Genomic DNA, 57,671 nt, shown 5'->3' with positions numbered 1-57,671 from the left:
TAATTGTTCCTGCCACGCTTGCTGACTCTCATCCGACTGTGCATCTGCCATCCAAAGGTGAATCATGCCATATACGGAGACGTTGCCTAATACCGCTTTGCTCGAAGGAATCCACAAATATGGACGATGCGCAAGATCCCCATCGGTACCTCGAATCTCAATAGTGTGCCCATCTAGCATTAGGGTGTTGCCACTAATGGCTTGGGGTACATAAGGTTTAACCGGAGCATTACCACCCATTTTCGGACCCCAAAACGCGAGTTTACCCGCCAGCTTTGTCTCGATAACTTTTTTAACGGCTGGTGTAGTTAAAATTTTCGCTTCTGGAAATAACCCATGTAAAACTTCCGCACCGAAGTAATAATCAGGATCAGCCTGACTAATAAAGATAGTTTTGAGCTCTTTTCCACTATCAAGCACTTTTGCCGCAATGCGCAATGCATCCGCTTTGGTAAAACCGGTATCTACGACCATTGCTTCACTGTCACCAAACACGATTGTCGAGTTCACATGAAAGCTGTTCTCGTCGGCGTTATACACATCAAAAGTTAATGGCGTAAGCTCTTGTGCAAGCGCACTTGTCGCGAGTAGTACTGATGCCGCAGCTAGAGTTAACTTTTTCATCTCATTTCTCCTGTCAATATCTTCGTTAACGACAAGATACTAGGCAATTGACGTGTTCAGAAAAACACACCAAACTGAACATGATTATTTCTTATTTCGAGCATATAAATGGACAAACTCACCGCAGCCAAAGTCTTTGTTGACGTTGCCACTACTGGAAGCTTTACCGCAACCGCAGAAAGACTGGATATGTCACGGCCTATGGTCACTCGCTACATTGAGGCAATGGAAGACTGGTTACACACGCGTTTGTTGCATCGCACCACACGAAAAGTATCCTTGACGTCAGCAGGTGAAGAGTGTTTGCAGGAAGTAAAACAATGGCTTAAACAGGCAGAGCATCTCAGTGACCTTGCCAATACGGATGGAGAGTTACGCGGAAATGTAAGACTGGCAACCAGTATGTCATTTGGATATTCACAGCTGATTCCTGCCATTCAAGGCTTTTTATCTGCTCATCCCAACGTCAACATTGATATCGACTTGCACGACTCAGTGACTGACCTAACCGACGAGCAAATCGACCTCGCCATTCGGATTGCATCGGCACCAGATCCCTCTCTGATAGGAAAACCTATCGCGATATGCGAATCCCGAATCGTCGCGTCACCACACTATTTGTCAAATCATCGCCCTATTAAAAAGCCAACTGATTTATCCAATCATGTGTGCCTAGGCTACAAAAACTTCCAGCAGCATATCTGGCATTTAGCCAGAAATGGGGTCCAGCAGTCGGTAGAAGTAGAATGTCGCCTGACTGCGAACGAAGCAACAACACTTCTTCACGCTGCTCTCAATGGCGGAGGTTTAGCAATACAACCTACCTATCTGGTCAATCAATACATCCAAAGCGGACAGCTTCAGCCAGTGTTAACTGACTGGAACCCAGAAGATATGACGGTGTATGCGCTTTACTCCTCAAGGAAGCACATGAGACCCGCTGTTCGAGCGCTAATCGATTATCTGGCAGACTATTTTGCTCAGCCTCGCTGGTAACTCTCTGTTAGGCAGTGGTGTGGTTAGCGCCAATGCTAGAGCGTCCAATAGGCGCCTCCCATCAGTTGCGGCCAAAAATGCGGTTAACACCAAGGCATCGGAACAACTGCGTCGCAAAATTATTCATGATGGTTGCCACTATAATGATTGCGATGCCCGCGATCTGATAGGTTGAAAAACTTTCATCAAAAAACATCGCCTGCCACAACGCGGTGAACAGCAAGCTGGTAAAAATCAGTGGTGCCACTTGTGAGTTGCTATCTGCCAACTTATAGGCTTTAGAGCGCAAGATTTGATTGGCAACCACAGCCAATGAGAGAACCAATAAATACGCCCAAACAAGCGAGTTGTGTTGTGGTGCTAACACGATTGAAACGTCGATCTTTGACAGCCCTGACACAAGACACAGAGGCAATACGCTTATCGCCGCTATCAAAAATGTCCAACTGTTAAGCAGTGCCGGCGTTACCTCTTTTTTACTGGCACGAAATAGACAGACTTGGGAACCAGCACTAAATAGCCCAGAGGCTAATCCAATCAGCAACTCAGGCCTCAATTGAATGCCACTGACATCCCCTGCGAGTAGTACGACACCAGCAAACGTGGCCGCTAAGCTAAATTTGGTTTCGGTCTTAATCTTGACCTTAAAAAAGATTTTCTCCAACACGGCAATAAAAAGTGGCCCTGTACCAAACAGCACTGAGCTTTCCACGAGAGTCAATCGGTTGAGTGATGCTATAAAACAGAGTTGGCATGCCGCAATGCACAAACCTCTAATCACTATTGGCTTTAACAGAGCTTGAGGAGGCAAACGAATTTTTGTTGCAGCGACCAAAGCAAACAGGAGCAATGTCGGCAATATAAATCGGAGAAATGTCAGCCATTCAAGACTCAATATTTCTGTTAGTTTTTTTAAAGCTAAACCCGTTAACGACAAACTAAAGGTTGAAACGAGCATATAAGGTACAGCAAGGTTATTTAACAATATAATTCCTCCCTATAGGCGCGCCCATGGTAAAGGAATGACAAGGGTTTAAAAAACGAATATATTTAAACAAACATGTTAGATAAACTTACATATGAACAAACGACCACCTCTTAAGTCTCTTTACGCGTTTATCGCCGTTGCTGACACCGGTAGCATGACTAAGGCCGCTGAGGTACTTAGTGTCAGCCACTCTGCGATCAGTCAGGCAATCAAAAGCCTAGAATCACTTATTGGGCAGCCTTTGTTTCAGCGTATAGGCAGGCAAGTTCGTCTTAATCCGATTGGTCAAAAGTACTACAATGACATTGCCCCTGCTTTGAAGACGATCGTCGATGCAACGGACGCGGTAACCCAAAAACCGCACTCCCACCAAATCACTTTGAATATGATCAACTCATTGGCGATTCATTGGTGGGTTCCAAGAGTGAATGACTTCCAACATTTTGCTCCCAATGTCGATATTCGCCTGTCTAATCTCGTTGGCCCTTTTAATCTGACTCAAGAAGGTGTTGATGTCGCCATCATTCATGGCAAAACGGATGAATGGCAAGATTATTACTGTGAAAAACTGGGGGATGATGAGCTTCTTTTGGTTTGTAGCCCTCAACTACTCGATTCATCTCAACCCAAACCGAGTGCAGCGGATTTGTTGCAGCGCTACCCCGCGATCTATGCACAAAACTCGCGCAGGAAAAATGACTGGAGTGTCTGGTGTCAGGGAAATAACGTCCCTGCTCCTAAGCAGCACAACAATTTGAACTTCATGGTCTCTGTCCATGCCATTCAGGCAGCCATGCAAAAGTTGGGAGTTTTCGTTACTCACCGCCTATTCGTGAGAGATGAAATCAAGCATGGCTTTTTGGTTGAGATCGGCAAGCCTGTCACCAATCCTCATCAAGAGTTTTTCTTTGTGTGTCGACCAGAAAAACTTCGCAATGACAACGTCTTGAAGCTGAAATCATGGGTTTGTAAAGAGTTTGACGAGTCGCGAAGCGAGCACCAGAAAGCGATACCAGAACCTGGCATCGATTAACACCGTTCAGTTTGCGGTTACTTAATCAGCTGCAAAATCTGTTTGAACTCATCGCTACGGCAATCTTTAACTAATTCATACAGGCACATTTCGACGCATGTGATATCGATGCCTTTATGCTGTAATTTACTGATGCTCAATTGCTTGTGTTGGGGATTTCGCGACGAAACACAGTCTGTAACGAGCTGTACATCGTAATCCCGTTGGGACAGGCTTAATACTGTTTGGTACACACAGATATGCGCTTCGATACCACACACTAGCCAAGTGCCGACATTGGCACTGCGAATGGCTTGAATAAACTGAGGCTGTGAGCAAGCATCAAATGTGTATTTACTTATAGGCGACGCACCTTGCAAATGCTGGCTTATCGCCTCAACCGTAGCACCTAGTTTGGTCGGGTTTTGCTCAAGCCAGACGATAGGTAAATCTAAGATTTGGGCACCTTGAATCAAGGTAATACAGTTTCTTATCAACGCCTCAGATTCATCAACCAAACTGGCTAACTTCCCTTGTACATCGACGATGATCAATCCGGTATTGTCTCTGTCTAGCATGATCTCTCCAAAGTATGCGGTAGGTTAGTCTCGCTCTTTACTAACCTACACTAGTTCACCCAATTAGGCTAAATTTCAACCGTCTGATAGCGCGACACAATCCCGGTTCCACCAGCGAGCAAAGAGGTAATGGCACCATTTTCCAACGCGATAGTGACGTCAATACAACTCGGTGATGCAACTGGCATCGAATAACCTTGTTCTATTGCAAACTTATCCTGCGTGATATGCATGTAGTCATAGAGATAGCAAGCGAGAGGCCCTGCCGCCATGCCGGTAGCCGCTTCTTCTTTGATACCATAGCGGGGCGCGAACATTCTGGTTGAGGCATCTCTACCTGAGATATTGGTTTCGATAGTAAACACATAGAAGCCAATCAGATCATACTGTTCTGAGAGTCTGTTGATCATCGCTTCGTCGGCGTCGATACGATTCAGAGTCGCAATATCTTTTACACCGACCAAAATAAACGAGTTGCCCGTGTTAGCAATGATTGGCGAAGCAATCACCTCTTGTGAGCTTAACCCTAAAGCAGCCAACACCGTTGGTATCTCTTCGTCTAACTCCGTATATCTAGGCGCGAGCTGCTCCATATAGGCATAACCATCTTCAACGATGATGCTGCGATTCCCATCAATGGTTTCTTTTGAAGTGTTAGTTTGGGGAACGAGATTTAGCTGAGATAAATAGCTAAAGCTTGCAATGGTGGCATGACCACAATGCGCTATTTGCTTCTGCGGTGTAAAGAAATCGAGCTTAAAGTCAGCCGTTGCTGATTGTGAAATAAAGGCGGTTTCCGAAAGACCAACTTGGCTTGCAATCGACAATTTCTGATCACAAGTCAAGTTATCCGAGTTCAACACGACTCCGGCAGGATTGCCGCCTTTATCCCCATCAACAAACGCATCGACGATTGCTACTTTCACTTCCATTTTGCTTCTCCTCACTGAGTTAGTTCAATGAGGTTAGCAATCTAGACCATGGTCTAGGTCAAGCACTTTTGAAGCGATTTATTTTGTTTTCTGTCACTTCAATATAGTGCTCGATATCTTTTTGCTGCTGGTAGAGGTGCTTCAGGTGTGCTTCGAGAAACTCGATACATTGAGACTTATCACCCGCATAAAACGCCTCGGTGTACTTCTTTATCTTGTTTAAAGACATACCAGAGTTTTTCATACACGATACCCAGTTCAGCACATCAACATCCGTAGAAGTATAGGAACGGTGACCACTGGCATCCTTTTGCGGTTGCATCACCAAACCCTGCTTCTCATAGTAGCGAATGGTGTGAATGCCCAGTCCGGTTTTATCACTGACTACGCCAATTTTCATCGCGTCGAAAACTCCCTACTCTAAGATGATCAGTTTGCCGTCAACTCTGCGAAAAACGCCCGCAGTTCGTCATCACTGATCTCAAGAAGGTTATCACCGACATACCACTCGATAAGCGACTGATTCGGGTGAGAGGTGACTTGAGGGTTCCCGAACCAAATGCCTCGATTGGTTGCAAACGCCTGTTGTAACGCCTGAGCCTGTTCAAAGCTAAACGGTAATATCAGGTGCAGCATATTCGATTGTGGCTTGGGAGGATTCACCGCCAAGGTTGGAAACTCAGCAATGATTTCATAGACCTGTTTGGTACGTTCAAAAAGAGAAGGGAGTCGAGCCAGTCTCTCATCGAATTGCATGGCGGCTGACACCACGTAAGGCGTTCTATGGTAGACATTGCCACCTTGTCGCTTCATCCACATCGAGGCAAGTTGAATAAACGCCTTTGAACCTAGTAGCATCGAACCACCCAATCCATTGATGCCCTTATAAAGAGAGACATACGCCGTATCAAATCCTTGAGCAATCTGATGATACTCTTTTTGGTAATAAGCGGCCGTCTCCCAAAGACGCGCACCATCCATGTGCAGATGAATGTTGTTCTCCGCACAATGTTGCTTGATACGTTCTAACTCTTCCCACGATGGTAATTGACCGCCAATCTCACGCATTGGCAGTTCGTACAAAACCGCAGCGATTTCATCTGGCCAAGCCTGGAGATCTTCAAGCTTCCACGGCTTGAACTCATTCCCTACCGGCAAGATGTTAAATCGGTTTTGCAGCTGGTAACCCTGCCTTTCATGAACATAAATATGGCTTGACGGGTGCATCGCAACAATCGGATTGCGCTTCTGTCTGGTCACTAATTCAAGTACTGTCGGTTGGGTCATAGTACCAGTGATAACAAATAGACCTGCTTCGTAACCCAGTAGTTCGGCCACTTTTTGCTCGAAAGCCTGTATAGTTTCACCTTCACCGTAAACATCGTGGGCAACATTGTGCTGTTCACACCACTGCGCCATTTTTGAAAAATGGACTGCCGGCGAATCTTCTTTGTTTCCAGGTAAGTGGGTCGTACATAGCTGTTTTAGATGGATGCTCATTTTTCTTTCCATAGATTGTCATGCCAGTGGCAATCTAACGCGTTCGAGTTTAACTGTAAATCTTTCCAGAGCAGGAGCTTGATGCTCAACGGGTGAACGACTTCTCCTGCCCTCGCTTTCTCAACAGAAGCCAGAGTAACGAATTCCGGACAACTGCGACATCTCCTTGCTCCACGTGGCTAGGTCATTGCGATTAAACTCACTGAGAGAGTGATGCCCACAAGCTCTCGCCATTACTTGCATCATGCTGACCGAGGCACTAAAAAAGTTATGCAGTTGATGGGCAGATTTCTCGACATCTAACCTCTGCCTCAAATCCGCTTTTTGCGTCGCGATACCCGCAGGACAGTTATTGGTATGGCACATTCGAGCAGCAACACAACCGATCGACTGCATCGCGCTGTTCGCGATAGCGACACCGTCCGCGCCGAGAGCCATTGCTTTCACAAAGTCCATGGGTAAACGTAAGCCGCCCGTAATGATGAGAGTCACCCGCCCTGATGCCCCCTGTTGATCAAGATAGCGTCTAGCACGCGCTAAAGCAGGAATGGTCGGGACACTAATATGGTCACGAAACATGGTTGGGGCCGCGCCCGTACCCCCACCTCGGCCGTCGAGGATGAGGTAATCCGCGCCAGCATCAAGTGCAAATTGGATATCCTGCTCGATATGATTGGCACTCAGCTTAAAGCCAATTGGAATGCCTCCGGTGATTTCTCTCACGCGATCGGCAAATTTGGCAAAATCCCGACTCGTATGAAGATCTTTAAAGGTTGGAGGTGAAATCGCGGGTTGCCCTTCAGGAATACCTCGAACCTGTGAAATCTTACCGACATTTTTGCTGGCGGGCAGATGCCCTCCGGTTCCGGTTTTTGCCCCTTGGCCACCTTTAAAATGAAAAGCTTGCACACCAAGGAGCTTGTCCTCACTGTAACCAAATCTAGCGCTTGCTAGCTCATAAAAGTAGCGAGAGTTCGCCGCTTGCTCTTCCGGTAGCATTCCCCCTTCACCAGAACAGATGCCTGTACCTGCCAATTGTGCACCTTTCGCCATTGCCACTTTTGCTTCTTCAGATAACGCGCCGAAACTCATATCCGATACGAACAGTGGAATATCAAGTTTTAATGGACGCTTGGCTTCGGGGCCAATAATTAACTCCGTCGAAACCTGCACCTCTTCCATCAATGGCTTGGTCGCCATCTGGGCAACCATTATCTGAATATCATCCCAGTTCGGTAATCGATTTCTCGGCACTCCCATCGCGCTCATCGGCCCATGGTGTCCCAATTTCGACAGACCTTCTCGCGCCAGTTGATGAATCAACTCAACGGTTGGTTCTTCAACTGTTGCGACTGCAATTGGCGTACCTTTACCCTTTGACTCAACACCAGGCCCCTCATTGCCAACCTGATCATCAGTGAACTTCTTATGTGTCCCATCGCAAAACGGTAAGTTAGCGGAATGCTTGCATTGACAGAGGTAGGCATCTTCACTCTTTTCAGCAGTGAAGCTCATCGGCTTAAACGACGTACCGGCGTGGGACCCATCGCAGTAAGGCTGTTTTTTTGATCGCCCACAACGGCAAAAGTAGTATTCATTCCCTTTGGATAACTCAACTTTGACGGGTTTGTTGCTCGCGATAACCGGCTTGCTCATAGTACTTTCCTTATCATATCCACGCACTCGATAGCTATTGATAAGCGTAGAACAATGACGGGCTATCGCCGCTCAATTCTCAAGCGAATACAAGCCGTCACTTGAGCTTCTCACGCGATAATTTGCTCAATCACACCTCGGATTACTGGCACAATCGACACCACAAGGAGCAAGGCCATGGTCAGGTTAAACCAACGCAAATAGTGCTGCTTGGTTAACCAACGACGCAGCGCCGAGCCGAACATAAGCCATACTCCTACACAAGGAAAAGAGGCGACCAGAAACGTCACAGCAATAGTCAGGTTTTGAGAAAAATACCCTTCGCCAACCGTCGTAAATGCAGAAATAGCCCCAATCGCCACCACCCATGCTTTGGCATTGACCCACTGAAACAGTGCCCCTTTCATAAACCCAAACGGCGCGCTCTGCTGCTGTCCTTTACCAATTTCTTTGGTTATTGCGATTTGCCACGACAGGTAGAGTAAATAGGCGCTACCGAACACTTTAATTATCAGTTCGAGTTGGGGGAAAAAGTGAAACACTTGACCAAAACCAACACCCACCAGCAGTAACATGATGGTAAAGCCAACACATACCCCACTCAGCAGTGGCAAGCTTTTGCGCACACCAAAGTTAACACCAGATGTCATCACCATAATGTTGTTTGGGCCTGGAGTAACCGAAGATGACACCGCAAACAGAGCGACAGAGAGCAGATATTCCATATTCCCGTTTTCCTTTTCTGTATTGAACAAAGCGTTTCCCTAAGCGAACGAAAATTCAATATATTGAACGAACATTTTTTATACTGAACACGAACAGATCGTTTGTCAAATCGTACTTTTGTTCTTTATAATGAACATGCCAACCGCATTATGGAAACCTGCTATGACCATGAAAAAGCCACCGATTGCTCAAATTGCTGCGACGTTATCCAGAGAAAGACAGCGCTCTGGGCTGAGTCTGAGTGAGGTGGCGAAACGAGCTCAAATCGCAAAATCGACTCTGTCGCAATTAGAAAACGGAGCGGGTAACCCAAGTATCGAAACCTTATGGTCAATCTGCGTGGTGTTAGATATTCCTTTTTCTCGACTGATTGAAGAACCGAGTGCAGAAACCAAAGTTATTCGCTACGGTGAAGGCGTTTCGGTGTTTTCTAAAAGTGAAGACTATCAAGCGACCTTGTTGGCCGCTTGCCCACCAAACGCTAGTCGTGACATTTATTGGTTGGAAGTCGCACCAAACGAACCTTTTTTCTCTGAGCCCCATAACTCAGGTACTATTGAACATGTCGTGATCATCCGAGGACGAGCTAGGCTCGGTACCACTAATGACATTCATGAACTTAGTGAGGGCGACTACATCACCTATCCGGGTGACCGTCCGCATATGTTTGAGGCACTTGAACCCAACACCAAAGCGATGTTGATTTCGGAATATCGTTAAAAATCTCCGTAAACAAAGTTCTTCGTCCCTAATCTATTTAATGCGATGACTATTATGCCAAACCGCTATTTTACTCAGATCCCTGTTGGGGTTCGCTTTATGCTTCTTTCAGCGCTTGGCTTTGCACTAATGTCAGCCTGCGTGAAGTACGTTAGCAATCATGGTATCCCGCTGTTTGAAATCGTCGCGGCGCGTGCACTGGTGTCTTTGATCATCAGCTATGCGGATATCAAACGAAAACATCTCTCTGTATGGGGTAACAATAAGCCTTTGCTCCTACTCAGAGGCTTTGTGGGCACTCTTTCGTTAATGTGTGTCTACTACTCTGTGACCACATTGCCTTTGGCAGAAGCGACCATTCTTCAATACGTTCATCCCGTCTTTACCGCTTTGTTAGGTCTCATGTTCCTAAAAGAGTCGATTCAGAAATCGACCATGATCTGTATCGCTTTCTGTCTGGCGGGTCTCTGGGCAATGGTTCAGCCAAGCCTTAGCAGCAGCATAGATTACCAACTGCCTATCTTTAGTGTCACCACCGCTTTGCTTGGAGCCATGGGCAGTTCTATCGCCTACGTGATTGTTCGCAAACTAAGTCAAACAGAAGATAGCTCCGTCATTATCTTTTACTTTCCCTTGATGGCGTTGCCAACATCGCTGGTTCTAATGTGGCAAGACTTTATCTGGCCAAGCCTGCCACTGCTGCTCGTCTTAGTTCTCGTCGGTATTTTCACCCAGATCGGTCAATATGGGCTAACCAAAGCGATGCAAACTCAAGCTGCGGGAAAAGCTTCTGCCTATTCCTATGTTCAGATCGTGTTCTCGGCTCTACTTGGGGTGTGGTTATTCGATGAAGTCCCATCTGTCTGGACATTTTTGGGCGGCGGTTTGATTGTCACGGGAGCGTTGATTAATGTGCTGGGAAAACATCTGCTAACGCCACTGAGACGACGCTGATGCAATGCACACGTTACTCGGACAAGAAACTGACCAGAACGCCAAATAACCTTAACGGAAATCTCACCTGCTACTGACGAGTTGGATCGGCGGAGAGATATGATAGACACACTCCCCCGTAGGTAAAGGAACTGAATATGAAAAAGGCTCTATTTCTATTAACTGGTACCCTATTTGTGCTGGCTGGTTGCCAAGACGAACAACCACCACAGGCAGCTCAACCTGTTGCTGAAGCTCAAGCAGAAGTCATACTAGATGCACCAGCAGATAGCGCGCACACAGCGAACAACGCATTAGACTGGAACGGAACTTATGTCGGTATTTTACCTTGTGCTGACTGCAGTGGCATTGAGACTCATATTACTTTGAATCACGATGGAAGTTACACTGCAACGCAGACCTATCTAGGTAAAGAAGACGGATATATCGAGTCGCAAGGTCAATTCCACTGGAATGACAAAGGCAATACCGTCACCCTAGAAAGTGAAAGTGGCGCAAATCAATACTTCGTCGGTGAGAATGTCTTGTTCAAGCTCGACATGAATGGCGAACGCGTTAAAGGTGAGCTGGCTGAGAGTTATCAGTTACGCAAACAGTAGCGATAGCCTCGCACTCAAAACAAAAAAGGAGCCCGAAAGGCTCCTTTTTTACTATTTACCGTTTTTGTTGCGAATCATTCGGCGTAGACGTGAGCGGCGCTCCGCTTCACCCTGACTGGCATCACTTGGATTGTTAGTACGCGTTTTACGGTTTTTAAACGCAGGTTTGGTGTGCATTTTCTCTATTAGAGCGTCGCGGTTCTTAGGCTCATAACCTTCTAGCTCTTTACGGTAGATACGTTGACCAATTAAGGTTTCCACCTGTTGAAGCGTTAGCTCTTCTTCACGGTTAACGAACGATACCGCATTACCACGCTGACCAGCACGCCCCGTACGGCCAATGCGGTGAACATAGTCTTCAGCCAAAAATGGCATATCAAAGTTCACAACATGAGGTAAGTTCTGAATATCAAGACCACGAGCAGCAACATCAGTCGCGATCATCACGCGAGCCTTACCTGTTTTGAATTCTTCCAGCGCACGGCGACGGGCACTCTGCGCTTTATCACCATGACAAAGCACGGCTTTAATACCATCAAGCTTCAGCTCTTTAAGAAGCTCGTTTGCCGTCTCTTTGTAGTTAACAAAAACCAACACCTGTTTCCAGTTCTTACGGCCAATAAGCTCCGACAATAGCTCTCGCTTGCGCTCTTGCTCTACCGGGTAAACAACGTGCGCAATGGTGTCAGCAGTGACGTTCTCGCGAGCAACGGAAACGCGTTTTGGTTGACGTAGAATCTGACCTGCCAGCTTGTTCATCTGCGCTGAGAAAGTTGCAGAAAAAAGCATAGTCTGAGGTTTAGTGGTTACGCCAGCCATGATCTTTTCGATCGAAGCGATAAAACCCATGTCTAACATGCGGTCAGCTTCATCGAATACTAGGTACTCTAGGTTAGCCAAAGAAACGTTGTTGAGTTCAATGTGCTCAATCAGACGACCCGGCGTAGCAACAAGCACATCGACACCTGCTTCAAGGGCTTTCTGCTGAGTTGCCATTTTCTTGCCACCAAAGATCGCAACGGTCTTGATGTCGGTGTACTTTGTGTAATCTTGGATGTTTGTCGCAACCTGTTCCGCCAGTTCGCGTGTCGGCGTTAAGATAACGGCACGCGTTTGGTGGCGGTTAGCGGATTTGGCACTATCAAGGATATTCTGAACGATAGGCAAAGCAAACGCGGCTGTTTTACCCGTACCCGTTTGTGCGTTAGCTAGGATGTCATGTCCACGGCGAGCTAAAGGAATCGCTTGTTGCTGAACTGGAGTGAGTTTCTCATACCCACACTCAGTAAGAGCTTTCACGATTTCTGGAGAAAAGTTTTGTGATGCAAATGACATATCTTGTTCCTAAAGCTAACGACAAATTTAAAGCGTAACCCAAATTACGGTCGCTGATTATAGAGCATTAACGCCGAGATGGGAGTGTAAATGTGAAATTAGGCTAAATAACTCCTCATTTGACGACGTTCTCGCCATTATTGAACAGCCTGATAGTCCCCAAAAGAGCGAATATGCGACAATATCTCTTTATCATCACCGCCCCCTCCATAACCGCGTCTAACCTAGCATCACGCTATAATAATCAAGCTAATGACGTCAGGTTTTGATCGCGTCTCTTTCATAAGTCGTTACATAACTGGTACTTTAGTGCTTTACATCTGACCTCATACAATGAACACTCCCATTCGAAATTTGTATGTAAGCCAGCCCTATAGAGTCAGTAGAAAATTATGAACAGCACCACCCAAAAAAAATCGAATCCTCTATTCGAAATCTTATTTAACGTCGTCATACCGTCATTTATTTTAATGAAATTCAGCGGTGACGAACATTTAGGAACGGCGATGGCGTTGGTTGTTGCTCTGGCGTTTCCGATTGCTTATGGCGCCATGGATCTGATTCGCAATAAGAAATTTAACTTTATCGCAGCGCTTGGCTTTGTCAGTGTTTTATTAACGGGGGGGATCGGTCTGCTCGAACTCGATACTCGTTGGTTAGCACTTAAAGAGGCTTTAATTCCAGGCCTGATCGGTTTGGCCGTGCTAGGTTCAACCTTTACTCGCTACCCATTTATGCAGAAGATGGTTCTAAATGACACCGTACTCAACCTAGAACTGATCACTGAGCGCTTAAAAGAGAATAATAAAACACAAGCATTCGAACGCTGCTTGATGTCATCAAACTATCTATTCGCTAGTACATTCGCCTTCTCATCGGCAATGAACTACTTCCTTGCAACTTGGATTGTAACAAGCCCCGCAGGAACACCTGAATTCAATGAAGAGTTAGGTAAACTGACACTTTACAGCTATCCCATTATCGCGATTCCAAGCATGCTAATGATGTTCGGCATTTTCTACTACGTTTGGCGCCAAATCCGTGCCATGACCGCACTGGAAACCGAGCAGATTTTCCACACGAAATAACGGGCTCTATCCTGACGGATTATAACTCTCTCCGAGTGCAAAACGCCACATCGGAGAGAGCATTCCACTCATGGTAATCATTTTGTCTTTACCTTTCTCGTTAGCCATTTACTCTCGGCTAAAAATAGATAGCTCAAGGTAACTAGTGGAAAGATAAGCCTTTTTGCACCAAAGTCGTGCAGAGCAAATACCTCTAATGAGTTATTGACCAACCACTCATCACCCATAAAATCATCCCTTTCTTGAGATACCTCAATGAATGCAAAAGTTCTCAGTAGCCTCTGACACAGATGTGCTAATTTGAATTATATGGAGCCCTATTCGATAACACGATATTTTCGTGCCTGTCGATGTTTCGAAGGCTATTCAATTCCAATGGACGGTAATTGTAATAACTATGGAACTCACTAAGAGATTATTCACTATTTACGCGCTAGTTATTGCCTCTTTCTTATCGGCAATACCCTGTTACGCGTCTCCCATTACGGTCTTTTTCCTAGGATCAGGATCCTACAACTCGGCTTGGACTGGTGCGGTTGCTGAAGGTCTGACTAATCACTTGAATCAAAGTAAATTACCCGTTGTATTTTATACCGACCACTTGGACGCCGGCCGATTTGAAGAGATGAAACAGCGAGAGGCCATGTTCAACTATCTGAAAGCGAAATTTGGCAGCAAGCAGCCCGATTTATTTATTTCTGCTGGACCCGCAGCCTCTGATTTTTCTCTTTCCTATCCTGATCTCTTTCCTTCATCCAAACGAATTCTGATTCAATCCCAAAATCGGCTCCCAAATAGCTCTGACGATGTAATCAGAATCGAAACGACAATAAACTATTCTCTCATCGTTAAAGAGGCACTGCGCCTAGCTACGCCTGTACAAGTATTTGTTGTTGGCGACTCAATAAATCCCAGTGATCAACATAGATTGAGCAATATATCCAACGAACTCGACCTAGCGGATACGCCCTATAAGACGCTCGTTAATATGGATTTGTCTTCTTTACAGGAAGCCGTGTCAGAAATACCCAGTAATAGCGCTATTTTTTATACCCCTATTTATCGTGAATCAAACGGCAGAGGACTCTCTCCTGTTGAAGTTATGAAAAAACTGCGTGACGTGGCCAACGCCCCACTTTTTTCCACCTCCGTATCTGAATTAGGTTTCGGAACCGTTGGCGGCTATCTGCACTCACCTACTCAGCTTGGCATGATGGCTGGAGAAGCGTCGATAAATATCGTCAACAACCTGCCGATTGAGTTGTCTAGTGATGGTTTTGAGCTGATTTATGACTGGAATGAACTCATCCGCTGGGGCTACGAACACAAAATCGATCCCAATTCAGTAGTGCGATTCAAACCTCTTCCTATTTGGAAAGATCATCCTAACGCTTTCATCCTTTTCACTTTATTCTTTACCATCCTAACGTCGTTGTTAGTCGCACTGACCATTTATGTCCGTAGCCTCAGGAAAGTAAAAATCGCCCTTTCTCGACAAAGAGAACTGCTCGAACAAAAGTCGCAGAACGCACTCAAGAACTTTCCATTTTGTGCCAGAAAGCAGAAAAAAGAGCGCGAGTGGATGAACTGACCGGAATCAGCAATCGCCGCGAATTCTTTGAACTCGGTGAGTTGATCCACAATCAAACTAAGCGTACTGCTTTGCCCTATACGATTGTGATGATTGATATTGATAACTTCAAACGAGTCAATGACAACTATGGTCATGCGGTCGGTGATCAGGTCATCAGAAACATCACTGCGAGTATCACTTCCGTTACTCGCAAATCGGATGTCGTGGCGCGAATTGGAGGCGAGGAGTTCGCCCTAATTTTGACTAACACTCCTTACGATCAGGTGCAGCACCTAACTGAACGAATTCGCTGTACAATTGAAAGCAATCATGTCATCTGTAACCAGCAAGATATTGCCTCCACCGTTAGCATTGGTGTGGCCGAGTATCAACCGCAAGATTCACATATCGGCGTCGTATTAGCACGAGCAGATAAAGCCTTGTATCAAGCAAAAGAGACCGGCAAAAATAAGGTAGTATTCTGGTAATAAGTCTGTCGGCAGACCACTAGAGTGTCTGTAAAGGGCAACATTCTCAAACAAGCAAGGTAATGTAATGACATTCCAGATTGATCCGCTTATCCAACAATACCCGCTCGTCGAAGAGCTTATCGCGCTCAACGAAACATCTTGGTTTAATCCTTCGATTACTTCTGTCGAGAAAGCGCTACCGCATGTCGGACTTGATGCGATGGATATTCAAGATGCAAGTGAGCGATTACTACGCTTTGCTCCTTACCTTGCCAAAGCCTTTCCAGAAACAGCGCCAGCACAAGGCATTATCGAATCTGAACTGGTTTCCATACCTGCCATGAAAATGGAACTTGAACGACGATTTAACACCAGCATCGCAGGTCATCTGCTCCTTAAAAAAGATAGCCACTTACCCATTTCTGGATCGATCAAGGCCAGAGGCGGCATTTATGAAGTATTGACGCATGCTGAAAGGCTCGCAATTGACGCAGGCTTGCTAACAAAATCTGATGATTACAGCCTACTGCTGAACGAATCTTTTCGTCAGTTTTTCAGCCAGTTCAGCATTGCGGTAGGATCTACCGGTAACCTTGGAATGTCTATCGGTATCATGAGTGCCAAGTTAGGATTTTCTGTCTCGGTGCATATGTCTGCTGACGCCCGCCAGTGGAAGAAAGATAAGCTGCGAGATCACGGAGTCAATGTCGTGGAGTACGAACAGGATTACGGTGTCGCGGTGGAACAAGGTAGAAAAGAAGCTGAAAGTGACCCTAATTGCTTCTTCATTGATGACGAAAACTCTCAAACTCTATTTTTGGGCTATTCCGTCGCTGGTGAGCGTTTGAAGGCACAATTTGATCAACAAGGTATCGTCGTCGACGAGCAACATCCTTTGTTTGTTTACCTACCTTGTGGTGTCGGTGGAGGGCCTGGTGGTGTTGCCTTTGGTCTAAAAATGGCGTTCGGAGACCATGTACATTGCATCTTTGCTGAGCCCACCCACTCCCCATGTATGCTTCTTGGGGTCCATACTGGACTCCACGACAAAATCAGCGTCCAAGATATCGGGATTGATAACATAACCGCCGCGGACGGCTTAGCTGTCGGTCGCGCGTCCGGCTTTGTTGGACGAGCGATGGAAAGGATGATCGATGGCTATTTCACGGTAACGGATGAACGTATGTACCAACTGTTGGGTCAACTCAACCAACATGAAAATATCCAGCTCGAACCATCGGCGTTAGCTGGCATGATGGGACCAATCGTAGTGACAAACAATCATGAATATCGGCTGAGAATGAAGTTTGACAATTCCGTTATGAGCAACGCGACTCACCTCGTATGGGCAACCGGCGGTGGCATGGTACCCGAACAGGAAATGCGTTCCTATCTAGCAAAGTCACAAGGCTGATAATGGGTTATACACTGGTATTGAGAATACTCATACCAGTGTATTCGCTCACTGTGTGCTAATACTTGGCAACACCTCAGAACTCTCGCTGTCCAGCATAATCAGAACGTTTTCATACCCATAAGTCGGTGACCATCCCAATACTTTTTGAGCTCTGGATGAATCATAGACGCGATCCAAACTTGGCGGTAACGCCCATCCCCGCTGCGCAAATGCTTGAGCAATTTCTGGACAACGACGCAGTATCACCTCAGTCGCATCATGAGTAAGTCCGACACAATCACTTTGCTGAAAAGGTGTAGCACCAGAAACGATAAATCGATGAAATCCATTTAAACGCTTTTCGATAGCGCACAAATGGGCAGATGCGACATCACGGGCATCAATGCCTCGTGTCAATCGATATATTGCCATCAAGTCAGCAGATTCGGGGAAACAGCGCGACATCTGTAACACGGTGACAGGAAGTCCAAACAGATTTGAAATCTCATACAGTTTGTTCTCTGCAGCAATCTTGCTTCGGTGGTAAACTGATTTTGGTTGAGGCTTTACCTGTTCATCTATCCAACCCGCCATACCTTCAGGTGTAGATGCATATCCATATAGAGCGGTAGTACTAGTGAAAACAAACTGCTTGATTCCAGCCTTGATGCCTTCAAGAGCCAGTTGCTCAGTCGCATCCACATTGATGCTCTGAAACTCATCATCAGACATTAAACCGACATGAGGGGCATGTAACGCAGCGGTATGGATAATCGCATCAACCCCTTTGAGAGCATGTCGAATGAGTTTGCTATCTCGTATATCGCCAACAAAACTGACCGTCGAACAAGGAACCTTATCTAGACCAACCACATCATGAGTTTTCATTAATTTGATATAGATAGCACGACCTACTCTTCCCGCCGAGCCTGTCACCAATACTCTCATTAATACTCCATTTTTCACTAGCCAGAGAAGTTGACTCAATGATCCACTTGGGATGTAAGGCAGGTATTGTAACCCTAACAGTTGTGTTACTCACTACCCTATCCATTAATTAGCTGGCCGCGTCTAACTTAAAGAACTGTAGTTGGTGGCTTTGGTTCTCTGACAATTGCGATAGGTACGATGCGGCTTCGGTACTTTGAGTAACTCCTGTTGCGTTTTGTGCAATCGCAGAATCAATGGAGGCAATGTTTTCGTTCATTGATGTGATCGCACGGCTTTGCTCATCTGCTGCGGCAGACATTTCGCTGTTATTCATCGAAATGTGCGCAACTTCATCCGAAATAGTTAACAGTTGGGCACTGGTTTGTTTGTTGATATCCGAGGTCGCAACGACTTTTTCTACGCAACGATCCACTGACGACATCATGTCTTTTGCTCTTACTTGCAGCGTGTTAACCAAATCTTGGATTGAGCCAGTACTTTCAGAGGTTTTCTGCGCCAGAACGCGAACCTCGTCTGCTACGACAGCAAATCCTCGACCACTTTCACCTGCACGAGCCGCTTCAATTGCTGCATTCAGTGCTAATAAGTTCGTCTGCTCTGCGATATTCTCGATCATGTTTACGAAGCTAGAAACATTATTGGATAGCTCCTCTAAGCTCGACGCGACATTAGATGTTTGTTGTAACTCTGAACACAGCTCTTCGGATAGATGCACACCATTTTGCGCAAGTTCCACACCTTGATTTGTAATATCAATGACAGCCTTTGCGTTTTGATCAGCAGACGCAGCGGAAGCCGCCACTTGAGTCGAACTCGTTGCCAGTTCAGTAATTGCAGAGGCAATCAACTCGACTTGAACACGTTGCTCATTGGCATTGGCTTCGAGTTCTGTCATTACTGACACGAGTTCAGTCGCCGAAGACGAAACCTCCATTCCAACATTACGAAGGTTTCCGACCGTACTGTTTAGAGAGTCGATAGTACTATCGGTATTTTTGCATAGCACGCCGATCTCGTTAGTTGCGTCAACATTGACTTTACTATACAACTCGCCACGAGCAACGGATTCGATCACCACTTGTAATCGCGTTAAGTTCACTTTGATTCGACTTGCGCACAGATACCCCCCTAATGCAGCCAGCGCCGACGCGGCAATCACGGCTAAGGTAAGCATCGACTGCGTTTCACTGATCAACACTAAGCTCTGTTCAGAAGCAGACTCTACTCGCTCTTCCGCCTGACTCGATAACGTGCTGACACTCTGACGCAGTGATAACCCCAAAGCAGCAAGTTGCTCTTCCTTAGCAAATATTTGCCTGTTAATGCTGTTGATTCGGTCAACCGAGGCTAGGTAATCTTTAAGTACATTGCTAATATTTCGCTCCACTATCGGATTGTCCAAATCAGAAATCACCTGACCTAGCTTTGATAACGCTCTGTCGAGCTTGGCCTGAGTTTTCACATCATATCGCTGCATTAACTCACCAAAGTACGTTTGAACCTGCGTAGACTCGACAAACAGCTGCTCTTTGGCGGTGAACCATTTCTGTCTATCCATCTCGGAAAGCGTACTATTGGATACAATCGACGCATCCGTTTGATTAATTTTCTCGTAAATCCACGGCAACGATGAATACTCTCTATCAACTTGTGTTTTGAGGTTGTGGATTTCCTTCATCTGTTTTTCGTAATCTGCGACCCCCGTTTCAATGGTATTGACCAGGTTTTCCGCACTACTATTAAATACATACGATGATCTAAGGCTGGTAAAATGCGTCGTGAGTAGTTTTAAATGCTCTGCTAACTCTTGATAAAAAGCGTCCCACTCCTTGTCTCCCGCGAGGGTTTGATTCGCCGCCATACGAAAACGCCAAACAATCCTCTCCGCTTCTTGTACATAAGTTGAATACTCTACCGTATCGTAAGAAAGCTGGGAGTTAGTTAATGTATTGCTCAATTTATTATTTGCCAATGCAACAGCAACGACAAATAAAACAATCGCCAACGCAACAGGTGCAAGAACCTGATACAAAATAGGAATATTTTGAAATTTATATTTCATGAAGTAACATCCATGTGAAAATTTATATGCTATCAACTCACCGCAGAAAGAATATTTCGGCTATTGATCAAATCTCTAATTTCAGCACAGCTAATATAGATATGCTTTACTGGTTCACTTTTGTCCGGTACTTCTTCTAATAGAATGAGTACTTGCTGTATCTTTGTTTCAATATCGAACACAACGGCTAAATCTAGCTCTACACCCAATTTTTCTTGTTCGAAAATAGTAGCAATTCGCCGTTTGCAGACATCTAAGTTGAACATTGCGGTCAGCACCGCTTCTGGACAGTTACCCCTAAACTCATTCACATAAGCCTCGGTTTTACGGCAGTCAAGGCATATAGAATCAGCAAAACCCCCACTGATAATCTTACTGCTGCACTTGACGCATGCATTTGGTTTGTGAGTGCTGTTCGCCTCTAACCCACCAAATAGAAAGTCTAAATTCACACCCCCTCCCTTACGTGCAATCGACTAATTTGCGCTATACAGATACCCTTGTTGATAGGTATAACCTAGCTTTGATAGAAGATGTCTTTGACTGTTAGTTTCAACACCCTCTTGAATTATCTTTGAATCAGAAATATGACCGATATTCGATAGATTATTTAAAATCTCGATCGAAGAACTATCCTCTTCTATGCCTACTAAAAATTCCTTGTCAATCTTAAGATAATTTGGCTGGATCTTTTTCACCATTTCAACGTTGTTATTTCCTGTTCCAAAATCATCAAGTGCAATAATAAAACCCATAGATTTCAGGTATAAAATGTTATCTATTATCTCTTTAGAATAAGGAACACTGGAGTTTTCTGTGATCTCCAATATCACTTCATTTGCTTCTAATCGGCTTAGAAACCTCTCCAATATAGGAAATTGCTTTCCTCCCAGAGCAACTGGGCATAAGTTGATACCGTAATTATTTGTCACACCATCTTTTTGAGCTTTTTCAATCGCACGAACCGTTAAAATAGTATGGAATACAACCAATTGAGAACGTCGAATATGGTTAATGTATTCGAGAGGAGAACCTCTTTTGACGCGAGTTAAGATCTCATAATAAATCGGTCGGTCTTTCTCAGTGTCCAAAACCACTTCTAGTTTATATTTAAGCCCTATCCAAGTGCCGACAAAATGGAAAAAACTAACAATATTGCGCATGTAAAATACAACCGATAGCAGTAAGAATGCTATTAACCACTCATAGATGATTCCGTTGCTGTAATAGACGATCTCAGCACCTTCACGAAAACTATTTGCGTAGACTTGAAAAGTCCCCGGTTCACCCGTCGATAGCAGCTTTCCTAACTCGGTGTTGATATGTATAGAATCAACTAAAAAAGGAAGCAGAGTATTGCCGTAACGACTTTCTAACGAATGACGAGAAATACGCGCGTAAAATTCAGCTCCTTGCGCATTGGTTCTGAGGGTATAAACAAACTGCGGCTGCTCTAGTAAACGATGGAACTCTTCTTTATCATCTATCAACCGTACTGTTTCGCGATCTATTAAGCAGTGATTTCCTTTGCTAATAAGTATCGCTGAGTCCAGATTGAGTGACTGGCTGAAGATTTCTACGTTCTGCTCGCCATCGCATCCATAAGCCATAATTTCTTCAGAAACAAAATTGGTATTGTCCTTGTACTTATTCAGCATCGACTCAATGTTTGATATCTGAAGCATATATAAAAAGATGATCATCAGTGTTGAAGTTGCCGCCAACTTAGCAACTTTATTGATAATACTCAGGTGATAAAGCCTTACGTACAACCGCAGCATCGACACTGTATTAAGTTTGTAGTTATTTATGTCGAAATTGAGTTGCTTGTTCTTTGAGATACTATCAAGTACATCAACGTTTATGTAATACCCCTTTTTAAAGACGTTGTTAATCAATTCATTAGGCCTTTCGATGCCGTAACTATCGGTAATCAACTTGTACTTCTTTCTAATCGATGCAATCGTGTTTTTCAGGCTATAAAGCCCAAATTCATCTGCAAACTCGTTCTGATAGGCGACTTCGATATCTCTCGCCGTTGAAGGATGCTCTGATGATGCATGTTGAACAAGATATTCAAGGACAAAGCGCTCTTTATCGTTGAGACAAAACTCCATCGTTTTGCATTCTTCATTTACGCCGTACAGTAGATGACCATTAAGTACTAATTTATATGTTCCTTGGCTGCCTAAATTAAATAAATACAACATTATTACCTCCTACACAGAGCTTACGTTTGGACGTAATCATTCATCCCTCCTAGATGCATCCATTAAAAAATGATTCATAGCGGAATAATTATAAATATTTATGGTTTTAGCTATGATTTAATCGTTTTTTGACATAAGCCCAATGTAACAGCCAAACAAAGATTGTTACAACTTGTTATCTAGCACATTTAATTGACATTTTTATCTAATCCCAAGGGACTTGGGCAACCTTAAAATCAGATTTATCCAATTAAATATGCGATTATCCAAATTTCAACGTTCGTATTGATGCGGGATTGGGGAAAACTGGCAATATGGGATTGTGAGCAGTGAGTATTGTTCTATAAAGCATCACCAACGGCGTATGCACACCACTGGTTAATTTTATAACTCAGACTAACATTTGCGATTACTATTAATAATCACTCCATTACATACGAAAAGGTATGCAACTTAACTGGGTTGTAGAATCTATTTTCTAGTTATCGAAAATCGTTAAATAGGTACTCAATAGAAGCACTGAATAATGTCACCGACGTCTTATCTATAAACTTGGTGCTTTTCTGCCGTCACGTAACAGTTTCGTCCTGACTCTTTTGCAACATAAAGAGCTCTGTCGGCAGATTGAATTAATGTTTTTTGGTCAGTTGCATCGGAGGGATAGATAGCACCACCAATGCTAACCGTGATGTACGCCTTCTCTCCGTCGTATTCGAATTCTGCTTCACGTACGACTTCAAGAAGATTTAGAGCCGTGGTTCTCATGGTATCTGCATCTGTTTTGGGTAACATGACAACAAACTCTTCACCTCCATAGCGAAAGAATTTTTTGGTTTCTTTTAAATTGGCTTTCAATAAATTGGCAAACTTCTTCAGTACTTGGTCACCAAAAACATGTCCATAGTTGTCGTTTATTTTTTTAAAATAGTCGATATCAATAAAAAGGATACCAAGTGGATGAGATTCATTTTTTGAGTGTTCAATTTCTGAATTAATAAACTGATAAAACGGCCGCATATTATATAGACCCGTTAGTGGGTCCCTGACCGCCAAATCTTCTAACCGCTTCATCAATTCTTGATTTTGTTTTGTTAGCCATCGCTTTTCTATCGAACGCCTAACTGAGGAGACCATGATATCTAGTTCCTCAATCGGCTTAAGCAAATAGTCGTAAGCACCTGCTCGTAAACAATCAATAGCGGTTAACTCATCACTTTGCCCAGTAAGAATAATGACATCAACGTCTTTACCTGATTGCTTAATATCTTTGAGTAGCTCAATACCACTTTTATTTGGCATGCGAACGTCAGTAATGACGAGATCGATATCTTGAGACATGAAAATCGTTAAACCAATTTCACCATCTTCAGCCTGTACAACGCTATAACCTTCGTCCTCTAGCAGATCCGCAAGTATCTCTCTAATCTCAGGTTCATCATCAACAAGTAGAATTCGTTCATTCACAACAATCCCTTAACTAATAAAACCATTACTTAGTATTAAGTATAGGCAGCCTAATTCTCATCGTTGTGCCATCTTCACTGGTTTGAGCAATATCTATCACTCCTTTATGATCATTGATAATTCCATATGAAATCGATAGCCCAAGCCCCGTACCCTTGCCCTCTTCTTTGGTTGTGTAAAATGGGTCAAAGATGAGTTTAGCGACGTCTTCAGGTATACCATGCCCATTGTCGGCCACTAAAATCTCTGCAAATGCACCATCCTCCTGAGATAAACGTGTCGTTATCGTGAGCCTTTTGTTGTCTGTTCTATAAGAATCGAGTGAGTCCCGAGCATTGCTAACAAGATTTAGAATCACCTGTTCCAATTGGTTTGCCTCACCAAGCACCCAAGGAGTTGGATCGGCAAGATGAATATCGACGGCTATGTCATGAAGTCGTAGCTGCTCACTCACCAAATAGAAGCTGTCATTGATCACTTTATTGACGTCAACCGGTTCAAAATCAGTCGATGAACGTCGAGAAAAGATTCTTAAATGGTCGATGATTTTCATCATCCTTTTGGAGTTCGCTAGCACAGACTCAATGTACTTATTCAGATTAGCATCATCCAGTGTTCCCTTTTTGAGCTTTCTCTCTAGCATTTGCCCACCGTTTCGGATGACCATTAATGGTTGATTAAGCTCATGGGCAACCCCTGCGGATAGTTCGCCAATCGAGGCAAGCTTGCTCGCTTGAATCAATTGAGATTGTGTCGCTTGCAAGTCGATATTCGTTTGCTCTAACTGTTGCTGGATTTGTTTCAGTGGACGGACATCTGCTGCGACAAACACTAAGCCAAGAGACTCCCCGTTTTCATTTAACAAATGAGAACTTGATAGCATCACGTGAATCAACTCCCCAGATTTGGTTACGTAACGGCTTTCTGATCTTAGCTGTGCATTCGAGTTTTCTAAGATATCACGAAGCGTATCCAGCCCGTCATCAATCAAGATGGCGATATTCTTCCCTATTAACTCCTCTCTTTTATAACCTAACATCTTCAGCGCCGTATCGTTGACCACTTCTATATCACCGAACTTAGATGTCACGATAAGGCTCTCTGTCATACTTTCTAAAATGTTATCGAGGAACTCTTTCGACACAGTGGTTTCACTGAGTGTTTGAGTCATCTTGTCGAAACGAATACCGAGCAAGCCGAATTCATCATCGCCGCGAATTCTCGTTCGACTATTCAGATGTCCTTCTGTCACCTTGTTAACGGAGTTAATCAGCGTCGAGAGTCGGACAGTTATCGAATTAGCCACATAGCGGAATATGTAAAGGCTCAATAGAACACTGATAATCCCAATCATGAATATAATCACCATAAACTTATCAACCGCACTTGCCGCAAGTGCAAAAGCTTTCGCGACTTCATCGGTTTGGATGGAAACCGCCTGGTCGATTGTTTCTAAGATCTCTTCTTCATACTCTTCGACTGATTCTAGTGTCTCTCGAATGGAATCATTGGTTTCAATAAGTTTCTGAGCGGTCAGAGTCAGTTGCAAAATAGACGCTGATAACTGGGGGGAATCTATCTTTGGAGCCAGATTGGCAATCGAGCGGCTCAGTTCGTCAAGGCTTGCTTCTTCTTTAGGAAGTTGCTCAAGCCGGCTTTCCTCATCATCACTGTCTAGCTCTCCAGTGTGCCACAATATAGCGTTGTATAGTTGGTGGTAATAGAGAGGAAGATAGTTGTACAACTGATGCTCTATTTCGTCATCATGCCCTTCCGTCTCTTGCCAAATGTAGTGCTGCAATAGTTCGAAATCAGCGATTAGGACCCTTTTTTGGTGTTCAAGTGAATAAATTTGTCGCGCATACTCACTGAGCTTTTTTTTATGCTCTCCCATGCGCTGCTTAAGACCTAACTCCGTCAAATCAGTTTGGTTAACCGTCCAACGTTCAAGCCACTGATCAAACAATTTATTAGTCTCTTTGAACTCCTCTACTTCTTCTTCATCACCCGTCGCCACAAAGCCTTGAATCTCGGCAAATAGGCGTTTCGATAGCGACTTTAGCTCTAGGATTGCAATGATGTCAGGTACTGAGTCACTTGCCACTTCATTAAACAGTTTGTTGACTTGGTTAAAACCAATTAATGAGGTCATGATTGCGATCAGAAAGCAGAATAAATACAGAAAGAAGTTTGAACGGAGCTTTTTCCTCAGTGGCCAATTATCTATCGTCATTGGTTGATGATTCCTTTACCCGCGTATGACTACGTTGTACTGCTGCGCAGCCCAACTCTGAAAAATGGAATTCACATTACAAGTTGAGTATAGCTCTAGAACTCGAGACGAAACGCAATCCTTAGATTGATGACTTATCCGAGCTATTTTTTCGGCGTGTTTGGTATAGGGTTGGTGGTAAAAGCGGCCTGTAGAAAGCTGGTTTATACGGCATTCATTTCTTCACACGGAGTGATTTGCTTTCTCGAAAAGTCTTAAAAAGGATTACAATCAACCTTTTGAAATAGCGGAAATCATCATGTCCAAAACGGTTCAGCAGCAAATCGGAAACATCGCTCTAGTTGTCGAAAATTACGACGATGCTATTGCGTTCTATACTCAAAAGCTTCAATTCACACTGGTTGAAGATACTGACTTAGGTGATGGTAAACGCTGGGTTCAAGTTTCTCCTCCAAATTCCAATGGCACGAACTTGCTTTTAGCTCAAGCGAGTACGCCAGAACAAACGCAAGCAGTAGGAAATCAAGCGGGTGGTCGCGTGTTCTTGTTCCTGCAAACTAATGATTTCTGGCGAGACTACGAGCTAATGAAAACAAATGGTGTGGTATTTAATGAAGAGCCACGCGTTGAAGAATACGGCACAGTTGTGGTGTTCCAAGATCTTTATGGGAACAAATGGGATTTACTGCAACTAAACAGAGCAACCAAATAGCACGCACATAACCAGCAAACTTCCTTTGGAAAGTCATGGGAGTTTTGTAGAAAAACAGAGGTGGCATTACGTGTGTAGTACACGCCAGAAGCCAGTTTTATCAAATACCTATGTATCACCTATCGTGTTAGGTGACATTTCTAGGCGTCAGATACGAAAAAAGCCTTTGATAATCAAAGGCTTTTTTCAAGAATGTGGCGGAGAGATAGGGATTTGAACCCTAGATACGCTATTAACGTATGCCGGTTTTCAAGACCGGTGCTTTCAACCACTCAGCCATCTCTCCGTTGCGTGGCGTATATTAGGTATTGCCCTGCTACTTGTAAAGTATTAATTCACTCACTATGGTTTAACTGCTGAGAAACTAAACAGTTTTTGAGGCAGTATCCAACAGAAAGCCACTAAAAAGGGCGGAATCTATGGGATAAAAGCTCTATTGTTAGTTTTGTAATAAAATAGTGTTTTATTTATAAGTTTATGTTTTTAATAAGAAATACCACTTTCAGACAACAGTTGTACGCCCGAAAGTCGTTGCACAATAGTGTGAACTGTTTCAAAATTACGGAATTAACCGAGTAACGTGATCTATTTCTGAGGTTTTCATGAAAGTCGCTGACTTATTTAAACATCGTGGTGAATCAATTTCTAAACAGCATTCTGAGTTTATGCAGTGGATGTCTCCCACTGTACGCGAATACTGGGGTGAAATTGTTAATAAGGCTCATAACCGCCACCTGTTTACTCGTCTGCGTGATTTTCACATTCCCGCAGTTAACGACGAGTTACAGCATCCGCTAGAAACGCCAACTACTCCGACGCCACAAACAATCGAGTTAAAGCCTGAAGCTCAAAAAGTGTACCTTGAGTTACAGTCTAAGATTGGTGAAGTCATTCATACTGGCGACTGGCTGGATATCTCGCAAGAGCGAATTAACCAGTTTGGTCAAGTGACCGAAGATATGCAGTGGATCCATACCGATCCAGAACGTGCTGCTACTGAGTCACCGTTCAAGACTACAATTGCGCACGGTTTCCTTACTCTGGCGTTATTGCCTAAGTTGACTGATAGTGTCGATCCAGAGAACAACTTGTTCCCAACAGCTAAGATGGTCGTCAACATCGGTCTTAATCAGGTTCGTTTCCCATACCCTGTGAAATCGGATAACCGCGTACGTGCGGTTAGTACTTTGTCTAAAGTAACGCCTATCCGTAAAGGGTTAGAAATTGAGCGTGAAATTAAAGTTGAAATTGAAGGTGTTCGTCGCCCAGGTGCAGTTGTAACATCAGTGATTCAACTTCATTTCTAACGCCAAAACAAACATAAAAAAAGGATACCTTTCGGTATCCTTTTTTCGTTGTACTGCTTGTGGTTATCGAGTCATGGTGTAGCAACGTTCTAGTTGGTAATCGTCACCATTTTTTGCTGTGTACTCTTTCTGCTCAGTACATGCACTAGGTTTACCTTTTTCGTCGCCTTTAACCACGCTGATCCAGTGGCGCATAGCTGCAATCTCAGTCATTGCCGTTGGAAACATGGTGCACGTCTCAAGCTGGATATCTTCAATATCGATAAGCTCTACGCAACCTGTGCCTTTATGATTGCCAAAGGTCACTTCTACATGGCTACCTGTGCCATCTCTAAACAGGATTGATGCTGGGTCTTCTTTTTCACCAGTGTAAGCCACAAAGTGCTTAGAGTGTTTTAGACCGCTGTGGCTGCCGTCTTTGAAGTACGCCATTACATGACGGTAGTCGATTACGTAAGCTGTTACTTCTTTATGTGAACCGTTCTCTAGTGGGAACAAACGGTCAAGCAGTTGCTTAGCGTTTTGTTGTTTTTCCATAGCTTGGCTAGCGTCTATCGTCTCTACCGCGAAGACTGCTTCAGCGATAAATGGCATATTTTGTTCTTGGATTTCAGTCTTATCGATTGTCAGCATGTTCATAGTGTTTCCCTCGCGGATATTTCACAACTTATTTGTCCTTGCGCAAATATTTCAAATCCCATTCTGTTTATATGTGAATTTGTGACTTTGCTTACTTTCTATACTAGTGAATTTTTTACTACAATTTCACAACAAAAATTTTACAGTGTGAATTTTACAAAATGCCAGTGTCAAAAAGCTTGATCCGCCAGTCCCATTTTCTAGGTACTAAGATAAGAAATCTTAGGAAACGCAACCACTTAACTATGGAAGATCTCTCTGCTCGTTGCATCAGGGTTAATCCCGAGTATGCGCCATCGGTTTCTTACTTATCGATGATCGAACGTGGAAAACGGGTCCCTAGTATCGATATGTTGGAAGTTATCGCCGAAGTTTTTCAAAAAGATCCAGCTTGGTTTCTTGACGATGAACCCGAACAGGCGGATATCACACCAGATAAAGGAAACAGAGGTGGGATCAGCGGTATGGCACTCGAGCCAAGCTTCCTGTTTTCAAACGATATTTTACAGATAGCTATCCCTGAGATGCTTTCACAAACTGGTATTACTGGCCGCCAGTTTGCACATTTGCTGATTCGGGCACACCAAGAGAGCAATCAGAACCATTTCCCTGATCTTGAAAGAGCAGCAGAGGAAGTGGGCCTGAAGCGACTTAACCTCTCTGCCGAAGATCTCATGGATATAGCTCGTAGCCTTGGTTTGACTATCCGCTGGATTTCACGACCACCACAAGACGTCGTTGACGAGCTTGGTGTCAGCGCAAAACAAGTAGTTACCTCGTTTTTTGAACCACCAGGTACCATCTTCCTCAATGAAATTTTAAAGCTGTACCCTACTCGCCTTAAGTACGACCTCGCCGTTTATATTGGGCACTGTGTTTTACACAGCAAAGAGGGGCTAAAGAGCGTACTCTCTGTTGGCCATGCCAATAGTTGGGAAGAGAGCAACCAAGCAAGTACGACGTCTGAACTTAACTCACAGGACATTTTACAAGCTTGGAGAGACTTTGAGTCAAGCTTCTTCGCTGGCGCACTACTGTGCCCTAAGGTTCCATTTAGGCAGTTACTGGACCGCAGCGGGTACGAAATCGACGTACACCTAAAAGCAGGGGTTTCACCTTCCGTTGCAATGAGACGAATGACCGTCGTTTCTCCTTACCCTCACTGGCACTATTTTGATGCCTACGGTCAAAATAAGCTTAAGGCAGTCTACCGAGGCAACGGGATCCCTCTTCCTTGGGGGAATATGCGCAAAGTTAACGATCCATGTCAGCACTGGGCGGTGTTCAGGAAGTTATCAGAACCACAACAGGGAAGCTCAGCTCAGATCTCAATTCTGAATGTGGGTGACGAGCCAAGAATTTACTGTTGTGAGTCAGTAAATATGACCGATCCCGCAGGCAACAACCGCGTGCTTTGTGCCGGTATCGATCTCAATCCTGCGATTGATGCGCAGGGAGGAAACTCACTTGAAATTGCCGAAGAGCTTAAAGCTCTATGTGTCGGAAACGGAGGAAGCGCTGCGATACCACGCCATATACGAAAGGAATTTACTACTATCGCAAAGATTCTCAATATTAACTGGATTGAGAGAGGTATTGAGTCGGATGCGCGAGTGATCTGTTCAAGAGGCGCAGTGTGTCCTAGAAAACCGAGTTGCTACAGTGGGTGCCAAGAGGCCGAGTAGTTTCGATTTACGGAGACCAAAAAGAAAAAAAGCCAATCACAATATGGGTGATTGGCTATATATATGTGTGAACAAGATAGGTTCACTAACAACGTCAGTTGGCTAGGTGACCCTCGGCTTAAGAAGGGTCAAACTAAATAAAGCAGAAAGCGTGCCAACTTTTACTAAGACAATATTTGCTTGTTTTTGCTTAATTCATAACCTAATTCATAAAAACTAAGCGCATAATAGATTTTCAAGATGCAATTCTAAGCAAAATGCAAAAACTTAAATTCGCATTTTGCAATTATATACTTTCACCAAGTTCTATCCGATAGCCAAGATCAATGCTCTCCTGCCATTGTTCTTTGCCTTTCAATCTCTCAATGATTTGCGTCGCAGCTACATGACCGATTTGTTCACGTGGCGTTATCACTGTCGCAAGCTTAGGTATCATCGCTTGACTGATATCATGACCGTGGAAACCCGCAATCGCCATCTGTTGAGGAACGAGAATACCGCGCCTCTGGCATTCGTATAGTGCACCAATCGCTAAATCATCATTCGTACAGACAATCCCATCGACTTGTGGGTACTGCTCTACCAACTCTCCAAGAAGCTTCGCCCCCAGAGTAAAAGAGGATGCGTCTTCCGTCTGCAAGCTAACGGTTTCCAAGCCCGCCTCAGACATCGCCTGATGATAGCCATCCATTTTCAAGCGCGTACGCTCATCCATACGCGCAGCAAAATAGGCAATGCGCTTCCTACCTTTAGCCAGAATTGCTTCTGTTATTGATTTGGATGCCTGAGCGTTATCAAATCCAACTGCCTGTTCAATGCGTGGTGAATAGCTGTCCATGATTTCAATGATTGGAATAGAGGCCGTTTGCAGCATCTTTCGTGCTTTCTCGGTATGCACATTTTCAGACAAAATAATGGCGTCAACGTTGTATGACAGCAAAGATTCGATGCTTCGCTCTTCTAAATCCGTGCTATATCCATAGTGAGCAATCATGGTCTGATAACCAGCAGGGGTTGTTACGGACTCAATACCCCTTATCACTTCGGCAAAGACTTGGTTCGTTAAAGATGGAACCAATACACCGATGGCATTGGACTTAGCGTTTGAAAGAATGTCCGGTGCTCGATTGGGAATATAGCCTAGATCTTCAACCGCCTGATTTATTTTATCTTTTATAGCTTCGGAAACCTGTGATGGGTCGCGTAGACAGCGGCTGACTGTCATTTTTGTTACCCCTACTCGATCTGCGATATCTTGTAAGGTCGGTCTTTTCTTCTTATTAGCCATAACTGAGTGTCTATACATCTTCCTGTTTGTGTTACTGGTAACATAGTACCTTTCATCGGATATTATTTTATTGTTACAGGTAACAAAAAAGCGTTCACAATTTGGTGAACGCTCTTATTTCATACACTAACTTGATTTCTTGGCTCTAAATGCCAGTTTAAATGGTACTTCGCCGCCTCATCTTCATCTATGCGCGAGTAACTGTGCGCTCCAAAATAGTCGCGTTGTGCCTGGAGTAAATTAGCCGGTAGAACATCGCAACGTAAAGCATCAAAATAACTCAATGCAGAACTTATCCCTGGCATCGGGATGCCCGTCATCGCCGACTTAGCAATGCTTGATCTCCAACCAAGAGAACGGGATTTAAGCTCAGTGGCAAAGTGTTCCGCGAAAAGAAGATTCTCCAAATCAGGCGTAGCCCTATAAGCCTGCGTGATTTGTTGCAGAAAGCCAGCTCGAATGATACATCCTGCACGCCAGATTTTGGCGATATTGGCAAAGTCGAGCTGCCACCCTTCCCTATCGGAGGTCACTTTTAGCAAATCAAACCCTTGCGCGTACACGGTCAACTTGGCGCAATATACAGCATCATGCAATTCACTGATGGTCTGTTGCTGTTCTAGCCCCACGAGAGGTTCAATATCCGTACTTAAATAATTTGCCGCCATCGTACGCATCGATTTCTGGCTGCTTTGAGCTCGGGCGAAAACGGCTTGTGCGATCGTAGGAGCTGGCGCGCCTTGTTGAAGAGAGTTGACCGCCGTCCATAAACCCGTCCCTTTCTGTCCCGCCTTATCTAAGACGATTTCAACAAAAGGCTTTCCGGTGACTGGGTCAAGAGTTTGCAGTATGTCCGCACTGATCTCCATCAGGTAGCTGTTAAGAACGCCTTGATTCCACTGGGCAAAAACTTGACCAATCTGTTGCGCGGACATGGATAGCACGCTAGACATAAAGTGGTACGCTTCGCAGATTAACTGCATATCCGCATATTCAATGCCATTGTGAACCATTTTCACATAATGACCTGCGCCCGCTGGGCCAAGATAAGCCGCACAAGACTCTCCAGCTTCAAATTGACCCACAGGGATGCCATTACCATCCACTTTCGCTGCTATCGCTTGCCACATAGGTTCGATTTGCTGCCATGCTTTCTGGTCCCCACTCGCCATTAATGAGGGACCAAATCTGGCACCAATCTCGCCGCCAGATACTGCGGTACTGAAAAAGCGAAGCTTTCCTTGATACTCAGCCTCACGACGTTCGCTGTCTGTCCATAAACTGTTGCCTGTATCGACAACAATATCTTCGCGGCTTAACCCTGCGTTTAACAAATCAACAATCACCGAATCGACGATGGAACCGGCTGGAACAGATAGTGCAATAACGCGAGGGGATTCGAGATTAGCAAGTAACTCACCTAAGTCCATAGCAGCCAAATAACGTCCCTTTTCGGGTTGCTGTGACAATCGCTCTGCTTCACTTTTTGCCCTAGCTTGGTTTGTCGGGTCGATATCAAATCCAACCACTGTAAAACCATGGTCGATAAGGTTTAAGGCAAGACTTTTGCCCATCACTCCTAATCCGATCATTGCGATATTTGCGTTGCTCATGCCGTTTTCGCCTCAATTGCGTTTAATACTTGTTGTACGACTTGCTCTACTGATTGAGAAATATCGATATGCAGTGCTTCATCACAGGTCGGCTCAACCAAAGTATCAAACTGGCTGCGCAACATGGCCTCACCATTGAAGTAGTGGTTAGCGCGATTTTTGTGGCGAGCCCATATGGTGTCAAAGTCTCCTTTCAAATAGACAATCACAAGGGATGAGTTCTCACTACGTAAAATATCGCGGTACTCTGGTTTTAACGCGGAGCAAGCCACAACAGCACATTCGTTATCGAGGTACAGTTTGTTCAGAGTGTGAAGCCAGCCGATACGGTCTTCATCATCAAGGGGAATACCCTGACGCATTTTTTCCACGTTAGCCTGAGGATGAAAATCATCGCCATCGTAAAAAGGTAACTGTAACGATTTGGCTAACTCGCTGCCAATCAGGCTTTTGCCGCAACCCGACACGCCCATTACTAAGATTTTTTTTGCTTTCATCGGACAATACTATCCTTAGCCTTCTTAACTTACCGAAGGCTGTGAAGTTCTAAATTTCTATACCGTGTAGTGGTTATTTCCACCACATCGCTAGTTCAGGGAAGACAATAACAAGTCCTAACACCAAGATCTGGAGGCCGATAAAAGGCAATAGCGAACTGAATATTTCACCAAGACTGATGTCTTTAGGAGCAACAGATTTTAGATAAAACGCCGCTGGACCAAACGGTGGTGACAAGAATGAAACCTGCATGTTGAGACAGAACACCACACCAAACCAAACTGGATCAAAACCTAAACCGGTAATAATCGGAACGAAAATAGGCATGGTCAGTAACGCTACGCCAACCCAGTCAAGGAACATGCCGAGTACAAGCAGAATCACCATCATGATCAGAAGCGTACCAATTGCACTACCACCACTTAGGCTTAGAATCACTTCTTCAACAAAGTTGATACCGCCCATCAGGTTGTAGATACCGACAAGTGCGCTCGCACCAATACCGATCCACATGATCATCCCGCAGGTTCTCATCGTCGCAATCGCGCTTTCCTTCAACATGGTGTAATTCATTTCACCACGGATGATGGCTGAGATCATGATACCAACGACGCCCAGAGCCGAAGCTTCTGTTACCGAAGCGACACCCGTGTAGATACTACCCAGTACGACAGCTACCGACAGTAACGGGAAGAACAGCGCTTTGAAGTAGCTGACCTGTGGTTCCTCTGTTTCATCACTATCACTTGGGATAGGCGCTAAAGCAGGATTGAGCTTACAACGAATGAGTACATACGCGATGTAGCAACCAGCGAGAATAAACGCAGGAAGAAACGAAGCTTTAAACAGATCGCCAATCGACACGCTTGCCGTCATACCGTAGATAATCAATACAATACTAGGCGGCAGCATGGTACCAAGCGCGCCACCAGCACAAGTCGTTCCTATGGCTAATTTACGGTCATAACCTAGACGCAGCATTTGCGGTAAAGCTAGGATGCCCAGTAACACGGTCTCACCACCAATCACACCAGACATCGATGCCAAAAGTACCGCAACCATAAGCGTCTGTACGGCGACACCGCCCCTTACCTTGCGACCCACCGATTTCATTGCATCAAACAGATCTTTTGCAATACCTGAACGATCCAGTAGTGCAGCCATCAATACGAACATCGGCACTGCAAGAAATACATATCCAGACGCGAAACTGTACGTACGGCTTGCAATCAGAGGTAAAGCGTCAGGCCCAAACCAAAACAGAGTGAAAAAGATGGCAACAAAGCCAGTAACAAAAGCCAACTGCATTCCTGTCAGCAGTAAGCCGATCATCATTGCCAGCATTAGAGCACTGCCCCAAGCAATGCCTATCGAAGATAAATCAAACATTATCATTGTTCCTTAGCCCCATGATTTCTTGGATCAGGTGCAATACAAACTGGACAACAAGAATACATAAGACAACAAAGATGATGCCTTTAAGTAATGCGGGATAAGGGGCGTTCAAGACAGAACCCGATGTTTCTAAACGCAGTTCGCCCCATGGGGTAAACCATGCTTCATTGGCTAATGAATATGCCGCGTAGGCAAGCATTCCTGCAAACGCTAACCCAACAATATGATGGACAATATTGAGGTATTTTCGCGTACGTGATGACACCGCATCATAGATCAGTACGACTCGTACATGTTTGTTGGCAGCAAAGGCATAAATACCCCCAACGATAAAGAGCGACCCTCCGATAAAAGAGGCGGTTTCGTGAACCCAAGTAGTCGGAGCATCAAACGCATAGCGCATGACCACTTCATAGAAGGAGATCAGAACGGTGGCGATAAAGAACCAACTGAGCAGATTACTGATTTTTATAATGGCGCGATCGAGTATATTTCGCGGCTGCTCTTCCGCTTCAGGTGGTGTATGCGGCGTTTTATCAGTCATAACAAATGTTCCAAAAAAATGGAGGGCGTAAGCCCTCCAGAGAGAAGCCAAACAGGAAGGTTAGCTTTAAAACTGATGATTACAGTAGGCCATTAGACTCTAAGAAAGACGTCACTGAGTCATATACCTTCTGTGCATTCGGTGAACGTTCAGCAAATACTTTCCATTGAGTCTTAGCGATCTCACGGAACTTCTTACGCTCTTCGTCTGACCAGTTGTGGATCGTAATATTTGGGTTTGCCTGCGCTTCTTTAACAGCAATCTGGTCTGCCATTTTTAGTTGCGTTGTCATATCGTAAGAGAAATCACGCACTGATGTTTGTAAGATAGTTTGTAGATCCGCTGGCATCTTGTCCCATTTCTTTTGAGAGATAGAGATATCAATCAATGGCAATGAGTGGAAGCCAGGTTGAACAGGATGCGTTGCGATATCATTCATACCCGCTTTCTGGTTTGTTGAAAATACCGTGTAGTCCGCGGCGTCAATAACGCCCTTGCTTAGGCCAGTAAATACTTCAGATCCAGGTAGGTTTACCGGCGTCGCTCCTGCTGCTGCGAATACCTGCTGCACAAGTCCTTCCGGAGCACGTAGCTTAAGACCTTTCAGGTCATCAACACCATCAATTGGCTTCTTAGAGATAAAAGATTCTACGCCTGTGGTCGACGCACCAACGAACTTAACACCATACGGAGCGTAAAGCTCTGTCATTAGCTCGTTACCACCACCGTAGTTCATGTATTGAAGCAACTGAGTCGTATCAGACCACGCACCAACCATGTTACCAATCAAACCAAATGCTGGATCTTTACCAGAAAAATAGCCAGTCGCTGTCACTTGACCATCAAGGATACCCATTTTGATCGCACCTAAAGTCTCAGTGTGTTTCACCACTGAACCTACTGGCAGCAAATCAATTTCAATACGGCCGTTAGACATTTTTCCTACACGTTCCGCCCAATTCTGTTGAACCTTGTAGTTCAGGTCACCAGAAGGATCTGACGACTGAATCTTAAGGTTAAAATCTGCCGCAAATGCAGAGACAGAGAATAGACCGGTAATGGCAGTGGCAAGCAGAGTTTTCGTCATTGCTTTCATAATGAGGGGTATCCTTTATTTGTTTCAGTTGTCCAGTTAAGCCTATATGACTTTTGGTTTGCTACCGGATGTAGTTCTTATGTTACCGGTAACTTTCGCTAATGTTACCGGTAACAGGCAACCGTTTACCATGACTATTGTCACAATTGTTAACAACAATGAGGAGAAATGAATAATGAACAGAATAAATGTGAACTTGCCCACATGTTATGGGCAAGTGAATAGATGGGGATATCGATCAGAACTCAGTGTTTTCTAAACACCCACACAGGGCCAATAAGCAAAAACTGAACGTCTTCGAAGAATGATGGTTTCTTGCCCTCGATCTTATGGCCGACAAATTGAAAAAGCCACAAAACCGCGAACAGCACTAAAGAGACAAACAACACAGAGAGCTGTAACACTTCTAATGACCAAATCAACGAAATACAGGCTAGGGTAAAACCGAGCATCATTATGAATACACTCAACGATAACCTGAAATAAAACACCATGACAGGCAATGCAGCAAGCCACACCCAGTTAAGTGTCAAACCAAATAGTTGAATGGGTGGAATAGACCAAATCAATCCAACAACAGAAAGAAAAATACCGGGAACCGCAACCTTATGAATTTTTTGGTTGATCGGATTCTGATGGCTTTCACCATACTCATTTAACCACTGAGATAAGTCCTTCATACTCTCATACCTGTAATGCTCCTTTACTATTTCTATAGCATGGGTTTAGCAGCATTGCAGCGGTATAATCTCTTTTTGTGAGAACTCTTTATATCTGCCGGCGTTTTTCTTCGTACATCCTAGAATCCGCGAGTTTAAACATCTCTTCTATGTCTTTAAATTCAGGGTCATAGATAGCATATCCAACACTCACTCGTAGATTAATTAAGTGCTGTTCATAGATAACCGGCGTATGGCAGACGGCTTTTTGCAGCTCGATATTGATGACGTCAATATCCTCTGTGCTCGCGACCCTAGGCAGCAGCACCAGAAACTCGTCACCGCCCATACGAGCAACGATGTCTGAGGTTCTGAGCACACTTTTCAACCTCTCGGCAGTTGCAACAAGTACCTTGTCCCCTGCCGCATGGCCAAACGTATCGTTAATCGCTTTGAACTTATCTAAATCGATATTAAGAATGGCAAAAGAGTCACCTCCGCCATTCTTTTTCACCGCGTTAAAATGCTCACCAAAGGTATACATAAAGTAGCGACGATTGGGTAGCTGTGTCAGTTCATCATGCAAGGCACGATCATTCGCTGCCATATAAAGCCGATAGGTCGCAATAAAGGCCAAGATAAGCATAATTATCATCGGATAGCCAAGCAGTCTAACCGCATGTACTCGGTACCACTTAGCGCCACTTAGCAAGTCACTTTTCGTCGATGCGGCGATCTGCCAGCTACCGTATGGAAAATGCACAGACTCTGAGGCAAATGCTTGATCAAACGTCGTTTGAAAGCCGTAAAACACCTCACCTTCCGATCCTGAGCTATCAACACCACGCATCGCTAGATTATAACGATGCTCAAACGAGGCAACACCCGCTTCGGAAAAGAGTGAGTCCAAGGAAATCACCACACTGCACACACCCCAGTAGTCAGTGTTGTAAGGAGGATCGGAAAAAATCGGGACACGTGCGATCAGAGCTTTACCACCCTGTACTAAATTGACGGGGCCAGAGATAAAGATCTCTTGGATTTGCTGGGCTTTTTTTACCGAACGCCATTGATTGGGAATAGATTGATAATTCAATCCTAAAACCGCTTCGTTTCCTTCCAACGGGTAAACGAATTGAACGACATCATTCGGCGCTAGCCCTAGCAATTGAACATGGTGGCTCTTACGCATAATGCTCGATGCGATAAGGTCCCATCCCGAAAATTCAAATTCTGGATTGGATGCAACTAGAGCAGATAACCCATTAGCAACATAGATATCTGAGACAATCGCAGCTTCAAGCTCCGATCGAACAATTGACAACTCTTCCTTAGCTCGGGCCAGCAAACTATCACGCAAAAACGTTTTCTGACTTCGGTCAAGTGACTCAACCAGCCCAACAAAAAATATAAAGGTCATCAAAAACAGCGCATTAATATAATGCTGCCTGCCCACATGATAGGCCATCCATCCCCCACAACTATCACAGACACCAGAGCAAACTCAATCTCAACTCATTGACGTATCCATACGTGCTAGTGTTAATTATTATTAATATTAGTTATATAAAACGTACATTAAATTGGTCGAGATTTCATCGATAATCGATAAATATATTATTATCATTCCAGCAATCCTTGCACATCATCAAAGAAAATCAGTGGTACCAATGCTTATATAGGTCGCTTTGGGGTTGATATCCAACTATAGCTGAACGAAAAAACAACGTTTATGTAGCGAGCATGTAAGCAATCAAACCTTACTTATATCTGACCCTAAGCTTACATTTAAGGAAGGAATGGCTGGTATTCTGCCACCATACCCTAACACCATTTTTTATAGGTTATACCATGCATAAAAAGCTGATTGGCTTGTGCCTTAGTGCAATCCTCATACATACACCGACCGCCTCGGCAAACACAGCGAGCTTTGAAGCATCCGCCGATCTTATTCGCAATACGTATGAAAGTCAGCTCTATACCCTCCCAGCCTTTAAAGAAGGGCACTACGGCTTAAGAATGTACCGTCAAACGCTCGATGACAAATATTCCGCCGCGGTTTGGAGTGATATGGCCCGTGTCGCAAGTCGACTTAATCGTTTCGCAGCCGAAGTTCATACCCCAGAACAAATCTTACTTTACTCTGAAAAGCGCCTTTCTGGCTACTCTGATGAGACGGATGAAAGAAGCATGAGGCGTTATAGTGTCACAAAACACATGCCTGAATATCTCTACCTTGGTGTTGATTTACTGGGTTCGATGGCACGCGCCAACGAGTATGGTCTAAAACACAAACAAGACGATATGCTTCGTTCAATTATCCGTCGATATGACTTTAGCAAGTATGCTACAGACCAAGAGATGATTAAGGCTTGGGCCGCACAGCTAGCCAATCAGGTCTACTGGCTAAGGCAGCTAGGTGAGCAAGATGTTGTCGATAATTTTACTACCGCATTTAAGCAAGCCTATCCAGAGGTGGAAGACAAAAAACTGTCTAACCAACAATACGGAAACAAACTCTATGGTATGACCCATATTATTTTTGGTGACTCTGAATACTATCAACATTTGGTAAGTGAAAAGCAGCATCAGTGGATTTATGACTATTTCCGCCAAAATATCGATACCATTCTCATTCGAGCCAAAGAAGACGTCATCGCGGAAGTCGGTATCACGTTTCTACTCGCTGGACTCGAAGATGATCCTGTCGTAGAAAAAACTCGCTACGCTATTCAAAAAGCGATAGATAGCGACAAAGGGATGATTCCTTCAGTCACCGGAGATTTCGATATCACTTACGGGGAACATCGTAACGTCCTGGCGATCATGTTGCTTGATTGGCAGAAGGTCAATGAGGCTCCAACAGTTAAAGGCCAACCTAGCGTTTTCACATCCCTCCCGTATGGGCTTATCCCGCAATAACAACTTTAAATCCACCAGCCCTTCTCTTTGGGCTGGTTTTCTTCCTCCGCGGAGGCGAGACATTGCGCACGAAAACCTCCGAAAGTGATAGATTTATTTATTATAAGTATCGGCAATTCCATAACAATTCCAAAAAAATCAATCACGCTGTAATCCGTCAATAATCTATCGGCATAAATAATTTATGCGTGAATACAGTCGCTTACATATGCGTCAAAACTCAGTACAACTAATACACCTCACAATTAATAAGCGACTCGTATCATATAAATTACTGATTACTCTTATTTTTGCGAATTTCATGACTCGTTCAGACTTTATTTTTTCTTCTAGACTTTGCTTGAGGGATTACGTGTAAAGGATAATGACTATATGCCACAATTTGCTGGGCGACAGATAGCTGAGATGGCGGATATCAGAGCAACGCGCAAGAGCAGGCTTGTGCTACTCTGTTCGATTATTGCCATTCTGATCTTGCTTAGCTATGGCGTGTTAAGGCTCACCACTCAAGACTACTTCTTTGCATCGGTGAATTTTTTCTCAGCCACCGTGTTAATAGTTAATCTCTACTACTTGTTCAAGCACATGCGCCACAACCACTGTGACGTGGTTTTAAGTGGGATATTATTGTTTCAAGCCACTTTACTACTGATTTATGGTGAGCATGTGCCAGATCGGATTCTATGGCTTTATCCAATAGTGGCGGTGCTTATTTTCGCCAACAACTTCAAAACCGGCGCGATTTTAAGCTCAGGTTTGTGTGTTGTTGCTGTTCTCGCGGTCCTTTTCGCACAAGCTTCCCCTTACACTACCGATGCTTCTCAGGGACGCTTTGTGGTGAGTTTGCTTGCGCTCTGCGTACTCTGCAATGTCGCCGCTTTCTATTACTCTAAAGTGATGAAATATGTGCAAGATCTCTATAAAGAAGGGATTGAAGATCTCGCTTATTTAGATCAACTCACTGGACTTGCTAATCGATGGAGCTTTGAAAGTTGGGCCGCTGGCAAACTAGAAGAACAAAAGAACAGCAACAAAGTGACGGCAATGGTGTTTCTCGATATCGACAACTTTAAAGCGATTAACGACACCTACGGGCACGACGTTGGTGACCGAGTCTTACAACATCTTGCGAATCGACTCAAAAACAACATCCGTAACAAAGATCGTCAAACCGACAGACATGACTATTCTATTGCGCGTTTTGCAGGTGACGAGTTTGTTCTACTGCTCTACGATGTAAACTCGATAAAGGATTTGGAGGGTATTCTGAAGAGGATATGTCACTTGTTCTCTGACAGCTATCAAGCATCTGAACGCATTAATGAACTCACCGTCAGCGCAGGAGTGGCGCTCTATCCTCAGGATGCGACTAACCTTCCCGAACTCACTCGTTGTGCCGATAAAGCGATGTACGCCGCCAAACATAAAGGCAAAAACCAATACCGATTTTATCGTGGCTATGACAATGCCTTGCAAAACAGTGGCGAACACGCCGGTGACTCGTCTAAGGTAACACCAATAAAAAAGTTTAACCGGTCATGTACATAAGCCACAACGATATCGCCATTACCACGATTAACCAAGCCGCATAGCGGATCGTATTAGGTTTATCTCGCTTTGGTGTCACAATAGGTCTAAATGCAGCTTCGCGAGCAGCTCTCGCAGTCGCAGCAATCGTTCCTCTTTCGACTTCCTCTTCACGACGCTTTTGCGCTTTGTGAGCAACCTTGCCAAAGCGGTGCAATTGGTCGGCCGTCAATTCCTTACTTGGATCATAACGACTATGGGAGTCAGTGTGTTTTGGTACAACAGCCATAAGCACCTCCTCTCAAGCTTATTCTTCTTTAATTATAGCCAATAGTTACATTAATAAAATTGATAATAACTGAGGTTATATTCGAGATTTCCGATTAATTATACGTAAAACTTGGCTTAACAAGCCCTATAAATGTTGAGCAAGTTTTATACCAGATGATCAAAGCTAGGTAAGATATTGATTTAAAGGCGATGGGACGAAAGAGAAGCAGGCAATCAAGTCTGGGGTTCAATTTGATTGTCAAAATGGATGGGCCTGAAGTCATTGCACTAATAACCTCAGGCAAATAAAAACTAGCCTAAGTACTCACATAAGTAAGCCGTTGAGACAGTAACTTTCAGGTCAAATGAAGAGTCACTTTCGACATGGAACGATGAACCCGCCTCATAAGTCACCCACTCGTCTTCACCCGCTTTTTTAACTGTAAGCGCACCCTTCACAACTGTCATGCGCTCTGCTGCAGCAGTACCAAAGGTGTACTCTCCAGGCGCCATTACCCCAACGCTCGACTCTCCGTCTTGTTGAGAAAAACCTAGTGACTGTACTTGTCCTTCGAAATAGCTGTTTGCTTTGATCATTTCATTCTCCATGGATAATCCGTCATAGAAGCAAAACCTTGTTTTATATGAATTGTCTAATTTCAGCAACCACTATACCGATTGAAGAGAGTAATAACGGCGGATTCCCTCACTAACATATGGTCAAAGAGTACGTTTAATTATCGACAAATAAACCATAGGTAAAACAAATCTCTAGTAATGGCGTACAAACAAACTTAACTCACTTAATTCAGTGGTTACAAACCGTTGGGCTAGACTGTAAGCAATATGCAGAAAATTCGTACATTGTTTTTTGGGCAGAGGTTCAAAGATTAACAATGCAAAATTATGCTACGCTCTATCCTTTACAAGCTCACGTGCTGTTTTCAATCAATACCTAAGGCGACTATTAGCTGTTATGACCAAGAGTTCTGCCATAAAAACCGCCGCTGCCACTATTTTTGTATTACTCGCTCTAGGATTCTCGAGTCTGCTTTACTTTAGTTACCAAGACTATGTTCACCCGAAGCACGTCTACGGGCGATGGATTGAAGTAGGAGCGCCACCTTATCAAACGGAAGTTCTGACGTTAAATGCTCAAGGGGTCTTTAGAAATGACCGACTTATCGCGACCCAATTTGACTTTGATGGTAAGCGGATAACAGTCAGTACAGGGGGAGGAACCTCTGTCTATCAAGTTGCTGGTACGTTTAACTCACCACAGTTGAGGCGTCTCCAGCCAAACAGCCCGACTCAGCGTTTCGTGAAAGAGGGATACGAGAACACCATTGATATGGATGGAGGCGGTTCAGCGAAGAATCGCCGTTCCGCCCTTTCAGACCACTTTAGCGAAAAGTAATCTTTTAACCCGTAAGAACCATACCCTCGGGATGCTTGACCAATGTCGGCTCAGGGCGTGCCAGCATATAGGCCAACGTTAACGGCCCAATTCGACCGATTATCATCACAACGATCATGATGTATTTCCCCGGCTCTGATAATTCAGCCGTTAGACCCGCTGTAAGCCCCACCGTTGCAAACGCCGAGATGGTTTCAAACATGACTTTGTCAAAACTCGCCTGTTCGGTAATCATCAACAAAAACATCGCTATGGTTAAAATCGCACCACTCACGACTATAATCGCCAAAGACTTAGTCACCACAGGCCAGCCAACAGTACGCTTAAACATGACCACGTGCTTCTTCTGACGAAGGAAAGCCCAGGTAGCCACGAACGCCACGGCAAACGTTGACACTTTTATCCCACCACCAGTCGAGGTAGATCCCGCGCCAATCAACATCAGAATAATCATGATGAGCAAAGCGGGCTGAGTAAAGTGTGCTAGATCGACGCTGTTAAAACCTGCTGTTCGAGAACTCGCTGACTGAAAAAACGCCGCGAGCCATTGACCTGATGGCGTCAAGTTCGCCATGGTTGCTGGATTCGATTTTTCCAGCAGCCAAAACAGCAAGGTACCAACCAAGAGTAATGCAGGCGTGGCGACTAGCATTATCTTGGTATGCAGTTGCAAGGTGCGAAAACCTCCTCTCCAATTGCTAGATACGTCACCAATAACCGTAAAGCCTAAGCCGCCAAGAATGAACAGTGCTGAAAGCGTAAAGATGATCCAAGGGTCATCAACAAAACTCATTAGGCTGTCTGAGAACAAAGCAAAGCCAGCATTGTTGAACGCTGAGATTGCGTGGAACATCGCATAAAACAAGCCCTCACCCCAACCCAGCTCAGGCACCCAACGAAATGCTAGCAACGCAAACCCAATCGATTCGGCAATACAGGCAAAGATGATGATCCGCTTCACCAGCAGTCTCAGGTTAACTTGTCGGTCTTGCCCCAATGCATCTTTAGCTAACGCTTGTTGTTTTAAGGTCAGCCTCACTCCAAACATATAGAGTAGAACCGCAGAGAGGGTCATCTGGCCTAAGCCACCAATCTGCATCAACAGCATTAACAAGACTTTACCTGCATGGGTAAAGTGCTCAGCCGTATCGACGACGCCCAGCCCAGTCACACTGATGGCGGAGGTCGCTGTAAACAGTGCATCCGTGATTGAAAGCCCACTCACTGAGAACACAGGCAGAGTGAGAAGCACCGCTGAGGGTATCAACACACTTAAAAAACTGATCAGAATAACTCTCGGCTCTGAGCCTTTACTCTGTTTTTTCTCGGGGTCTAATGCGTAAAACAGATCCCTTCGACTGAACGGACTCATAAGGAACTCAGCTTTCTCGATAAGGTTTCACTAGGGCCAACGATAATGATCAGGTCACCAATCTCCAACGTTCGATCGAGATCCGGTGCCTTGGTGATATTCGGTCCACGTTTAAAGCCCAGCACTTCAACACCTTGCTCCTTACATAAAGCAAGATCACCTAGCGTCTTCCCTAATAAGCGGGAACCAACCACAATTTCGGTCATGGCAAGATCAGAGCCCAATTCTTGAAATTCAAGCACTCGTTTATCAAGCATTTTTCGAGCAACACGAATCCCCATATCACGTTCCGGCATAATGACATGGTCTGCGCCTATTTTGCTTAGTATCTTCGCATGGTTTTTATCATTGGCTTTTACCCAGACAGTTTTTACCCCAGCCTCTTTGACTACGAGAGTCGTTAAAATACTGGCATTTACGTCAGAACCAATTGCAATCATCACCATGTCGTAGTCGCTCAATCTTAGCTCGGCAACCGTCTCTTCTATCGCACAGTTCGCCACTAAAGCTTGCGTGACAAAACCCGCAACGGCCCTAACTCGATCTTCATCGATATCAATAGCCAAAACCTCGGCGCCGGATTGTTGCAGTTCTTGACAAACAGAGAGGCCAAATCGACCTAAGCCAATCACTGCATATTGTTTATCACCTGATTTCATGGTTTTACCTTATTAGAGTAACGACTAGGTTTGACAGTGTGCTCCTGACGAGTTCGCTTATCAAATTGAATCAGATATTCTGACATCGTTTTAACTTTCATGTTTATATTCATAGACCTCTGAGCATAATGTCACTAGTTTGGGTATAGGCAAACCCTTATACTTATGCCACAACAGAAAGAAATTGAGTCAAAAATGAACGAGTTAATCACATATTTGCCACAACCACTGGCGACTCTGCTGCAAAGCTGGGACACCAATGTATTACTTATCACCATCGGCAGCTTCATCGCATGGATTGCTTGGCGCATTGTCTACAGTCGACTAGAAATTTTGGTCAACAAGACTCGGTTTCATTGGGATGACCTCACTCTTCACGCCCTCAAAACGCCCATAAGCACATTGATTTGGTGCTGGCCTGCGACCATTTCCTTAGGATTTGTCCTCGAAGATTACATGGGGTCGAAACTCAATTGGCTAAGTACCTTGAAGCTTATTTTGGTCATCGCGATCTTCGTTTGGATCACTATGCGTCTGATCAACAATATCGAAGAGTATGTACTCAGCAAAAAAACGCGCGATGAAACCACCGTTCAAGCCGTTGCCAAGGTGTCACGCCTATTCTTTATCGTCATAGGCGCATTAACTGTGATGCAGGCGTTTGGCCTCAGTCTGTCGGGTCTGTTAACGTTCGGTGGTGTCGGTGGCCTGATCGTCGGTTTGGCAGCAAAAGATCTGCTCTCGAACTTCTTCGGTGGAATGATGATTTACTTCGATCGCCCGTTTAAAGTTGGCGACTGGATCCGCTCTCCCGATCGCCAAATTGAAGGGACGGTAGAGAGAATTGGCTGGCGAATGACCATCATTCGTACCTTTGATAAACGTCCAATTTATGTCCCAAATTCTGTATTCAGCAATATCGTGGTTGAGAACCCATCACGTATGCTCAATCGACGCATTAATGAGAACATCGGCATTCGCTATAAAGATGGGGCGAAGGTTGAAAAGATCGTCGCTGACATCAAGTCGATGTTACAAAAGCATCCCGATATCGATACTAAACAGACGTTGATCGTCAACTTCAATGGTTTTGCGCCGTCATCTCTGACTTTACTGGTCTACACCTTCACCAAAACAGTCAACTGGATTCGCTACCACGAAGTAAAGCAAGATGTATTGCTGCAAATATACGATATCATCCAACAAAACGGAGCGGATATTGCGTTTCCAACCCAAACGATTCAGTTGGAACCGCAACACGCTGGCGAATCAGAGGCACAACTTAGCAAGTAGTTAACGTCTTCAGTAGCCCGATAATTCGGGCTACTGTATCGCAACCTCTCTTTCTACGCGATCTTCTGTTCTTGAAGCGACGGCGTAAAGCCATATCATCGTCAAACAGATTGCAAAACAAAGACCAAACAACCACCCTGCGCCGAACCATTCAATCATAAATCCACCGAGGATAGGGCCAAACGCAAAGCCTAGTGAATAGAGCGCTGTCGCACCAAAATATGAGCCCCTAAGGTGTGCTGGCGCTAATCGGTCAATCTGAACATTGAGTGTTGGAAAGGTGATAACTTCACCCAAGCTAACGATAAAACATGCCACAGCCCAACCGATTGTTGAGTCGTTGGGTGAAATAATAAAGGCAAGTTGTCCAGCTGCAATTAACACCATCCCGATTCGAGTCCGAGAAAAGAGTGGTACGCGTTCTAGCATCTTGAGTAATGGAAACTGGAGCAAAATGATCGTCGCACAGTTTACGACCATTAGCATTGCGACCAATCCAGCCGCATCTTCGATACCACTGCGCACAATCACCTGTGGTACTGAAGATTCCAACTGAGCGTAAACAAACATCAGTAGTAAGTTTGCAATCAGTAGTAGGACAAAGACTTTATCTCGGGCAATAACTCTTAGCGTTTGGCTAAAATTGGGAAGCAAGGTTTTGTCTGTGTGCTGATGAATCTTGGCGCTTTTACGTTCGATACCAAATAGAATCCACAGTGCATAGAAAAGATGGGTGAATCCAGTAATCAGAAACAGGCCTTGCGGTTCTGCCAACGCGAGTGTCACCCCAATAAGAGGTCCAACTGCCCCTCCGATATTCAGCAGAAAGTAGCGCAGGTTAAGGGCCAGTTCTCGATCCTTACCATCAGATAAAGAGTCGCCAATCACCGCTTTGGCCGAATCATCAATCATTGGTCGCATCATGCCCGTTACCAACATCAACAGGCCGAAATGCCATAACTCGCTAGCCATCGCAATGCCAGTATAAGCCCCAAATCCAAACACACAGCCGATGACCATTAACCACTTACGGCCAAACTTATCCGACAAATAGCCTGAGTACACTCCCGTCAAAGAACCAATCATGGCAGAAGCCGCTAACATGGCCCCCACTTCTATCGCTGAAGCGTCATAATCTTGATACAAGAACACAACCAAAAAAGGCCAAGCCATGAAGTAGCTCGTTCTCGCTATAAGCACGCCAATCAGTACAGTCCAAACAGGCAAGTTAAAACGTCTGATTCTCTGCCATTCAAATAGACTCTGCTCTTGTTCCATGTGCTACTCCCTAAGCCAACCTGTTTCATATTGTTCAATCAGTATACAAATAATAAATGGAAACAAAAGTTTTATTAGCGAGAATATAGAAAAGCCTGCAAACAGCAGGCTAACAATAAAAAACCATTATTTATTATGAAGTTAATAATATGATTTTTGAGTATTTAACTGAACGTTTGCGACATCTAACTGAGGCTTTTGCCACCAAAACGTTGTTTTCATCTGCTCAGTGACGTCAACGGTTTCTCCGACCATAGGTGTCACCAAATTGGCCCCACTCAACTACCCAAAAAAGTAAACGATGGTGTATACTTTAGACACTGCCAAACAAAAAGTAAACACCGTCGTTTACTTTTTAGCTGTTAGGGTAACTAAATGATTAAAAGAAGTGATATAAAACAAGAAGATATCATCAAGTCTGCGATTGAAGTTTTTTCTAGCAAAGGGTTCGATCAGGCCAGCATGGAGGGGATCTCTAAACACGCAGGTGTTTCTAAACGCACCCTCTACAAGTACTACCCAAACAAAGAAGCTCTGTTTGACGTCATCGTTGATAAGCTGATGTGTCGCTTTGATGACCAGACTACCGTCGAGTTTGAGCCTGCACTCCCGCTCGACCAACAGTTGCTCGATTATACGCTCAAGCAGATGTGCTATATCAGTAATGAAGACTTTCAAATCACCGCTCGGTTAGTGATGGCAGAATGTATACGCTGTCAGGATACATCGAAGGTGTTGGTTGCCAAGTTTGAGTCAATCGAAGATTCTTATGGCTTACAACGTTGGGCTCAGCAGGGGATTGACGCGGGTGTTCTTGACATACAGGATGTCTCAGCCGCTATTGAACAGTATATTGGCAGTATCAAGGCTGTCGTTTTCTGGCCTCAGTTGATCGCCCATTTACCACCTCCAACCTGTCAGCAAGTTGAACAGGCAGTCAGAATGGCTGTTGCAAGTTTTGTCGCCACTTACCAGATTGGTTCCAAATGATCTTAGCGCTTTAACAACAAGAAAAACGCCCCTCATTGAGGGGCGTTGAACGTTAACTGTTGTTGTGAACCATCACATGTTCCAGTAGTGATGAGACCATATCAGCTTGTGACAATGCACCGAAGTCACTATCCAACTGATGGGCGAGGTTCTCAACCAGAATCGATTGCTCCTCTGCACCTGTACCTGATGGATGGATATTGAGCTCAACGTTGTCACCATCCACCTTCACATCAAGATGTTCAAGTAGGCTATTCATATCAAGCGTATTTTGCTTCAATTCAGGGAGCACTTCGCGCAGGTCAATCCTATCGCCTTCACTGACATCAAAATCTTTAATGGTGTCGACTGAGCCATCATCGATATGATCCCAGACAAAGGTATCCATACCCGTACCACCAACAAGAATATCCGAGCCTAAACCACCATAAAGTGTGTCGTTACCATCACCACCGTCAAGTTGGTCATTACCGGCTCCGCCAATTAATACATCGTGTCCTGATCCACCCTCAAGGAAATCACTACCACTACCGCCCGTCAGCGTGCTATTTGAGCCACTGCCATCCAGACGAACCGCTTCAGTTTCCGATGCACGGTTGATCTCTAAGTCAGTGATATTGTTGACCACATTCAAATTAATTTCGATGTGGTTGCTTGACGCAGCCTGATCAATAACGCTGCCATCTTGCGCAAGCTCCTGCGATACTGCGGTGATTTGCAGTGTATGATCTCCTTCACTCACACCTTTAATGACTAAGCCTTCAATTGCCTGCGATGAGACATGCCATACGTCTCCGACATGTGTAACTTCACCAGTGGTACTGTCTATCGTTGCACCAGCAGGAACATCTTTCACTTCTAACGTAAGCGCTTCGCTAGTATCGGTTAATGCCGCCATAATGCCGAGAATCGCGATTCCACTCGCACTCGCGCTTTGAGTAGCAGTAATGTGCTTGTTGAAATCATATTGTTTTTCTAGCGAGAGCTGGGGAACGTCCGCGATACGATTAACCGCAATAGTGTAGTTTTTCGGATCAGCTTCTAACGCTAGACCAGAAGAGTTCCAGCTGTCTTTCGCGGTGACTTCTAAATCGACCTTATTGCCCGACACAGAACTCGCATCAATGAAGACGCCAACATTATTACTGCTTGGTTTATCAAGTAGCGCATTCAGATCATCAAGCGTGCCCGATAACGTTAACGTACCACTGCCGTTACCCGTCGCCGTGATATTCAGTCCCGCAGGAACGACCAAAGAAAGCGTCCCTTGGCTGACACTTAAAGTCACCGTCATAAGATCATTGGCAGATGCACCAACATAGTCAACATCACTGACTGAGATGCCACTTAGCTGTTGGTTTACATCTTCATTAATCTGCGGCGTAATGTCGTCAATATCCAATACCGGCTTATCGTTGACTGGCGTAACGTTAAAGCTAATTTCAGCGCTACCTGTTTTATGGTCAGCAGATCCGTTCGTTGTTCCATCGTCTTTCACAACATAACCAATTCGCACTGGACCGTTGTAATCTTTTGCCGCTTCAAATACCCAAGTATCGCCTTTTTGAACTAGAGTACCCTTACCTTCGACAAGAGTCAGACTTTCAACGCTGATTGTATCGCCTTCTTTGTCGCTGGTTCCATCGATAAGATCTTTTATGCTGATGGTTAAGCTGCCTTCTTCTGTAATATTCCCTAAAGCGAAATCTTTCGGCTCAGGCGCATCATTAACCTCAGTAACGTTAATGATGAACGTGGTCTGATTCGTTGACGATGTCGTGCTGTCACCTGAAATGACCGCACCATTGTTCCCACCATCGTCAACCATCGCTGTCACGGTAACCGGGCCATTAAAGTCAGCTTCAGGTTTAAAAATGACTCGACCAGCCGCTAACGCAGCGTTGATATCCGCCAGTTTTCCTATCGCAACCAGACTGCCATCAGCCGCTATCGTAAAGCTGACATTAGCATCACTCAGGAACTCTAACTTGCCAGCATCCACTTGCAAGGTAAGCTTATAGCTGGCATCCGGATGATCATAAGTGGCATCGATGTCAGCGATACCAAACTGGTTGATCGCAAGACCACCCACTACGTCTTCTGATGTTTCGAGGCCAACAACGTTGACAAAAGTCGGCTGGTCATTGACTGGATCAATCACCAAATCAACGTCAAATTCAGATTTAGGCCCTAAAGCACCATTGTCTACTGACTGAACTGAGATATGAATCGGTCCATTAATTCCTAATGCATTGCCCGCATCACTGTTGTGCTGACCAGAATTAAAAATGATCTTATCCAACTGCTGGGCCTTGACCTCAAGCGTCCAAACACCTGTGGCAGGGTTGTAACTCGCTGGCGTACCATCTGGATACAAAATGGATGCATCTTGTGGAACGTTGGTCACTTCGACGCGAAGGGTTTCAGGTGCATTTTCATGGATCACACCACCATTGGCAGACAAAGCCCTATCCACAACTGAAGCATTAATAGCGATATCGATATTAGTGCCTTCATTGCCCGTCACCGAATCAGTCACATCGGTATCAACAAGGTCACCTTCAGGTAGCACGGTCACGACAAACTTCGGCAAATTACTTGCTTCAGTTGGGACACCCAATAATGATTCTTGAGTAAATACCTTGATACCGAATTCAGCAGTACCGCTGAAATGCTTGGGTGGAACTACCGAAATATGTGATAAATCAAGGCTATCACCACTACCGGCAGGCAATTTGACACTCCACTCTCCATTGCCATTGTTTTTCACCGTGTAGCCACTGGCTGGATCCGCAGTAAACAGGAATCCATCCGGTACGTTAGTAAACTTAATCGATACAAATGTTTCAGAGCCATCAGTGTCGGTGAGTGAAACAGAAACGCTTCCTGAACTGCTCAATGAAATCGGATGATCTTCCGTACCCGTCAATTCGATTGCTTGGTCAGGATGCGCTCCTGGGCCTGTAACAACCACGTCATCGACAACAGGCACCACTTCAAACTCGACACTGGTTGAAAAGTTGTCTGTATGAGAGGTCGTCGTTGATGTCCCAGTTTCATTAAAGGTCGCTGTATCAATCACGGTACCTGTAATATTGATCGTGACCTTGTTATCATTGTTGCTCGTAGGGTAGTTGTGCGTTGGTTTAAACAACACATTGTCTAACGCATGCGCTGCTATCTCACTCTGAGAGAAAGTAACCTGAGTACCCAGCTCTTTGAATGATACACTGCCATCAAGCGCGACCACTTTCTCATAGAAAGCGCCTTCCGCAGGGGGAGCGAGAGTCAAAGTGATAGAGCTAAACGCTTCACTGCCGAACTCTACACCACCGTTGTTGGTATCGCCGATTTGTTGATCAAAATCGAGTTGAATATAGCTATCTTCATAGCCAACTTTGTCTGCGATACCATCACCATTTTGATCAATAAGTTGACCAGCGCTATCAAGTGAACCTGTCACTTCGACGCTAACTGTCGGCTTGTCGCCAGCCACATCGGCGATCGGGTCAACTTTGATAACAATCTGTGCGGAGGCCGTTTTTTCATCGCCTGATGCAGTATCTTTAGTGATGACCGTGATTGGCAACTTGAAGTCACCAGAGTAGTCTTTTGGCAGATTAAGCATTAGACCATCAAATGGTTCCACCACACCTTTATCTGATATATGGGTCTGGAATACATACTTACCGTCAATAAAGTCTACTTCTGCACCGACAATGTGAAGCGGATACGAGGTACCACCGATCATCACATGACTATCAATGATTATCGTAACCTCATCGGCAGACTCATTGCCCTTAGGTGGGTCGAAGGTAATGATGTTATTCAATTGATGACCTAAATCGACCTGAATATCCTCAGTTCCAGTGATAATTTCATGTTCATCAATCGTAATGGAAGCCGCCACCTCATTGCCTGAATTCACCAATTCTGGGAATGAAAGCTCTAACGATGTTTCACGACGATCTACCAGTGAATTTTCATGGGCGTCTTCACCTTCATCAATAACCCGAGTGTAGACCGTTAAAGTGAGCTTGTTGTAGACATTCGGTTGATTTGGCTGATCAGGGTGAAAATCCAGCCCGTGAGGTGCGCTAATACTGAAGTTGTCTTTATTTAGAATCATCCAACGACCATCACCTTCATAAGCGGCCCCCGTCACCACCAGTTGGCTAAGAACAGCCTCAGACAAAGTATGACCGTTTTGATCGGTAAGATGGATAATGACCTCTTGTACCGACTCAGTCGATGAAGCGTCGGTGTTATGGTACTTAACTACATACTCGCCACTTGTACTCGTATTATCACTGTTCGTCGTAAATTGAATTTGACCTTTTTTATCTGCCTGAATTGCCGTCTGGATAACATCGCCCGCTTCATTGGTCACAACCAGTCTGTTATCGACTTTATCATCAGGCTCTACGACAGGGCGTACCTCAACATGAACCGAACCGGTAAGAGTTGCCGTTACACGGCCACCTTCACCAACAATGTTGTCGCTCTTGTACTCGTGATCGCGCTCTTCTATCTCAACTTTAGTCGTCAGATCAAAGTCAGTACTCGAGTCTTTCGGCGGAGTAATTTGAATGTAACCAGGCTTTAAAGCTTGTTGAGTAAAATCACCATACGGCTCCGTGCCTTTGATCTCTATCGTTCCCGACACAACCGTGACCGCCTGACCACCTACTGTCACAATTGAGCCATCCGGGATGCCACTAATCGTGATAGACGTAAAGTGCTCATCGCTGTCTGGATAGTCTTTACCCTCTGGATACCAATTGATACTAATCGCAGCATCTTCAGAACCAACAGAGGTGTTATTTTGGTAATTCAAGCTGGTATCAATCACTGGCTCAACATTGACTCGCACAATCTGCTCAAAGCTACGGCTATGGCCATCGTTTTCAGTCACGATAATCGTGGCTTTCAGATCGATATTCTCTGTTGATGAAGCAACAGGCTTAATCACAATGCCAGTCTCGTTAACATCGCCTGTGATGTTAGCTTCGTAGATAGGCTTGTCCGTATCTGGTTTACCGTCTGGTCCGGTTTCATAACCAACAAAGTTCAAATCAATCACAGTGCCATCGCTGTCTTCTAACACAACACCATGAGGGATGTTTGATAGTAGAACCGTTACAGATTCGGAAGTGTCATGCTCGTTGTCAGCATGCTCACCAGACTGGATCGTAAATTTAAGCTCGGCCGCTTTATCTTCTTTGATGGTGATTTCAACTCCATCAACGCCATTCTCACTGAAATTCGTCCAGCCTGAACCGATCGTATCGCCTTTTGGAATGTCGACGACACCCTTCACTTCAACGTTAACCGTTTTAGTACCTAACACTTGCTCATTGACCTGAGTACCGGTACTCAGAGATGCACTGTCTTTCACTACACCCGTGACATCAAATTTGAAGTCATGATTGCTGTGTAGCTTTGGAACAACTTCTACGTTGTTAAGCTGGTCATATGGGATTTCTTTGTAAGTAATTCCGTTAACCGTCACTTCTGTAATTTGACTTGCACCGCTACCTGCCCAAACCAACTCAGCACCTTCGGTGATACCTGAGATGCGTACATAAAGCGTTTCAGAGCCATCGCTGTCTTGCGATGGTGACATGGTAATCACTTCATTAAGGGTAAACGGATCTCGATCAGTTGTCGGATCAAGTGTGTCCTGAGTGGCTGCATTATCTTCGAAGATATTGATACGATTAACGCTGAAGCTACCTTTGTCGGCTTGCGGTGCAACATCGAAGATCAATTCTTGTGGTGCAGAGTGTGCCTCCTTTTTACCTGATAAAGGGTTTCTAGTCTCAGTGCTCACTGCGACGGCTTCAAGCTTAATCGTACCCGAGAAGTTATCAACTGGATTGACCTGAATGGTATTAATATCTGCCGATGAGACATGGTAAACACCGTTACTATCCGGAGTCAGTGGGTGCCCATTTTTGTCCACAAGCTCGAAATTACCCTCGCCTGCGGTTGCTCGAAGTTCATAGCTTATTGTCTCTGGTCTAGTTTTATCTTGCGTCACTGCTTGAAGTTCGAGAGTAGCGTTGTCACCATCTTCGGTTAGCGAGTAATGGTACTGGCTATTGGCATCATTCCAAGTTGCGATATCGGCGACACTTTCAATCTCAATATTGAAGCTAGAATCAAGGGTATGGTCTTTGCTGCCATTATTATCAATTTGCAACTGATAGTTGATTTCAACCTCTTTGTCATTTGTCGAGAAGTTTCTATCCGGCACAAAGTAGAGGTTATCAATCGTCGCAATGGTATGACTGCCATTCTGCGTAAAGCTTTGCTGTAGAACCGAACCACCAAAGATAATATCGCCAGAAGCGTTGGGTTCTAACTTGTAGAACACACCATTTTCTTCGTAGTAGAACGTGCCTCGGTGCTGACCCGCCTCAATGGTCAACTGGCCAATATCCTCTGCGTTATCCCTATCAAACAGATCAACCGATAGCGCTACTTTTGCCGGTGAATCAGCCAGACCAGTTTGATTATCCTGTAGATTTTCCCACTCAGGCTCATCACCCGAGGCATAGTTGATTTGCGAGTCGCGACCAGCATCCTCAAAAGTGACAACCTTAAGCGCAATCGGCTCAGCTTCATGGTCGGTGATGGTGATATCCAGTGGCACCACTGACGTATCCTTATCGCCATCAGTTGCCGTGATATTGACTGTAAAGTTGATTTCATCTCCGCTGTGCTCAAGGTCTTGCGCCGCTGAGAACGTGACTTGACCATCGGAGTTAACCACTAACCAACCGATATGACGCTGGCTAACCTGACCATCGGAGCCTGTAGTCTGTTCAAATACAAACAGGTCTTGAGCACCTGGCTTCAAATCTACCACGCTGGTGTAGCCGCCATGTCCATCGCCAAATACGATTTGTGCACCATGGCTGTCTTGAGTCCCTTCGATCTGGGTCAGAGAAGCATTGTCGGCGCCTTTATCAGTCTGGTTGGCAAACATATTGACCCTACTACTCCAGCCTTCTCCCTCTTCAGCGGTAAGCGCCTGTCCCGTTAAGGTCGGAATATCATCCACCACTCGAATAGGCAAAGTAATCACATTACTCTCATCGCCGTCAAAGTCAGTGGCTGTGATAGTGAAATCGATCTGAAGAGTGTTTTCTCCCGCTCCCGCAAGGTGATCGAGTGATTTAAGCAACTCAAAGCGGTAGCTATTGTCAGCTGCATTAAACGTAATGGTAAATACCGCGTCACCACTCGCCGTTTGTGCTGTATAGCTAAACTCAGTTCCGTTTTGAGCAACCGGTCGCCATGTAAGAGCTTCACCACCGCTGGTTAAATCTTCAAGTATCTTATCGGCATCGGCGAGTTGATATTTAACGACGCTATCCGCGCCTTCAGTAACGGTGAATGAACCAGAGACGTGAGTGCTGTGATCCTGGTCTGAGCCCACTCCAGATAAGTCATCTTCATCGACTTGTCTATCACCAGTCGTACCAGTCAAAGTTGGTTTGTCATCGGTTACTTCAATAGGCAGACGAATAGGTTGGGATTTATCCCCATCACGATCAATCGCTACCACATCAAATGGGATGGTCAAACTATCATCACCCTGAGCATGATCGAGCGCTTTAATTTGGCTATAGGTGTAGCTGCCGTCACTGGCTAACTCAAGCGTGAAGACCAAAATACCGTTGGCAACGCCATGATATACCGTTGGCCCCGTCGACAAACTAACATCTTGAATTGTGACAGCAAAACCACCTGATGTAAGGCTATTTTGAGAGTCGCCAATGTTAACTAGTTCATACTTAACAACCGTGTCAGCACCTTGAGTTGTTTCAAACTCACCAGTAATGACAGCCAGACCTGGTGAAGAACCGGTCGCGGTATCATCTTCGTTGACTTTAAATTCGCTACCATCTGCAAAGCCATCTATCTTGGCAAGATCATCACCGATGTTGATCACTAACTGGCTTGTCGCTGAGTGGTCGTTATCGCTGTCTACTGCGTAAACCGGGATACTTACGGCAACACTATCTTGCCCCTGCGTAGGGTGGTCGACTTCTTTGTACAAGGTGACGCTGTATTGACCAACATTACTCTTATCTAGTGAAATGGTGAATACATCAACTTTTACGTTATTCTCCGTGATGTAGCCGCGATAAACACCGTCTGAGACTTCTTCCAGCTTCACGGTCTTGCCTTCTGAGGTCAGCGTCGATGCGTTGTTGAACACTTTCACATCAATGCCCATCGCGACGACTTTGTCACTGCCTGTGGTGAAATCAATCAGACCCGTGGCGGTGGTGTTCGTCCCCCCAACCTGTGAGCCTTCATTCAGCCCTGCCTCAAACACATCGACTGACGTGATGCTGTTAATCACCGGATTTTTGCCGTCTGCGATCGCCACATCCACGTTGCTGGTTAGCGTGTCCCCGTCTTT

47 protein-coding genes and 1 tRNA gene (1 of these 48 running past the window's edge) are annotated in these 57,671 nt (G+C 44.8%); 17 read left to right on the top strand and 31 right to left on the bottom strand.

Going from position 1 to position 57,671, the window contains the following annotated elements; translation table 11 throughout:
• Positions 1–624, bottom strand: partial view of an MBL fold metallo-hydrolase gene (locus tag ACQEXP_RS11885; RefSeq protein WP_269375722.1) — the 5' portion only. 243 nt of this gene lie to the left of the window's left edge; the window shows 624 of its 867 coding nt (coding positions 1–624); the start codon lies at positions 622–624; its stop codon lies beyond the left edge, outside the window.
• 108 nt (positions 625–732) lie between these two features.
• Between ACQEXP_RS11885 and ACQEXP_RS11880 the strand changes: the two genes are divergently transcribed.
• Positions 733–1,620 carry a LysR family transcriptional regulator gene (locus tag ACQEXP_RS11880; protein WP_426970056.1) on the top strand — a complete coding sequence of 296 codons (888 nt, stop codon included), beginning with the start codon at positions 733–735 and terminating at the stop codon, positions 1,618–1,620.
• 61 nt (positions 1,621–1,681) lie between these two features.
• Here the strand turns inward: ACQEXP_RS11880 and ACQEXP_RS11875 are convergent, their stop codons facing one another.
• A complete protein-coding gene (locus ACQEXP_RS11875) occupies positions 1,682–2,578 on the bottom strand; it encodes a DMT family transporter (RefSeq protein WP_426970155.1) in 897 nt (298 codons plus the stop codon).
• Positions 2,579–2,699: 121 nt separating this feature from the next.
• Between ACQEXP_RS11875 and ACQEXP_RS11870 the strand changes: the two genes are divergently transcribed.
• Positions 2,700–3,641, top strand: a complete 942-nt coding sequence (locus ACQEXP_RS11870; protein WP_426970054.1) for a LysR substrate-binding domain-containing protein — start codon at positions 2,700–2,702, stop codon at positions 3,639–3,641.
• 17 nt (positions 3,642–3,658) lie between these two features.
• On the opposite strand, the gene ACQEXP_RS11865 is transcribed toward ACQEXP_RS11870, so the two are convergent.
• The 6 genes from ACQEXP_RS11865 to ACQEXP_RS11840 form a co-directional block, all read right to left on the bottom strand.
• Positions 3,659–4,198: an isochorismatase family protein gene (locus tag ACQEXP_RS11865; RefSeq protein ID WP_426970053.1), complete on the bottom strand. Its 540-nt coding sequence runs from the start codon at positions 4,196–4,198 to the stop codon at positions 3,659–3,661.
• 68 nt (positions 4,199–4,266) lie between these two features.
• Entirely contained in the window at positions 4,267–5,130 is an 864-nt protein-coding gene (locus tag ACQEXP_RS11860) for a PhzF family phenazine biosynthesis protein (RefSeq protein WP_426970051.1), read from the bottom strand.
• A 58-nt stretch (positions 5,131–5,188) separates the two neighbouring features.
• Positions 5,189–5,530 (bottom strand): MerR family transcriptional regulator, encoded by a 342-nt coding sequence (locus tag ACQEXP_RS11855; RefSeq protein WP_269375728.1) that lies wholly within the window; start codon positions 5,528–5,530, stop codon positions 5,189–5,191.
• Positions 5,531–5,559: 29 nt separating this feature from the next.
• Positions 5,560–6,630: a threonine aldolase family protein gene (locus ACQEXP_RS11850; RefSeq protein WP_426970049.1), complete on the bottom strand. Its 1,071-nt coding sequence runs from the start codon at positions 6,628–6,630 to the stop codon at positions 5,560–5,562.
• A gap of 120 nt (positions 6,631–6,750) precedes the next feature.
• Positions 6,751–8,286, bottom strand: coding sequence for a glutamate synthase-related protein (locus ACQEXP_RS11845; protein ID WP_426970047.1), 1,536 nt, complete (start codon positions 8,284–8,286; stop codon positions 6,751–6,753).
• Between the two features lie 110 nt (positions 8,287–8,396).
• Positions 8,397–9,011, bottom strand: coding sequence for a LysE family translocator (locus tag ACQEXP_RS11840; protein ID WP_426970046.1), 615 nt, complete (start codon positions 9,009–9,011; stop codon positions 8,397–8,399).
• A 163-nt stretch (positions 9,012–9,174) separates the two neighbouring features.
• On the opposite strand from ACQEXP_RS11840, the gene ACQEXP_RS11835 reads away from it, so the two are divergent.
• The 3 genes from ACQEXP_RS11835 (at position 9,175) to ACQEXP_RS11825 (ending at position 11,285) form a co-directional block, all read left to right on the top strand.
• Positions 9,175–9,732, top strand: coding sequence for a helix-turn-helix domain-containing protein (locus tag ACQEXP_RS11835; protein ID WP_269375732.1), 558 nt, complete (start codon positions 9,175–9,177; stop codon positions 9,730–9,732).
• 54 nt (positions 9,733–9,786) lie between these two features.
• On the top strand, positions 9,787–10,686 hold the full coding sequence (locus ACQEXP_RS11830) for a DMT family transporter (protein WP_426970043.1): 900 nt from the start codon (positions 9,787–9,789) through the stop codon (positions 10,684–10,686).
• Between the two features lie 137 nt (positions 10,687–10,823).
• Positions 10,824–11,285 (top strand): copper resistance protein NlpE, encoded by a 462-nt coding sequence (locus tag ACQEXP_RS11825; RefSeq protein WP_269375734.1) that lies wholly within the window; start codon positions 10,824–10,826, stop codon positions 11,283–11,285.
• A gap of 51 nt (positions 11,286–11,336) precedes the next feature.
• On the opposite strand, the gene ACQEXP_RS11820 is transcribed toward ACQEXP_RS11825, so the two are convergent.
• The gene (locus ACQEXP_RS11820; RefSeq protein ID WP_138972731.1) at positions 11,337–12,620 is read right to left on the bottom strand and encodes a DEAD/DEAH box helicase; all 1,284 of its coding nucleotides are present in this window, start codon (positions 12,618–12,620) and stop codon (positions 11,337–11,339) included.
• A 392-nt stretch (positions 12,621–13,012) separates the two neighbouring features.
• On the opposite strand from ACQEXP_RS11820, the gene ACQEXP_RS11815 reads away from it, so the two are divergent.
• The 4 genes from ACQEXP_RS11815 to ACQEXP_RS11800 all read left to right on the top strand — a co-directional run bounded on the left by ACQEXP_RS11815 (position 13,013) and on the right by ACQEXP_RS11800 (position 17,165).
• Positions 13,013–13,708, top strand: coding sequence for a VC0807 family protein (locus ACQEXP_RS11815; protein WP_269375735.1), 696 nt, complete (start codon positions 13,013–13,015; stop codon positions 13,706–13,708).
• Between the two features lie 397 nt (positions 13,709–14,105).
• On the top strand, positions 14,106–15,299 hold the full coding sequence (locus tag ACQEXP_RS11810) for a hypothetical protein (RefSeq protein ID WP_426970041.1): 1,194 nt from the start codon (positions 14,106–14,108) through the stop codon (positions 15,297–15,299).
• Positions 15,287–15,769: a GGDEF domain-containing protein gene (locus tag ACQEXP_RS11805; RefSeq protein ID WP_426970039.1), complete on the top strand. Its 483-nt coding sequence runs from the start codon at positions 15,287–15,289 to the stop codon at positions 15,767–15,769. The genes ACQEXP_RS11810 and ACQEXP_RS11805 overlap by 13 nt, the downstream gene beginning before the upstream one ends.
• 67 nt (positions 15,770–15,836) lie before the next feature.
• Complete coding sequence (locus ACQEXP_RS11800; protein ID WP_426970037.1) at positions 15,837–17,165, top strand: D-serine ammonia-lyase; 1,329 nt, start codon at positions 15,837–15,839, stop codon at positions 17,163–17,165.
• Positions 17,166–17,213: 48 nt separating this feature from the next.
• Here the strand turns inward: ACQEXP_RS11800 and ACQEXP_RS11795 are convergent, their stop codons facing one another.
• The 6 genes from ACQEXP_RS11795 to ACQEXP_RS11770 form a co-directional block, all read right to left on the bottom strand.
• A complete protein-coding gene (locus ACQEXP_RS11795) occupies positions 17,214–18,095 on the bottom strand; it encodes an NAD-dependent epimerase/dehydratase family protein (protein ID WP_426970035.1) in 882 nt (293 codons plus the stop codon).
• A gap of 109 nt (positions 18,096–18,204) precedes the next feature.
• Positions 18,205–20,160, bottom strand: coding sequence for a methyl-accepting chemotaxis protein (locus ACQEXP_RS11790; protein ID WP_426970034.1), 1,956 nt, complete (start codon positions 20,158–20,160; stop codon positions 18,205–18,207).
• Positions 20,161–20,192: 32 nt separating this feature from the next.
• Complete coding sequence (locus ACQEXP_RS11785; protein WP_426970032.1) at positions 20,193–20,612, bottom strand: hypothetical protein; 420 nt, start codon at positions 20,610–20,612, stop codon at positions 20,193–20,195.
• Between the two features lie 24 nt (positions 20,613–20,636).
• Positions 20,637–22,370: an EAL domain-containing protein gene (locus ACQEXP_RS11780; protein ID WP_426970031.1), complete on the bottom strand. Its 1,734-nt coding sequence runs from the start codon at positions 22,368–22,370 to the stop codon at positions 20,637–20,639.
• Between the two features lie 540 nt (positions 22,371–22,910).
• Positions 22,911–23,834, bottom strand: coding sequence for a diguanylate cyclase (locus tag ACQEXP_RS11775; RefSeq protein ID WP_426970029.1), 924 nt, complete (start codon positions 23,832–23,834; stop codon positions 22,911–22,913).
• A gap of 25 nt (positions 23,835–23,859) precedes the next feature.
• Positions 23,860–26,067, bottom strand: a complete 2,208-nt coding sequence (locus ACQEXP_RS11770; protein ID WP_426970027.1) for a sensor histidine kinase — start codon at positions 26,065–26,067, stop codon at positions 23,860–23,862.
• Between the two features lie 298 nt (positions 26,068–26,365).
• Here ACQEXP_RS11770 and ACQEXP_RS11765 point away from each other — a divergent pair, with 298 nt between their 5' ends.
• Positions 26,366–26,779 carry a VOC family protein gene (locus tag ACQEXP_RS11765; RefSeq protein ID WP_426970025.1) on the top strand — a complete coding sequence of 138 codons (414 nt, stop codon included), beginning with the start codon at positions 26,366–26,368 and terminating at the stop codon, positions 26,777–26,779.
• 195 nt (positions 26,780–26,974) lie between these two features.
• On the opposite strand, the gene ACQEXP_RS11760 is transcribed toward ACQEXP_RS11765, so the two are convergent.
• Positions 26,975–27,065 (bottom strand) — tRNA-Ser (locus ACQEXP_RS11760).
• 316 nt (positions 27,066–27,381) lie between these two features.
• Between ACQEXP_RS11760 and ACQEXP_RS11755 the strand changes: the two genes are divergently transcribed.
• Positions 27,382–28,086, top strand: coding sequence for a MaoC family dehydratase (locus ACQEXP_RS11755; protein ID WP_269375745.1), 705 nt, complete (start codon positions 27,382–27,384; stop codon positions 28,084–28,086).
• A gap of 63 nt (positions 28,087–28,149) precedes the next feature.
• On the opposite strand, the gene ACQEXP_RS11750 is transcribed toward ACQEXP_RS11755, so the two are convergent.
• Positions 28,150–28,725: a hypothetical protein gene (locus tag ACQEXP_RS11750; protein WP_269375746.1), complete on the bottom strand. Its 576-nt coding sequence runs from the start codon at positions 28,723–28,725 to the stop codon at positions 28,150–28,152.
• 161 nt (positions 28,726–28,886) lie between these two features.
• Between ACQEXP_RS11750 and ACQEXP_RS11745 the strand changes: the two genes are divergently transcribed.
• The gene (locus tag ACQEXP_RS11745; RefSeq protein WP_426970022.1) at positions 28,887–30,410 is read left to right on the top strand and encodes a DUF3612 domain-containing protein; all 1,524 of its coding nucleotides are present in this window, start codon (positions 28,887–28,889) and stop codon (positions 30,408–30,410) included.
• 286 nt (positions 30,411–30,696) lie between these two features.
• On the opposite strand, the gene gntR is transcribed toward ACQEXP_RS11745, so the two are convergent.
• The 8 genes from gntR to ACQEXP_RS11705 form a co-directional block, all read right to left on the bottom strand.
• Positions 30,697–31,698 carry a gluconate operon transcriptional repressor GntR gene (gene gntR / locus ACQEXP_RS11740; protein ID WP_426970020.1) on the bottom strand — a complete coding sequence of 334 codons (1,002 nt, stop codon included), beginning with the start codon at positions 31,696–31,698 and terminating at the stop codon, positions 30,697–30,699.
• Positions 31,699–31,817: 119 nt separating this feature from the next.
• A complete protein-coding gene (gndA, locus tag ACQEXP_RS11735) occupies positions 31,818–33,311 on the bottom strand; it encodes an NADP-dependent phosphogluconate dehydrogenase (RefSeq protein ID WP_426970019.1) in 1,494 nt (497 codons plus the stop codon).
• On the bottom strand, positions 33,308–33,808 hold the full coding sequence (locus tag ACQEXP_RS11730; RefSeq protein ID WP_426970017.1) for a gluconokinase: 501 nt from the start codon (positions 33,806–33,808) through the stop codon (positions 33,308–33,310). Before ACQEXP_RS11730 ends, gndA begins: the two co-directional genes overlap by 4 nt.
• Positions 33,809–33,881: 73 nt before the next feature.
• Positions 33,882–35,198, bottom strand: coding sequence for a TRAP transporter large permease (locus ACQEXP_RS11725; protein ID WP_426970015.1), 1,317 nt, complete (start codon positions 35,196–35,198; stop codon positions 33,882–33,884).
• Positions 35,191–35,748 carry a TRAP transporter small permease subunit gene (locus ACQEXP_RS11720; RefSeq protein WP_269375752.1) on the bottom strand — a complete coding sequence of 186 codons (558 nt, stop codon included), beginning with the start codon at positions 35,746–35,748 and terminating at the stop codon, positions 35,191–35,193. The genes ACQEXP_RS11725 and ACQEXP_RS11720 overlap by 8 nt, the downstream gene beginning before the upstream one ends.
• Before the next feature lie 79 nt (positions 35,749–35,827).
• Entirely contained in the window at positions 35,828–36,844 is a 1,017-nt protein-coding gene (locus ACQEXP_RS11715; RefSeq protein ID WP_426970013.1) for a TRAP transporter substrate-binding protein, read from the bottom strand.
• A 245-nt stretch (positions 36,845–37,089) separates the two neighbouring features.
• Positions 37,090–37,524 (bottom strand): DUF962 domain-containing protein, encoded by a 435-nt coding sequence (locus tag ACQEXP_RS11710; protein WP_269375754.1) that lies wholly within the window; start codon positions 37,522–37,524, stop codon positions 37,090–37,092.
• Positions 37,525–37,612: 88 nt separating this feature from the next.
• On the bottom strand, positions 37,613–38,971 hold the full coding sequence (locus ACQEXP_RS11705) for a diguanylate cyclase (RefSeq protein WP_426970011.1): 1,359 nt from the start codon (positions 38,969–38,971) through the stop codon (positions 37,613–37,615).
• Positions 38,972–39,354: 383 nt separating this feature from the next.
• On the opposite strand from ACQEXP_RS11705, the gene ACQEXP_RS11700 reads away from it, so the two are divergent.
• Both ACQEXP_RS11700 and ACQEXP_RS11695 read left to right on the top strand, forming a co-directional pair.
• Positions 39,355–40,425 (top strand): DUF3541 domain-containing protein, encoded by a 1,071-nt coding sequence (locus ACQEXP_RS11700; protein ID WP_426970009.1) that lies wholly within the window; start codon positions 39,355–39,357, stop codon positions 40,423–40,425.
• 372 nt (positions 40,426–40,797) lie between these two features.
• Positions 40,798–41,973, top strand: coding sequence for a GGDEF domain-containing protein (locus tag ACQEXP_RS11695; RefSeq protein ID WP_426970007.1), 1,176 nt, complete (start codon positions 40,798–40,800; stop codon positions 41,971–41,973).
• Here the strand turns inward: ACQEXP_RS11695 and ACQEXP_RS11690 are convergent.
• A complete protein-coding gene (locus ACQEXP_RS11690; RefSeq protein WP_138972711.1) occupies positions 41,954–42,241 on the bottom strand; it encodes a hypothetical protein in 288 nt (95 codons plus the stop codon). The two genes, ACQEXP_RS11695 and ACQEXP_RS11690, sit on opposite strands and share 20 nt — an antisense overlap.
• Positions 42,242–42,534: 293 nt before the next feature.
• The gene (locus tag ACQEXP_RS11685) at positions 42,535–42,819 is read right to left on the bottom strand and encodes a pyrimidine/purine nucleoside phosphorylase (RefSeq protein WP_426970005.1); all 285 of its coding nucleotides are present in this window, start codon (positions 42,817–42,819) and stop codon (positions 42,535–42,537) included.
• A gap of 379 nt (positions 42,820–43,198) precedes the next feature.
• Between ACQEXP_RS11685 and ACQEXP_RS11680 the strand changes: the two genes are divergently transcribed.
• A complete protein-coding gene (locus ACQEXP_RS11680; RefSeq protein ID WP_269375760.1) occupies positions 43,199–43,639 on the top strand; it encodes a DUF2850 domain-containing protein in 441 nt (146 codons plus the stop codon).
• Between the two features lie 4 nt (positions 43,640–43,643).
• On the opposite strand, the gene ACQEXP_RS11675 is transcribed toward ACQEXP_RS11680, so the two are convergent.
• Together ACQEXP_RS11675 and ACQEXP_RS11670 are read right to left on the bottom strand one after the other, a co-directional pair.
• Entirely contained in the window at positions 43,644–45,011 is a 1,368-nt protein-coding gene (locus ACQEXP_RS11675) for a TrkH family potassium uptake protein (protein ID WP_426970003.1), read from the bottom strand.
• The gene (locus ACQEXP_RS11670; protein WP_269375762.1) at positions 45,008–45,670 is read right to left on the bottom strand and encodes a potassium channel family protein; all 663 of its coding nucleotides are present in this window, start codon (positions 45,668–45,670) and stop codon (positions 45,008–45,010) included. Before ACQEXP_RS11670 ends, ACQEXP_RS11675 begins: the two co-directional genes overlap by 4 nt.
• A gap of 195 nt (positions 45,671–45,865) precedes the next feature.
• Between ACQEXP_RS11670 and ACQEXP_RS11665 the strand changes: the two genes are divergently transcribed.
• The gene (locus ACQEXP_RS11665) at positions 45,866–46,963 is read left to right on the top strand and encodes a mechanosensitive ion channel family protein (RefSeq protein WP_426970000.1); all 1,098 of its coding nucleotides are present in this window, start codon (positions 45,866–45,868) and stop codon (positions 46,961–46,963) included.
• 30 nt (positions 46,964–46,993) lie between these two features.
• Here ACQEXP_RS11665 and ACQEXP_RS11660 read toward each other — a convergent pair whose 3' ends face one another.
• Positions 46,994–48,241 (bottom strand): MDR family MFS transporter, encoded by a 1,248-nt coding sequence (locus ACQEXP_RS11660; RefSeq protein WP_426969998.1) that lies wholly within the window; start codon positions 48,239–48,241, stop codon positions 46,994–46,996.
• Between the two features lie 375 nt (positions 48,242–48,616).
• Between ACQEXP_RS11660 and ACQEXP_RS11655 the strand changes: the two genes are divergently transcribed.
• A complete protein-coding gene (locus ACQEXP_RS11655) occupies positions 48,617–49,231 on the top strand; it encodes a TetR/AcrR family transcriptional regulator (RefSeq protein WP_269375766.1) in 615 nt (204 codons plus the stop codon).
• Between the two features lie 52 nt (positions 49,232–49,283).
• Here ACQEXP_RS11655 and ACQEXP_RS11650 read toward each other — a convergent pair.
• A partial coding sequence (locus ACQEXP_RS11650) for a cadherin-like domain-containing protein (RefSeq protein WP_426969996.1) occupies positions 49,284–57,671 on the bottom strand: 8,388 nt, incomplete at its 5' end.

Origin of the sequence: Vibrio sp. TRT 1302 (assembly GCF_050113875.1) — a bacterium.
Classification (GTDB): Bacteria; Pseudomonadota; Gammaproteobacteria; order Enterobacterales; family Vibrionaceae; genus Vibrio.
Note: the sequence above shows the minus strand (reverse complement) of the source record. Positions and strands in the feature narration are given on the sequence as shown.

What these genes read in the sequence shown, in the direction of transcription:
- ACQEXP_RS11880 (WP_426970056.1), top strand. Translation starts at nt 733, where the DNA reads ATGGACAAACTCACCGCAGCCAAAGTCTTTGTTGACGTTGCCACTACT.
- ACQEXP_RS11875 (WP_426970155.1), bottom strand. Translation starts at nt 2,578, where the DNA reads ATGCTCGTTTCAACCTTTAGTTTGTCGTTAACGGGTTTAGCTTTAAAA.
- ACQEXP_RS11870 (WP_426970054.1), top strand. Translation starts at nt 2,700, where the DNA reads ATGAACAAACGACCACCTCTTAAGTCTCTTTACGCGTTTATCGCCGTT.
- ACQEXP_RS11865 (WP_426970053.1), bottom strand. Translation starts at nt 4,198, where the DNA reads ATGCTAGACAGAGACAATACCGGATTGATCATCGTCGATGTACAAGGG.
- ACQEXP_RS11860 (WP_426970051.1), bottom strand. Translation starts at nt 5,130, where the DNA reads ATGGAAGTGAAAGTAGCAATCGTCGATGCGTTTGTTGATGGGGATAAA.
- ACQEXP_RS11855 (WP_269375728.1), bottom strand. Translation starts at nt 5,530, where the DNA reads ATGAAAATTGGCGTAGTCAGTGATAAAACCGGACTGGGCATTCACACC.
- ACQEXP_RS11850 (WP_426970049.1), bottom strand. Translation starts at nt 6,630, where the DNA reads ATGAGCATCCATCTAAAACAGCTATGTACGACCCACTTACCTGGAAAC.
- ACQEXP_RS11845 (WP_426970047.1), bottom strand. Translation starts at nt 8,286, where the DNA reads ATGAGCAAGCCGGTTATCGCGAGCAACAAACCCGTCAAAGTTGAGTTA.
- ACQEXP_RS11840 (WP_426970046.1), bottom strand. Translation starts at nt 9,011, where the DNA reads ATGGAATATCTGCTCTCTGTCGCTCTGTTTGCGGTGTCATCTTCGGTT.
- ACQEXP_RS11835 (WP_269375732.1), top strand. Translation starts at nt 9,175, where the DNA reads ATGACCATGAAAAAGCCACCGATTGCTCAAATTGCTGCGACGTTATCC.
- ACQEXP_RS11830 (WP_426970043.1), top strand. Translation starts at nt 9,787, where the DNA reads ATGCCAAACCGCTATTTTACTCAGATCCCTGTTGGGGTTCGCTTTATG.
- ACQEXP_RS11825 (WP_269375734.1), top strand. Translation starts at nt 10,824, where the DNA reads ATGAAAAAGGCTCTATTTCTATTAACTGGTACCCTATTTGTGCTGGCT.
- ACQEXP_RS11820 (WP_138972731.1), bottom strand. Translation starts at nt 12,620, where the DNA reads ATGTCATTTGCATCACAAAACTTTTCTCCAGAAATCGTGAAAGCTCTT.
- ACQEXP_RS11815 (WP_269375735.1), top strand. Translation starts at nt 13,013, where the DNA reads ATGAACAGCACCACCCAAAAAAAATCGAATCCTCTATTCGAAATCTTA.
- ACQEXP_RS11810 (WP_426970041.1), top strand. Translation starts at nt 14,106, where the DNA reads ATGGAACTCACTAAGAGATTATTCACTATTTACGCGCTAGTTATTGCC.
- ACQEXP_RS11800 (WP_426970037.1), top strand. Translation starts at nt 15,837, where the DNA reads ATGACATTCCAGATTGATCCGCTTATCCAACAATACCCGCTCGTCGAA.
- ACQEXP_RS11795 (WP_426970035.1), bottom strand. Translation starts at nt 18,095, where the DNA reads ATGAGAGTATTGGTGACAGGCTCGGCGGGAAGAGTAGGTCGTGCTATC.
- ACQEXP_RS11790 (WP_426970034.1), bottom strand. Translation starts at nt 20,160, where the DNA reads ATGAAATATAAATTTCAAAATATTCCTATTTTGTATCAGGTTCTTGCA.
- ACQEXP_RS11780 (WP_426970031.1), bottom strand. Translation starts at nt 22,370, where the DNA reads ATGTTGTATTTATTTAATTTAGGCAGCCAAGGAACATATAAATTAGTA.
- ACQEXP_RS11770 (WP_426970027.1), bottom strand. Translation starts at nt 26,067, where the DNA reads ATGACGATAGATAATTGGCCACTGAGGAAAAAGCTCCGTTCAAACTTC.
- ACQEXP_RS11765 (WP_426970025.1), top strand. Translation starts at nt 26,366, where the DNA reads ATGTCCAAAACGGTTCAGCAGCAAATCGGAAACATCGCTCTAGTTGTC.
- ACQEXP_RS11755 (WP_269375745.1), top strand. Translation starts at nt 27,382, where the DNA reads ATGAAAGTCGCTGACTTATTTAAACATCGTGGTGAATCAATTTCTAAA.
- ACQEXP_RS11750 (WP_269375746.1), bottom strand. Translation starts at nt 28,725, where the DNA reads ATGAACATGCTGACAATCGATAAGACTGAAATCCAAGAACAAAATATG.
- ACQEXP_RS11745 (WP_426970022.1), top strand. Translation starts at nt 28,887, where the DNA reads ATGCCAGTGTCAAAAAGCTTGATCCGCCAGTCCCATTTTCTAGGTACT.
- gntR (WP_426970020.1), bottom strand. Translation starts at nt 31,698, where the DNA reads ATGGCTAATAAGAAGAAAAGACCGACCTTACAAGATATCGCAGATCGA.
- gndA (WP_426970019.1), bottom strand. Translation starts at nt 33,311, where the DNA reads ATGAGCAACGCAAATATCGCAATGATCGGATTAGGAGTGATGGGCAAA.
- ACQEXP_RS11730 (WP_426970017.1), bottom strand. Translation starts at nt 33,808, where the DNA reads ATGAAAGCAAAAAAAATCTTAGTAATGGGCGTGTCGGGTTGCGGCAAA.
- ACQEXP_RS11725 (WP_426970015.1), bottom strand. Translation starts at nt 35,198, where the DNA reads ATGTTTGATTTATCTTCGATAGGCATTGCTTGGGGCAGTGCTCTAATG.
- ACQEXP_RS11720 (WP_269375752.1), bottom strand. Translation starts at nt 35,748, where the DNA reads ATGACTGATAAAACGCCGCATACACCACCTGAAGCGGAAGAGCAGCCG.
- ACQEXP_RS11715 (WP_426970013.1), bottom strand. Translation starts at nt 36,844, where the DNA reads ATGAAAGCAATGACGAAAACTCTGCTTGCCACTGCCATTACCGGTCTA.
- ACQEXP_RS11710 (WP_269375754.1), bottom strand. Translation starts at nt 37,524, where the DNA reads ATGAAGGACTTATCTCAGTGGTTAAATGAGTATGGTGAAAGCCATCAG.
- ACQEXP_RS11705 (WP_426970011.1), bottom strand. Translation starts at nt 38,971, where the DNA reads ATGGCCTATCATGTGGGCAGGCAGCATTATATTAATGCGCTGTTTTTG.
- ACQEXP_RS11700 (WP_426970009.1), top strand. Translation starts at nt 39,355, where the DNA reads ATGCATAAAAAGCTGATTGGCTTGTGCCTTAGTGCAATCCTCATACAT.
- ACQEXP_RS11695 (WP_426970007.1), top strand. Translation starts at nt 40,798, where the DNA reads ATGCCACAATTTGCTGGGCGACAGATAGCTGAGATGGCGGATATCAGA.
- ACQEXP_RS11690 (WP_138972711.1), bottom strand. Translation starts at nt 42,241, where the DNA reads ATGGCTGTTGTACCAAAACACACTGACTCCCATAGTCGTTATGATCCA.
- ACQEXP_RS11685 (WP_426970005.1), bottom strand. Translation starts at nt 42,819, where the DNA reads ATGATCAAAGCAAACAGCTATTTCGAAGGACAAGTACAGTCACTAGGT.
- ACQEXP_RS11680 (WP_269375760.1), top strand. Translation starts at nt 43,199, where the DNA reads ATGACCAAGAGTTCTGCCATAAAAACCGCCGCTGCCACTATTTTTGTA.
- ACQEXP_RS11675 (WP_426970003.1), bottom strand. Translation starts at nt 45,011, where the DNA reads ATGAGTCCGTTCAGTCGAAGGGATCTGTTTTACGCATTAGACCCCGAG.
- ACQEXP_RS11670 (WP_269375762.1), bottom strand. Translation starts at nt 45,670, where the DNA reads ATGAAATCAGGTGATAAACAATATGCAGTGATTGGCTTAGGTCGATTT.
- ACQEXP_RS11665 (WP_426970000.1), top strand. Translation starts at nt 45,866, where the DNA reads ATGAACGAGTTAATCACATATTTGCCACAACCACTGGCGACTCTGCTG.
- ACQEXP_RS11660 (WP_426969998.1), bottom strand. Translation starts at nt 48,241, where the DNA reads ATGGAACAAGAGCAGAGTCTATTTGAATGGCAGAGAATCAGACGTTTT.
- ACQEXP_RS11655 (WP_269375766.1), top strand. Translation starts at nt 48,617, where the DNA reads ATGATTAAAAGAAGTGATATAAAACAAGAAGATATCATCAAGTCTGCG.